This is a genomic window from Aquimarina aquimarini (assembly GCF_900299535.1).
GTDB lineage: Bacteria > Bacteroidota > Bacteroidia > Flavobacteriales > Flavobacteriaceae > Aquimarina > Aquimarina aquimarini.
This window is the reverse complement of the sequence record NZ_OMKE01000039.1, coordinates 230,686-288,356: the sequence shown is the minus strand read 5'-3', so window position 1 is coordinate 288,356 and position 57,671 is coordinate 230,686. Positions and strand designations below refer to the sequence as shown.

At 31.9% G+C, this 57,671-nt stretch carries 54 protein-coding genes, 1 other RNA gene and 1 pseudogene (1 of these 56 running past the window's edge); 19 read left to right on the top strand and 37 right to left on the bottom strand.

Features of this window, described 5'->3' with window-relative positions; genetic code table 11:
* Together pta and DG508_RS16945 are read left to right on the top strand one after the other, a co-directional pair.
* Positions 1-153: the end of a phosphate acetyltransferase gene (gene pta / locus DG508_RS16950; protein WP_108869279.1), read on the top strand. It extends 1,941 nt beyond the left edge of the window; only the last 153 of its 2,094 coding nucleotides appear in the window; its start codon lies beyond the left edge, outside the window; the stop codon is at positions 151-153.
* A 73-nt stretch (positions 154-226) separates the two neighbouring features.
* Positions 227-1,411, top strand: coding sequence for an acetate/propionate family kinase (locus DG508_RS16945; RefSeq protein WP_108869278.1), 1,185 nt, complete (start codon positions 227-229; stop codon positions 1,409-1,411).
* 79 nt (positions 1,412-1,490) lie between these two features.
* Here DG508_RS16945 and DG508_RS16940 read toward each other — a convergent pair whose 3' ends face one another.
* The 4 genes from DG508_RS16940 to DG508_RS16930 form a co-directional block, all read right to left on the bottom strand.
* Entirely contained in the window at positions 1,491-1,676 is a 186-nt protein-coding gene (locus tag DG508_RS16940; RefSeq protein ID WP_108869277.1) for a hypothetical protein, read from the bottom strand.
* 36 nt (positions 1,677-1,712) lie between these two features.
* Positions 1,713-1,904, bottom strand: a complete 192-nt coding sequence (locus DG508_RS21085; RefSeq protein ID WP_159090884.1) for a hypothetical protein — start codon at positions 1,902-1,904, stop codon at positions 1,713-1,715.
* 139 nt (positions 1,905-2,043) lie between these two features.
* Positions 2,044-2,232: a hypothetical protein gene (locus DG508_RS16935; RefSeq protein ID WP_108869276.1), complete on the bottom strand. Its 189-nt coding sequence runs from the start codon at positions 2,230-2,232 to the stop codon at positions 2,044-2,046.
* Positions 2,233-2,322: 90 nt separating this feature from the next.
* Complete coding sequence (locus tag DG508_RS16930; RefSeq protein ID WP_108869275.1) at positions 2,323-2,511, bottom strand: hypothetical protein; 189 nt, start codon at positions 2,509-2,511, stop codon at positions 2,323-2,325.
* A gap of 357 nt (positions 2,512-2,868) precedes the next feature.
* Here DG508_RS16930 and DG508_RS16925 point away from each other — a divergent pair, with 357 nt between their 5' ends.
* On the top strand, positions 2,869-5,433 hold the full coding sequence (locus DG508_RS16925; RefSeq protein WP_159090883.1) for an endonuclease: 2,565 nt from the start codon (positions 2,869-2,871) through the stop codon (positions 5,431-5,433).
* 95 nt (positions 5,434-5,528) lie between these two features.
* Here DG508_RS16925 and DG508_RS16920 read toward each other — a convergent pair whose 3' ends face one another.
* Together DG508_RS16920 and DG508_RS16915 are read right to left on the bottom strand one after the other, a co-directional pair.
* Positions 5,529-6,110 carry a MiaE family protein gene (locus DG508_RS16920; RefSeq protein WP_103863894.1) on the bottom strand — a complete coding sequence of 194 codons (582 nt, stop codon included), beginning with the start codon at positions 6,108-6,110 and terminating at the stop codon, positions 5,529-5,531.
* A gap of 120 nt (positions 6,111-6,230) precedes the next feature.
* Positions 6,231-7,988, bottom strand: coding sequence for a DNA polymerase III subunit gamma/tau (locus DG508_RS16915; protein ID WP_108869273.1), 1,758 nt, complete (start codon positions 7,986-7,988; stop codon positions 6,231-6,233).
* A 129-nt stretch (positions 7,989-8,117) separates the two neighbouring features.
* On the opposite strand from DG508_RS16915, the gene rnpB reads away from it, so the two are divergent.
* An RNA gene (rnpB, locus tag DG508_RS16910) (RNase P RNA component class A) lies at positions 8,118-8,427 on the top strand.
* A gap of 65 nt (positions 8,428-8,492) precedes the next feature.
* Positions 8,493-9,620, top strand: coding sequence for an N-acetyl-alpha-D-glucosaminyl L-malate synthase BshA (bshA, locus tag DG508_RS16905; RefSeq protein WP_108869272.1), 1,128 nt, complete (start codon positions 8,493-8,495; stop codon positions 9,618-9,620).
* Between the two features lie 75 nt (positions 9,621-9,695).
* On the opposite strand, the gene DG508_RS16900 is transcribed toward bshA, so the two are convergent.
* From DG508_RS16900 to DG508_RS16820, 18 genes are all read right to left on the bottom strand, one after another.
* Positions 9,696-10,328 carry a hypothetical protein gene (locus tag DG508_RS16900; RefSeq protein ID WP_108869271.1) on the bottom strand — a complete coding sequence of 211 codons (633 nt, stop codon included), beginning with the start codon at positions 10,326-10,328 and terminating at the stop codon, positions 9,696-9,698.
* Between the two features lie 27 nt (positions 10,329-10,355).
* On the bottom strand, positions 10,356-10,973 hold the full coding sequence (locus tag DG508_RS16895; protein WP_159090882.1) for a hypothetical protein: 618 nt from the start codon (positions 10,971-10,973) through the stop codon (positions 10,356-10,358).
* A 65-nt stretch (positions 10,974-11,038) separates the two neighbouring features.
* On the bottom strand, positions 11,039-12,094 hold the full coding sequence (locus DG508_RS16890) for a DUF2931 family protein (RefSeq protein ID WP_108869269.1): 1,056 nt from the start codon (positions 12,092-12,094) through the stop codon (positions 11,039-11,041).
* A gap of 25 nt (positions 12,095-12,119) precedes the next feature.
* Positions 12,120-13,562, bottom strand: coding sequence for a T6SS phospholipase effector Tle1-like catalytic domain-containing protein (locus DG508_RS16885; protein WP_108869268.1), 1,443 nt, complete (start codon positions 13,560-13,562; stop codon positions 12,120-12,122).
* 112 nt (positions 13,563-13,674) lie between these two features.
* Complete coding sequence (locus DG508_RS16880; protein ID WP_108869267.1) at positions 13,675-14,130, bottom strand: hypothetical protein; 456 nt, start codon at positions 14,128-14,130, stop codon at positions 13,675-13,677.
* A gap of 66 nt (positions 14,131-14,196) precedes the next feature.
* Positions 14,197-15,018 carry a hypothetical protein gene (locus tag DG508_RS16875; RefSeq protein ID WP_108869266.1) on the bottom strand — a complete coding sequence of 274 codons (822 nt, stop codon included), beginning with the start codon at positions 15,016-15,018 and terminating at the stop codon, positions 14,197-14,199.
* A 46-nt stretch (positions 15,019-15,064) separates the two neighbouring features.
* Positions 15,065-15,841 carry a hypothetical protein gene (locus DG508_RS16870; protein ID WP_159090880.1) on the bottom strand — a complete coding sequence of 259 codons (777 nt, stop codon included), beginning with the start codon at positions 15,839-15,841 and terminating at the stop codon, positions 15,065-15,067.
* A gap of 13 nt (positions 15,842-15,854) precedes the next feature.
* Positions 15,855-16,475 carry a hypothetical protein gene (locus DG508_RS16865; protein ID WP_103863888.1) on the bottom strand — a complete coding sequence of 207 codons (621 nt, stop codon included), beginning with the start codon at positions 16,473-16,475 and terminating at the stop codon, positions 15,855-15,857.
* A 2-nt stretch (positions 16,476-16,477) separates the two neighbouring features.
* A complete protein-coding gene (locus DG508_RS16860) occupies positions 16,478-19,249 on the bottom strand; it encodes an OmpA family protein (protein ID WP_108869264.1) in 2,772 nt (923 codons plus the stop codon).
* Positions 19,250-19,255: 6 nt separating this feature from the next.
* On the bottom strand, positions 19,256-19,756 hold the full coding sequence (locus tag DG508_RS16855) for a DUF4280 domain-containing protein (protein WP_108869263.1): 501 nt from the start codon (positions 19,754-19,756) through the stop codon (positions 19,256-19,258).
* 12 nt (positions 19,757-19,768) lie between these two features.
* Positions 19,769-20,956 carry a LysM peptidoglycan-binding domain-containing protein gene (locus DG508_RS16850; RefSeq protein WP_108869262.1) on the bottom strand — a complete coding sequence of 396 codons (1,188 nt, stop codon included), beginning with the start codon at positions 20,954-20,956 and terminating at the stop codon, positions 19,769-19,771.
* A 137-nt stretch (positions 20,957-21,093) separates the two neighbouring features.
* A complete protein-coding gene (locus tag DG508_RS16845; protein ID WP_108869261.1) occupies positions 21,094-21,678 on the bottom strand; it encodes a DUF6714 family protein in 585 nt (194 codons plus the stop codon).
* 9 nt (positions 21,679-21,687) lie between these two features.
* Positions 21,688-22,191 carry a hypothetical protein gene (locus DG508_RS16840; protein ID WP_103863883.1) on the bottom strand — a complete coding sequence of 168 codons (504 nt, stop codon included), beginning with the start codon at positions 22,189-22,191 and terminating at the stop codon, positions 21,688-21,690.
* Positions 22,178-22,348, bottom strand: coding sequence for a hypothetical protein (locus DG508_RS21080; protein ID WP_158250377.1), 171 nt, complete (start codon positions 22,346-22,348; stop codon positions 22,178-22,180). Before DG508_RS21080 ends, DG508_RS16840 begins: the two co-directional genes overlap by 14 nt.
* 2 nt (positions 22,349-22,350) lie before the next feature.
* Positions 22,351-24,171, bottom strand: coding sequence for a type VI secretion system Vgr family protein (locus DG508_RS16835; RefSeq protein WP_108869260.1), 1,821 nt, complete (start codon positions 24,169-24,171; stop codon positions 22,351-22,353).
* 380 nt (positions 24,172-24,551) lie between these two features.
* Positions 24,552-25,091: a hypothetical protein gene (locus tag DG508_RS16830; RefSeq protein ID WP_108869259.1), complete on the bottom strand. Its 540-nt coding sequence runs from the start codon at positions 25,089-25,091 to the stop codon at positions 24,552-24,554.
* 93 nt (positions 25,092-25,184) lie between these two features.
* Positions 25,185-25,679 (bottom strand): acyloxyacyl hydrolase, encoded by a 495-nt coding sequence (locus tag DG508_RS16825; RefSeq protein ID WP_108869258.1) that lies wholly within the window; start codon positions 25,677-25,679, stop codon positions 25,185-25,187.
* Positions 25,680-25,769: 90 nt separating this feature from the next.
* Complete coding sequence (locus DG508_RS16820; RefSeq protein ID WP_108869257.1) at positions 25,770-26,585, bottom strand: DUF1338 domain-containing protein; 816 nt, start codon at positions 26,583-26,585, stop codon at positions 25,770-25,772.
* Between the two features lie 161 nt (positions 26,586-26,746).
* On the opposite strand from DG508_RS16820, the gene DG508_RS16815 reads away from it, so the two are divergent.
* Together DG508_RS16815 and DG508_RS16810 are read left to right on the top strand one after the other, a co-directional pair.
* Positions 26,747-27,232: an Lrp/AsnC family transcriptional regulator gene (locus DG508_RS16815; RefSeq protein ID WP_108869256.1), complete on the top strand. Its 486-nt coding sequence runs from the start codon at positions 26,747-26,749 to the stop codon at positions 27,230-27,232.
* Complete coding sequence (locus DG508_RS16810) at positions 27,222-30,161, top strand: FAD-binding and (Fe-S)-binding domain-containing protein (protein WP_108869255.1); 2,940 nt, start codon at positions 27,222-27,224, stop codon at positions 30,159-30,161. Before DG508_RS16815 ends, DG508_RS16810 begins: the two co-directional genes overlap by 11 nt.
* Here DG508_RS16810 and DG508_RS16805 read toward each other — a convergent pair.
* A pseudogene (locus DG508_RS16805) lies at positions 30,148-31,007 on the bottom strand (UDP-2,3-diacylglucosamine diphosphatase). The gene DG508_RS16810 and the pseudogene DG508_RS16805 sit on opposite strands and share 14 nt — an antisense overlap.
* Before the next feature lie 293 nt (positions 31,008-31,300).
* Between DG508_RS16805 and aroC the strand changes: the two are divergent.
* A complete protein-coding gene (aroC, locus tag DG508_RS16800) occupies positions 31,301-32,365 on the top strand; it encodes a chorismate synthase (protein ID WP_108869254.1) in 1,065 nt (354 codons plus the stop codon).
* A gap of 109 nt (positions 32,366-32,474) precedes the next feature.
* Positions 32,475-33,797, top strand: a complete 1,323-nt coding sequence (locus tag DG508_RS16795; RefSeq protein WP_108869253.1) for a dicarboxylate/amino acid:cation symporter — start codon at positions 32,475-32,477, stop codon at positions 33,795-33,797.
* Between the two features lie 12 nt (positions 33,798-33,809).
* On the opposite strand, the gene DG508_RS16790 is transcribed toward DG508_RS16795, so the two are convergent.
* Positions 33,810-34,691 (bottom strand): LysR family transcriptional regulator, encoded by an 882-nt coding sequence (locus DG508_RS16790; RefSeq protein ID WP_108869252.1) that lies wholly within the window; start codon positions 34,689-34,691, stop codon positions 33,810-33,812.
* A 134-nt stretch (positions 34,692-34,825) separates the two neighbouring features.
* Between DG508_RS16790 and DG508_RS16785 the strand changes: the two genes are divergently transcribed.
* Positions 34,826-36,274, top strand: coding sequence for a pyridoxal phosphate-dependent decarboxylase family protein (locus DG508_RS16785; protein ID WP_108869251.1), 1,449 nt, complete (start codon positions 34,826-34,828; stop codon positions 36,272-36,274).
* A 103-nt stretch (positions 36,275-36,377) separates the two neighbouring features.
* Entirely contained in the window at positions 36,378-36,788 is a 411-nt protein-coding gene (locus DG508_RS16780; RefSeq protein WP_159090879.1) for a hypothetical protein, read from the top strand.
* On the opposite strand, the gene DG508_RS16775 is transcribed toward DG508_RS16780, so the two are convergent.
* Positions 36,785-38,653, bottom strand: coding sequence for a DUF4139 domain-containing protein (locus DG508_RS16775; protein WP_108869249.1), 1,869 nt, complete (start codon positions 38,651-38,653; stop codon positions 36,785-36,787). The two genes, DG508_RS16780 and DG508_RS16775, sit on opposite strands and share 4 nt — an antisense overlap.
* A 230-nt stretch (positions 38,654-38,883) precedes the next feature.
* Between DG508_RS16775 and DG508_RS16770 the strand changes: the two genes are divergently transcribed.
* Entirely contained in the window at positions 38,884-39,066 is a 183-nt protein-coding gene (locus tag DG508_RS16770) for a hypothetical protein (protein ID WP_108869248.1), read from the top strand.
* A gap of 23 nt (positions 39,067-39,089) precedes the next feature.
* Here DG508_RS16770 and DG508_RS16765 read toward each other — a convergent pair whose 3' ends face one another.
* From DG508_RS16765 to gcvT, 3 genes are all read right to left on the bottom strand, one after another.
* Entirely contained in the window at positions 39,090-39,503 is a 414-nt protein-coding gene (locus DG508_RS16765) for a thiol-disulfide oxidoreductase DCC family protein (protein ID WP_108869247.1), read from the bottom strand.
* Between the two features lie 151 nt (positions 39,504-39,654).
* Positions 39,655-40,467 (bottom strand): sugar nucleotide-binding protein, encoded by an 813-nt coding sequence (locus DG508_RS16760; RefSeq protein WP_108869246.1) that lies wholly within the window; start codon positions 40,465-40,467, stop codon positions 39,655-39,657.
* A gap of 81 nt (positions 40,468-40,548) precedes the next feature.
* Positions 40,549-41,631, bottom strand: coding sequence for a glycine cleavage system aminomethyltransferase GcvT (gene gcvT, locus DG508_RS16755; protein ID WP_108869245.1), 1,083 nt, complete (start codon positions 41,629-41,631; stop codon positions 40,549-40,551).
* A gap of 260 nt (positions 41,632-41,891) precedes the next feature.
* On the opposite strand from gcvT, the gene DG508_RS16750 reads away from it, so the two are divergent.
* Together DG508_RS16750 and DG508_RS16745 are read left to right on the top strand one after the other, a co-directional pair.
* Positions 41,892-42,611 (top strand): hypothetical protein, encoded by a 720-nt coding sequence (locus DG508_RS16750; RefSeq protein WP_108869244.1) that lies wholly within the window; start codon positions 41,892-41,894, stop codon positions 42,609-42,611.
* Between the two features lie 156 nt (positions 42,612-42,767).
* The gene (locus DG508_RS16745) at positions 42,768-43,352 is read left to right on the top strand and encodes an NUDIX domain-containing protein (RefSeq protein WP_103866567.1); all 585 of its coding nucleotides are present in this window, start codon (positions 42,768-42,770) and stop codon (positions 43,350-43,352) included.
* 23 nt (positions 43,353-43,375) lie between these two features.
* On the opposite strand, the gene DG508_RS16740 is transcribed toward DG508_RS16745, so the two are convergent.
* A complete protein-coding gene (locus DG508_RS16740; protein WP_103866566.1) occupies positions 43,376-43,963 on the bottom strand; it encodes a hypothetical protein in 588 nt (195 codons plus the stop codon).
* Between the two features lie 96 nt (positions 43,964-44,059).
* Here DG508_RS16740 and DG508_RS16735 point away from each other — a divergent pair, with 96 nt between their 5' ends.
* A complete protein-coding gene (locus tag DG508_RS16735; protein ID WP_103866565.1) occupies positions 44,060-44,944 on the top strand; it encodes a M28 family metallopeptidase in 885 nt (294 codons plus the stop codon).
* 38 nt (positions 44,945-44,982) lie between these two features.
* Here DG508_RS16735 and thrC read toward each other — a convergent pair whose 3' ends face one another.
* The 3 genes from thrC to thrA are packed head-to-tail and all read right to left on the bottom strand — an operon-like array spanning position 44,983 to position 49,670.
* Positions 44,983-46,272, bottom strand: a complete 1,290-nt coding sequence (thrC, locus tag DG508_RS16730; RefSeq protein ID WP_108869243.1) for a threonine synthase — start codon at positions 46,270-46,272, stop codon at positions 44,983-44,985.
* A complete protein-coding gene (locus DG508_RS16725) occupies positions 46,272-47,207 on the bottom strand; it encodes a homoserine kinase (protein WP_103866563.1) in 936 nt (311 codons plus the stop codon). Before DG508_RS16725 ends, thrC begins: the two co-directional genes overlap by 1 nt.
* 18 nt (positions 47,208-47,225) lie before the next feature.
* Complete coding sequence (gene thrA, locus DG508_RS16720; protein WP_108869242.1) at positions 47,226-49,670, bottom strand: bifunctional aspartate kinase/homoserine dehydrogenase I; 2,445 nt, start codon at positions 49,668-49,670, stop codon at positions 47,226-47,228.
* A 504-nt stretch (positions 49,671-50,174) separates the two neighbouring features.
* Between thrA and DG508_RS16715 the strand changes: the two genes are divergently transcribed.
* Entirely contained in the window at positions 50,175-51,716 is a 1,542-nt protein-coding gene (locus DG508_RS16715) for an NAD(P)H-hydrate dehydratase (protein ID WP_108869241.1), read from the top strand.
* A 116-nt stretch (positions 51,717-51,832) separates the two neighbouring features.
* A complete protein-coding gene (locus DG508_RS16710) occupies positions 51,833-52,714 on the top strand; it encodes an anti-sigma factor (protein WP_108869240.1) in 882 nt (293 codons plus the stop codon).
* An 84-nt stretch (positions 52,715-52,798) separates the two neighbouring features.
* On the opposite strand, the gene xerD is transcribed toward DG508_RS16710, so the two are convergent.
* Both xerD and DG508_RS16700 read right to left on the bottom strand, forming a co-directional pair.
* Positions 52,799-53,695 (bottom strand): site-specific tyrosine recombinase XerD, encoded by an 897-nt coding sequence (gene xerD / locus DG508_RS16705; protein WP_108869239.1) that lies wholly within the window; start codon positions 53,693-53,695, stop codon positions 52,799-52,801.
* A 113-nt stretch (positions 53,696-53,808) separates the two neighbouring features.
* Positions 53,809-54,399 carry a porin family protein gene (locus DG508_RS16700; RefSeq protein WP_108869238.1) on the bottom strand — a complete coding sequence of 197 codons (591 nt, stop codon included), beginning with the start codon at positions 54,397-54,399 and terminating at the stop codon, positions 53,809-53,811.
* A 609-nt stretch (positions 54,400-55,008) separates the two neighbouring features.
* On the opposite strand from DG508_RS16700, the gene DG508_RS16695 reads away from it, so the two are divergent.
* Both DG508_RS16695 and aroQ read left to right on the top strand, forming a co-directional pair.
* Positions 55,009-55,653, top strand: coding sequence for a porin family protein (locus tag DG508_RS16695; protein ID WP_159090878.1), 645 nt, complete (start codon positions 55,009-55,011; stop codon positions 55,651-55,653).
* Between the two features lie 51 nt (positions 55,654-55,704).
* Positions 55,705-56,130 carry a type II 3-dehydroquinate dehydratase gene (gene aroQ / locus DG508_RS16690; protein ID WP_108869236.1) on the top strand — a complete coding sequence of 142 codons (426 nt, stop codon included), beginning with the start codon at positions 55,705-55,707 and terminating at the stop codon, positions 56,128-56,130.
* A gap of 103 nt (positions 56,131-56,233) precedes the next feature.
* Here the strand turns inward: aroQ and lpdA are convergent, their stop codons facing one another.
* Positions 56,234-57,625: a dihydrolipoyl dehydrogenase gene (gene lpdA / locus DG508_RS16685; protein ID WP_108869235.1), complete on the bottom strand. Its 1,392-nt coding sequence runs from the start codon at positions 57,623-57,625 to the stop codon at positions 56,234-56,236.
* Positions 57,626-57,671 lie beyond the last annotated feature (46 nt).

The window sequence follows — 57,671 nt, the reverse complement described above, 5'->3', positions numbered from 1 at the left end:
TATAAAGCTGTGCAACGTGAAACAGGAGCACTTGCAATAGGGCCGATGTTGCAGGGGTTAAATAAACCAGTAAATGATTTGAGTAGAGGGTGTACAGCAGATGATGTTTATAACACAGTAATTATCACAGCCATTCAAGCAAAAGGACTGTAAGATAACAAAGAAAAATACCATATAAATAATAAATAGTCTAGTTTTTTAGAACATAGACATATCAAAAAGACATATGCAAATACTTGTATTAAATTCAGGAAGTTCATCAATTAAGTTTCAATTATTTACTATGCCAGAGGCAAAAGTAATTTGTTCTGGGTTATTAGAACGTATTGGATTAGAAAATGCAAAAATAACCTATAAATCAACTTCAGAAAAAATAGAAAATACAGTAACAGTTGATTCGCATAAAGAAGGGTTACAATTGATTGCAAGTTATTTGATGGATGATAAGATAGGTGTGATTCATTCAGCGTCAGAAATAGAAGCAGTTGGGCATAGAGTTGTACATGGGGGAAGTACTTTTGCTAAAACTGTAGAGATAACAGAAGAAATAAAGCAAAAAATAAAAGAACTCTCACCATTAGCTCCGTTGCATAATCCTGCAAATTTAGAAGGTATTTTGGTTGCCGAAGATATTTTTACCAGTGCCAAGCAAATAGGAGTATTTGATACTGCATTCCATCAAACAATGCCTGTAGAAGCCTATAAGTATGCAATCCCTAATAAGTTTTTAGATAAACACGATATTAGAGTATATGGTTTTCATGGAACAAGTCATAAATACGTTTCAGAAAAAGCAATTGATTTTTTAGATAAAGAGCAATCTAAAATTATTACGATTCACTTAGGGAATGGTTGTAGTATGACCGCAGTTCAAGATGGTAAAAGCGTTGACCATACTTTAGGATTTGCCCCTATGAATGGTTTGATTATGGGAACTAGATCTGGTGATATTGATCCAGCAATAATTTTTTATTTGGTAAATACTTTGGGGTATTCCTTGGATGAAGTAAACACTCTTTTACAAAAAGAAAGTGGGATGCTTGGGTTGACTGGATATAGTGATTTGAGAGATATAGAATCTGAAGCAGAAAAAGGAAATACCGATTGCCAATTAGCATTAGAAATGAATGCATATCGTATTAAAAAATATATAGGTTCTTATGCTTCTATAATGAATGGATTGGATGCGATTGTTTTTACCGCAGGTATTGGAGAAAATTCCGATGTAATACGAAACTTGGTTTGCATGGATCAACAGTTTTTAGGTATTGAATTAGATACAGAAAAAAATAAAGTAAGATCTAAAGAAATCAGAGATATCAGTATCCCAACTTCAAAAGTAAAAATATTGGTAATCCCTACAGATGAAGAATTAGAAATAGCCAAACAATCTTTTAAACTGTTACAGTAAATTCAAAAAAGAAACATGGTATGCTTTAAAAAAGAGGTGAAACATTTGTTTCACCTCTTCGTATATATGAATGTGTTTTTTAATAAAAAATACAACGTCCCCAACGGTCACAATATCCAGGTTCGCAAAAACTCTGATTACCAAAACTAATTTGGCACCCTCGACCACTAGGGCAACAGCTTGCACTACCCCATGCTCCTTTGATATTTTGTTGTTGTTGTTTAGAAAGTGCTTGTACTCCAGTAAGATTCAATATTTTTTTCATGATTTGTTTTATTTAATTAGTTGTTATTATTGATTTTTAATAAAGAATACAATATCCTGTTGGTAAACAGTGGCCTGGTTCACAGAAACTTCCACCACCCCAGGAAACTCTACACTTGTTCCTGTTAAACCCACAACAAGTAACCAAACGAGATTGCGCTCCTTTGATATTCTGTTGTTGTGATTTGCTTAGTGTTTGGACTCCTGTTAATTCTAAAATTTTTTTCATTGTGTGAATATTTAAATTAGTATTAAAAATGATTGTTCAAAACAATAAATACAGTTATTATTTATACTTTTTGAGATAATTTGTAGTATTAATTTGAAAAAAGAAAACTGATATTGTTTTAGATTTTGGAACTATTAGATTATGCCCAGATGCAACTACCATTAGATTGGCAATAACCATAATCACAAAACTCTACACCATTCGCTAGGCGTATACAACAACGTCTTGGGCCACCACAATATACTCTAGGGCGACCAGCTCCTTGAATTTCTTGTTGTGCCTTTTTTGATAGTTTTTGAACTCCTTTTAATTCTAAAAGATTTTTCATTATGTAAAAAGTTTAAAGGTTAATAGATAAAATTGTACCGAACTTATGATAGGTACCAATGTTTTTTGTGTCTAATTTATTAATGGGATATTAAAACAAACAACGTCCCCAACGATCACAATATCCAGGCTTGCAAAAATTTTGACTACCAAAACGAACTAGGCATCCTCTACCAGTAGCTGTAGGGCAACAACCAAGGCTGTCCCATTCTCCTTTGATATTTTGTTGTTGCTGTTTAGAAAGTATTTGTACTCCAGCAAGACCCAAGATTTTTTTCATGATTTGTTTGGTTTAAGTTGTTTTTTTAAATTTAATATAAAATACTGTAAGTCAAGTGCATGTAAACCTCAAAAAAAGTAAGGCGTTATTCTTGTTTTTCTCTTTTTATATAAAAAAACACAATGAAATAGAAAAAAAAGAAATATACATATAGATTTTCTCGTTGTTCATTTTATGATGCTATATAAGGTGTTTAAACTATTTGATATGTAATTTTTTATTTTATACTTGAATTTAAATTTTAAAAAGAAACCAATTTGATAGTGGTTTGATAACTTTTTACTAGAGGGAATTCTTTAAAATAACAGTAGCTTCGAAGCAACGTTAAACATGATTAATCAATTAATTTATCACACAATGAAGAAACTATGGCTCTTATTACTGATTGTTCCTCTTATAGGATATAGTCAAATCCCATCATATTATAATGATGTTGATCTCAATGCATTTGGGGTAGCTCTCAAAAACGAATTAGCAAATAAAGTAACAAACACGCATACTGTATTTCTTTCTTATACCCCTGGAGTATGGGAAGCGTTAAAACAAACTGATATTGATCCTACAAATTCCTCTAAAGTTGTTTTGGTATATGGGTATAGTGATATAGATGGAAACTCAACTACAGATAGAACAAGAGGAATACATAATAATGGGGGAGGGTCTACTGATTGGAACAGGGAGCACGTGTATCCAAAATCTTTAGGAAGTCCAAATTTAGGAACATCTGGTCCTGGAGCAGATGCACACCATTTAAGGCCTGCTGATGTACAGCGTAATTCATCAAGAGGTAGTAGAAAGTTTGCTGACGGAACTGGTAATTCTGGTAGTACTTCTCAAGGGCATTGGTATCCTGGTGATGAATGGAAAGGAGATGTTGCTCGTATGATGATGTATATGTATATACGTTATAATAACCGTTGTTTACCTAAAAATGTTGGAATAGGAACAACTGTAAATAGCGATAGTAATATGTTGCAACTATTTCTTGAGTGGAATGCAGAAGATCCAGTATCTTCATTAGAACTGCAACGTAATCCTATTTTAGAAAACTTGCAAGGAAATAGGAATCCTTTTATTGATAATCCTGCATTTGCAACACAAATCTGGGGAGGTCCTCAAGCAGAAGATCGCTTTGGTGATACAGGAGGTACCGATACTCAGGCACCAAGTATTCCAGAAGGATTGATTGCTACAAGTATCACAGAGAACTCTGTAAAACTATCATGGAATGCTTCTACAGATAATGTGGGAGTCGTAGGGTATGATGTATATAAAAATGGTATATTCTTTAGTACTGTAACCACTACAAGTTATACTGTTTTAGGGTTAACTCCTGATACAAATTATTCATTTTTTATTAAAGCGAAAGATCAAGCATCTAATATTTCTGCGGCAAGTAGTACTATAACGGTAACTACTCAAAGTGGTTCAACAGGTGGAGATAACGCAACAGCATTATTTTTTTCTGAATATGTAGAGGGGTCCTCCAATAATAAGGCATTAGAAATAGCTAATTTTACAGGAGCATCCATTAATCTTTCTGGGTATACAATCAAAAAACAAATTAATGGATCTGGTGGATGGACAGGAACATTAAGTTTATCAGGTGTTCTAGAAAGAAATACTGTATATGTTATTGCTAATAATTCTGCTTCAAATACGATCAAAAATAAAGCAGATCTCTTGTCAGGATCATCCACACTAAAATTTAATGGAAATGATCCAGTAGGATTATTTAAGAATGGTATGCTTATAGATGTTATAGGAAACTTTAATGGTGGATCTTCAAATTTTGGTAAAGATGTAACATTAAGAAGAAAAAAGACAATTTCATCACCTGCTACGACATACACCTCATCAGAATGGAGTGCTCATCCAAAAAATAGTTTTAACGATTTGGGAAAGCATACATTCAATGGAGGAGGTAATTCAGGAAGTGATACGCAAGCTCCTAGTGCTCCTGTAAATTTAATAGCTTCTAATAGAAAAACAACCAGTGTACAGCTTTCTTGGGAAGCTGCTACAGATAATGTTGGAGTAGTAGGATATCGTATATTTCAAGACGGGACATTACTAACTTCTACTACTGATGTTGTATATGAAATAACAGGTCTATCAGCTGGAACTACATATTCTTTTCAAGTATATGCATATGATGCAAAGGATAATGTTTCTTTATCTAGTACTACTATAGCGGTTACTACATTAGATACTGTAATCTCATATTGTACCTCAAAAGGAAATACGGCACAATATGAATATATTGACTATGTGGGAATAGGAGGGATCTCTAATGCTACACTTGATAATGGAGGTTACGGTGATTTTACTTCACAAGTAGCAAATATCTCATATGGACCTAATACAATTGTATTGAGTATTGGGTTTGCAAATACATCTTACACAGAGAATTGGGCTGTATGGATTGATTATAATCAAAATGGAGTGTTTGAAACTTCTGAAAAAATAATAAATAAAGCTACATCAAACCCTAATAATTTATCATATGATTTTAGTGTGCCAACAACGGCAAAATTAGGTGCTACGCGAATGAGAGTTGCAATGAAATGGGATGGGATTCCTACTTCTTGTGAAACCTTTGGTTACGGAGAAGTAGAGGATTATACTGTTCATATTGGGGGGGTGTCAAGAGACAAAAGATTATCGAAGGATGAGTCTATACGCAATAAAAAAGATTTTTCGATATTAGTATATCCTAATCCTGCAACTACACATATTATAATTAAATCAACCGATACTCGTGAAGCTTTTTATGTTTTAACTAATTTACAAGGTGTTGTTGTAAAATCAGGAAAAGTTTCTTTTGAAAAGATATCCTTGGAAAATCTTGTGTCAGGAATTTATTTTATAAAAGTATCTGATGGAAACCAGAGTATTTCTGATCAAATAATAATAAAATAATTAATCAAATAAACCAAAAAACAGCCAAATTCAACTCATTCATTGTGAGTTGAATTTGGCTGTTCTATTTTATATTAGAGTAGTATTGTAGTTAGCTACCCATGAATGGTTTCTTTGGTTCCTAATGATTCCATTATTTTGGCTTCATAGGTTAAAAGTTCTTGCCATTTTTTATCTACTTCTTTGCGATCACCATATTGCCTTGCAAAGTTTAAAAACATTGTATAATGATTAGCTTCACTGACCATTAGACTTCTATAAAAATCAGAAAGTTCTTGATCTTCTAACTCTTCAGAAAGTAGTTTAAAGCGCTCACAACTTCTAGCTTCAATCAGTGCAGCGTATAATAAGCGATGAACTAACTGTGTTGTTCTACTTCCTCCTTTTGGAAAAAAAGTAATTAACTGGATAACATACTCATCTTTTCTATCCCTGCCAAGCACCCAACCTCGATCAATAATTTTATCATGTACCATTTTAAAATGGGTAATCTCTTCTTTTACCAATTTAACCATTTCTTGTACCAATTCTGTATATTCAGGAAAACTTACCATAAGTGATATCGCAGTAGAAGTAGCTTTTTGCTCACAATATGCATGATCTGTAAGTATTTCTTCGATATTCTTTTCTACAATATTTACCCATCTTGGGTCTGTGGGGAGTTTTAAGCCAAGCATATAGTAGTAATTTTTTTAGCGATGAATAATTATTTATTTAAATCGATTACAAAGATATTATATTATTAATATACTTCTAAGTATCCATGATGTATTGATGTGAGTATTTTATATAAACAATTAGATGTCTAAATCAAAATCAGCACGTAATTTGTCGATCAGTGGGTTTTTCTCGCGTAATTTGTCGTATTTATCTTGTGGAGTAAATGCATATTTTTTTGAAGCTTCTTCGTTTACAGTGATTTTAAGTTCGATACTGTAGTTATCTAATTTTTTATATAGATACTGTAACAACCCTGACTGAGCAGCTTCTAAATCCACCTTCATAGACTGATTAGGCAGTTCTAATGAAATGCACCCTTCATGAAGCGTAGGAACATTCATGGCAAACATAGAACCAATAATACGTTCCCCTTTTTTGTCTTGCATTTTGCCATATTCAGTCCAAGCTGTTTGCATTTCTGCTTCTGTAAAGGGTGAAGTTGGTAGGTTTGTAGGATCAACTACTTTTTCTTCTTTACTTACTTGGTGCTCTTTTTTTCTTTTAATACTACTCAACGATAATCCAGAAGTCCTACGTTCTCTATTAATTATAGATGGTTTTTTCTCTGTGGTATTAATAATAGTAGTCTCTGACTCTGTTGATGAAGCTGGGATGGCTTTTGTCTCGTTATTAGTTTCCTGTATATTTTTTTCTTGTGTAGCAGCTGGTTTTTCTACAGTATGTGCTGCTGTTTCTGGTGAGACTTGTTTTGGTTCAATTTCTTTTTCTTTAAAATAAGAAGGAGGAATTATGTAAGGTTGGTCATTTTTTTTTTCTCCATCCGTAAGGATAGAGGCAAGTTGCATAAGGCATAATTCGACGAGCAGTCTTTGGTTACGACTGGTTTTATACTTTAAGTCGCAATCATTGGCAAGTTCGATTCCTTTGACCAGAAACTCATGTGGAGCTTTTTGAGATTGCTCCAGATATTTTGTTTTTGTTTGTTGTCCTACTTCAAGAAGGTTAATAGTTGCTTGATTTTTGCAAACTAATAAATCTCTAAAATGAGATGCAAGACCAGCTATAAAATGATGTCCATCAAATCCTTGTGCAAGGATATCATTAAATTCTAATAATAATTGAGGAATATCATTCTGTAGTACTAGATCGGTTGTTTTGAAATAAGTTTCATAGTCCAGCACATTTAGATTTTCTGTAACTGCTTGCCGTGTTAGATTCGTTCCACTAAAACTTACAACTCTATCAAAAATAGATAAAGCATCTCGCATAGCGCCATCGGCTTTTTGCGCAATAATTTGCAAAGCATCTTCATCTGCAGTGATACCTTCTTGGGTAGCAACTTGCATAAGATGATTTTTTGCATCGGTAACAGTGATACGTTTAAAATCGAATATCTGACATCGGGACAAAATTGTAGGTATAATTTTGTGTTTTTCTGTAGTTGCCAGAATGAAAATAGCATGTTTAGGAGGTTCTTCTAATGTTTTTAGAAATGCATTAAAAGCTGCTTGAGATAACATATGTACCTCATCTATAATATATACTTTGTATTTTCCTGTTTGAGGAGGGATTCTCACTTGATCGATCAAACTTCTGATATCATCTACCGAGTTGTTTGAAGCGGCATCAAGTTCAAAAATATTAAAAGCAAAATCTTCATCAGGATCTTCATTTCCTTCCTGATTAATGGTTTTAGCAAGAATTCTTGCGCAAGATGTTTTTCCTACCCCTCTAGGACCAGTAAATAGTAATGCTTGCGCCAAATGGTTATTTTCTATAGCATTGAGCAACGTATTGGTAATAGCTTGCTGTCCCACAACATCTTTAAATGTTTGGGGTCTATATTTACGTGCAGATACTATAAAATGTTCCATCGGCTACAAAGTTAAAAATTGCAGGCAAATAATGAATTGTAGCCTTCGATTTTTATTTTTAGTTATTAACATGAAAAAAATAATTCTGATTTCAGAATCTAAAAGATTAGAATTATGATACTTTTGCAGAAAGCAGATCACCTTATCGCTTCTGTTTGGGCAGAAGAGGAAAGTCCGGACACCATAGCACAGTATAGCGGGTAACGCCCGTCCGTTGTAAAACGAGGACAAGTGCAGCAGAAAGTATGTACAGGTAATGCTGTAGTGAAACCAGGTAAACTCTATGCGGTGCAACGCCATGTAAACCAGCTTTTGAGGGTTGTGCGCCCAATGTTGGAGGGTAGGCGGTTTGATCCTAATAGTAATATTAGGGCTAGATAAATGATAGGGGCTCTGATTTAGTTAGAGAACAGAATCCGGCTTATGATCTGCTTTTTTTAAAATTTCTTTAACAATATCCAATACTAATTTTCTTGTACCTTGTAGCACAAGAAAACTATATTTATGAAAATTGCAATTGTCTGCTATCCAACTTTTGGAGGTAGTGGAGTAGTGGCCACAGAATTGGGAATATCTTTGGCAAAATTAAACCACGAAGTTCATTTTATTACTTATAAACAACCCGTTCGGTTGAATCTTTTGAATCCTAACATTCATTTTCATGAAGTGAATGTACCTGCATATCCTCTTTTTCATTATCAACCATATGAATTGGCTTTATCTAGCAAATTGGTCGATACGATCAAAAAGTACAAAATTGATGTGTTGCATGTACATTATGCGATACCTCATGCATATGCTGGATATATGGCTAAAAAAATGTTGGAAGAAGAAGGGATTTTTGTACCTATGGTTACTACATTGCATGGTACTGATATTACTTTGGTAGGAAATCATCCTTTTTATAAACCTGCAGTTACGTTTAGTATTAATAAAAGTGATATAGTAACTTCTGTTTCACAAAGTCTTAAAGAAGATACCTTGCGTTTATTTGATATAGAAAAAGAGATAGAAGTAGTACCTAATTTTATAGATGTAGGCCAAAAAAAGACAAGCTTTACAGATTGCCAACGAGAATTAATGGCTACTCCTGAGGAACGTATAGTAACCCATATCAGTAATTTTAGATCTGTAAAAAGAATTAGTGATGTGGTAGATATATTTTATAATATTCAAAAGAAGATGCCTGCCAAGTTATTAATGGTAGGAGAGGGGCCAGAGCGTGAACCTGCGGAGCAGAGATGTAAAGAGCTAGGAATAAAAGATAAAGTGATTTTCTTTGGGAATAGTAATGAGATCGATAAGATTTTATGTTTTTCTGATTTATTTTTATTACCATCAGAACGAGAAAGTTTTGGACTGGCTGCACTAGAGGCTATGGTAAATAAGGTTTCTGTAATATCAAGTAATGCGGGAGGAATCCCAGAAGTAAATAGTCAAGGTGTTTCTGGATATCTTAGTAATGTAGGTGATGTGAAAGAAATGTCACATAATGCAATAAAAATACTAAAAGATGATGCTACATTAGAGATGTTTAAAGAAAATGCATATAGAGAGGCTATGAAATTTGATGTGAGTAATATTATACCGCTTTATATAAAAACATACGAAAGTGCTCTAGCAATAATATAGTGATTTTACTATCGTTTTTATGATCTAATTAATAACAAGATATGAGGTGATAATTGAGTATATATTGGGAACTCTTTAGTTGGTAAGTGTTGATTTAATCATAAGAGTTTGGTCTATATATACTGTAGTTTTTGATAGGTCAGTAGGGTGATCTTCCATATAGTTATTTTTTTCAATATAGATTTCTGCATACTTTGATTTCCATATGTCCATACAATCAAATTGGCATAAAGGTTCTTCTGAAATAAATTGGTAGGTATCAGTAAGGTATTTTTTAATTTTTTGAGTTATAGGAGTATGTTGGTTTAAGAATTTTAAAAACAATTCTTTTCTGTGATTTATAAGACTATCTTGTGGTGTGCCTTTATTAGAAGAATTTGTTGTATACGATAATTCAGGTGCGTTTAGCTCTTTTTGTTCGAATGTAAATATAATGTTTTGAACCATTTTATTTTTTACAAGAACTTTAATGTTTGTTATAGGAGTATCTAAAAAAGTAAAATGGGTATCTTGTACTTCATAATATTCTAGTATATTTTCTACATCCTTTTTTTCCTGCTTATGATATTTTATGATTTGATTGAGCATTGTATTCATGCCTAGACCACTACATAATTCGTTTAATTCATATGTTTTTTCTTGTGCATTACTTGATGAAACATAGAGGAGTGCAGTTGTAATAAATAGAATAAGACCAATTTTATACATAGAGATTAGGGTAAGAGAATTAATGTTTTACTTTTTTGTATGTGTTTGCATCAATCTTTTAACTGATGTGCGTTTAGGAAATGTGAGATCTTTTGCATCATTTTTTAAAATGTAAACAGCAGTTTGTATGTGTTGTTTATCATTAAAAGAAGAATATGAGTAACTTAAAATAATTGAAATTTTATCTTCGTTCCATACAAAACTATGATGTCCATATAGTATTTCATCTTTTGGTTGGGTAGGAGCTGCGTTTAATTCTTTGGGATCTCCATATTGTTTTTTTAATATTGTAAATAGTTCTTCGTTTTTCTCTTCTATATTAAAGTGAAGCCCAAAAATCTGATTATTACCTCCCTTTTCAAGCGCTTTATACGTATAAAAAGTAACTTGGCTCATTCCTATTTTGGTTTGTTCAAATAGTACGTTTTTATAACTATATTTTTGAACCTCATTTGTAGTATATGATGGAGTTCCTGTTGCAGGATCTATTTTATCACTATAAAAAAACGTTCTTTCAGATTTTGGCACCATCACTAGAAAGTCTTCTGATAATGTCAATTCTGATAAATCTATTCTAGATTGAGATTGACATGAAGTAGAAAATAAAATTATGAGACAAACAAAATATTCAAATATCATTTTCATTTCTAAGAATTTTTATAAAAGGAATTTCTCATCACCAGTATCATTGATTGTGTACCATTTTATTATTAATCTGGATATTTACCCACATCTATACTATCGATTTTTATTTCTTTTTTTATAGATTCATTCTGTAGAAAAACTTTGATTGATGTTTTGTCATTAGAGGTGTTTACATCATAGAAAATAGAGGCAGTATCCTCTTTTTTCTGGTATACTTCTTCAAACACCTTAAAGATACTCTCTTCATTAAAATAAATAGTACCCTCATACTTTTTTCCTTCTGGCGTTTCCCAATCAATAATCCCTTCATAGGGTAGGGCATATTCTTTGAGGATATTAAAATCATACTCTTTAAATTTTAGAAATGCTTTCTCCCCATTAAAATAATGGTAATCCAGACTTGTTAACTTTTTTTCTTCTAGAGGAGCAGTATTCCATTTGTATTTTTTCCGATACTTATCCCATAATCCAAATGGTGGCCCTGTTTTAATTAATTGTTGTTGAATATCAACAGGTATTCTTTTTATAAATCGTTCGCAATACTGTTCTAGTGATTGATCTATACCTTGAGGTGCTAAATCTTTGTATGTAATTTTATCTGTTTTTTGCCCTTTAAAATAGCCTACTTCTATTTGTTCTCTTATTCCTTCTACCCATACAGCGATTATTCCTCCAGGGGCAATACTTACTTTAAAAGAAAAATTGTGAGATATTTTACCATTTCTCATTCTAACATTTCCTTTTTCAAATATTTTTTCAATTTTTTCTGTGTCCAATTCAAAATCACCTAGATACGCTTGTTTTTCTACAGTTGATACCCATACTGCTTGTAATCGATGGGGGAGTGGTGTTGGTTTGTTACCTTGTGTATGAGATCTACCACCCCATCCCCAACCATTCTGATATCCTGCTGCTCCAGCAGGTACATATTTACTCCCTCCGTCATAAATAAGGTTGGCGTAATAAAAAACACCAGGGTAATTTTTTGGAGCACCCCCTTCTACATCCCATTTATAGGTTTTTACTTCTTGATGTATTGCCATTTTGTTTTTTTTATTTTTACACCCTATAAATACAAGTGTAAAAACGATTGCTATAAATGTTTTATAGTGATATTTCATAGATTTTTTACTTTGTTAGCTATAGTTATCCAGAAATAATCTGTCTACCTCCTTCTCTTGGAGCCATTGGTTCTACAGTTGTAGGTACTCCTACATTTAGATTTTTATAATTATGAGAAATATGTAAGTATCGATTTCGTAATTCTCGTAACATCTCATCATCAGCTACAAATTTTTGATAGTTAGGGTGATGTTCTGTAATATTTTCTTTATCTCGTAATAATTCAAAAACATCTCCATTATCAATAAACTTATCCAAACGAGTTTTTACCTTTTTTAAAAAGTCATTAAGAGGGAAGTCATCTTTTAAATCTGATTCTTGAAATTCTACTTTTCCTTCTTTTTTGGAATAGTTCATCATATAATACAGGGGTATGTGGCTGTATGTATTGGATAGATTAGTTCTATTACCTAGTAATTCATCTATACCAGTTTCATCTATGATAATTTCACCATCTAGATACCAACCTTCATCTATAAAACGTTGTCGTTCTCTGCGAATAGGGTCAGAGGATGTGTGGGCAAAATCGTAGAGAATCAGCCCGTTTTCGTTCATGCCATCTACATATCCACCACCAATATCAGAGTGTACTCCAGGTAAGTTAAGAGTTTTTCCTTTTCTTGCACTGCTAATGTCGGTTAAGGAGAAATTAATACGTTGTTCGTCTGCAGCTGTGAGGTGTAGTGTATAATTAGTACTACCTAAACTGTTTAGATTTAACTCTGGTACATCATTTTCAAAATTAGGATCTGTATCTGGGTAAAAAGTATAAGAATCATTCAAATGATATGAGGATACGGTATCATACAGGCCAACAAAATTAACTTTTACAGTTTCTATAACTATATCGATTCCTGCAAATAATACTCCTATATGTCCATGTGGATGATTTTCTGGCGGTCTATTATCATCGGGTCGGGTGTTGGTTATTCCTACTTCATGTACAAAATTACGTGCTGCGGCGGCACCTCGACTAAATCCATATACATTGAAAGTAAAAGAAGCACAGTCAACTTTTTCTAGAACTTGCTCTACTTTTTCTAATATATTTTGGCATCCTACTCTTACTTTTCCTAACACTCCAGTATCGATGTTCTCGTCATTTGGGTCGCTAGAGCCATATCCCATCCCTATACTTTCATCTTCTTGGTAATCTTCTGTACCAATACCTTCTGTATATATAGAAAATACTTCTTGCTGATCTGTAACTACATATTCTTCTAATCGAGAAACATTGGATTCATCGTTATAAAAGCTGGTATCTCCTCCTGAATCTGCGATAAAATTATCTGGATTATCATTTGGGTTATAGGGCAATCCTTTTGCACGATTCTCACTGGCAACACGAGATCTCGTATTGTTTCGGTTGTTTAAGGTTCCATCAAAAAAAACATTGACAATAATACTTTTACTCTCTAATGTTTTGTCCTTACTGGCTTCATAGTTTCCAAATTTAATCTTTGTCATGTTGGTATGTTTTTAAACAATTCCTGTGTTGATATATCTTACTTTGAAGGGGGGGGGATAGTTTGTAATAACATTATATTTTATAATAAATTTATATTTAAATGTAAGAAAATTAAAATATTAATAAATTTTTATTTAAAAGAGATTCAGAATAGAATGTGTTTTGAGGAACTTTTGATTCTTGTTTAGAATAACTTAATATAATTTTTCTAGTCTCGTTTTTCCATTCGTATTCTTCACCAAAATCATTTTCATATACCTTTTTATTAGCTCCATATAGTTGATTTAAAGTTTCATTGTATTTTTTTATATCTGTAATACCATTCATTTTTATCGTGAAACCAATAATTTTTTGTTTTTGACAAAATATAAAAGATTCTTCCCCAGAAAATAGGGGGTGACTACAGTTTGACTTAGAAATCGTATAATATGAGAAAAAGTCATCACCTTGTTTGGTGAATGATTTTAGTATGTTTTCTGATTTACCTATACTATCATCTAGTAAAATAGTGCCACCTGAGCAATTTGTTAATGTTAAAGGAATAAGCAATCCAGCCGATATTAACATTGTGTTTTTTACAAATATTCTGCGATGCATTTATTTTATATTAAGGTTTAATAAATTAAAGGATTGTTATATTATAGTTAATCCTTGATTTTCTGTTCTCATATGAAGTTTTGTGTCAAACTCAATATTTCCTTGATTTTTTGGATCGGGGCTTTTATACTGTAAAGCAGGGCTCCCGTCTAGATGAACAAGACGAACTAGTTTGCCATAGCCCATAATTTCTAGCTTTAATTTAGATGGATCAAGAGGCATTATTTCTAACTTTTGATCAAAAAGTTTTGTAGCGCCATCTAAGAAACTTTTTTTTCGATCATTTGAAAAATAAAATGCTTGCTCTTGTAGTATCATTTTTTCTTTAGAACACTCTAAGAATTTAGTCGCATTATGAGATTTCATAATAGCATGAATTTGATAATAAGTACTTAATACTTCTTTAAACAATTCATCTTCTTTTATTTTGGTTAAATCTACAGAGTTTTGCCACCCATCTAGAGTAAAAGGCAGTTCCACTTCAATTTCTGTAGAGATTTCAAAATAAGGGTGATTTATATTTTCACTCAGTCCATTCCAAGGTGACTTTACTTTTGGATGAAACTTATGTCTAGTTCTTTTCCATAATTGTAAGTCTGCTTCGGCCAAATAGAAATCTATAAACATAGTTTCTTTTTCGGTTAATGTTTTTTGCCCTATTCTTGGTAGCATTTTTCCTACTACTTTGTGTTTTCCGCTTTGAAGTAATAAATGATTAATGGTGTCATCACCAGCATAACCACCTTCTTTTGTATTGTCACCATACCAATCAATTAAAGGGACATCATTTACCCATATAGAACCTGAACAATATAATGTTGAATAAAGTGAATATAATGGCTTTTTAAAATCGTGCATGATTTATTTTTGAATATAAATAAAGGTGTACTAAACAATAGTGTTGTCAGATAACTTCAAAATTAGATTTCTCCTCAGGTATATAAAAAGTTATATCTATCATTAATTCTTCTCTTGTTTTTTTATTTAATAAATACAAAGCTGATTCCCCATTAGGCTTTTTAAGAGCAGCTGTTTTTCCATTAGAATAAATAAATAATAAAACACTTTCTTCCATTATAGGCATTACTTGAAAACCTGATTCGAAATCAGAAATTAATTCAGAAATTCTATTCTGTGCTTCTTTATTAGATAAATACATAGAGGTTACCATATTTAGTTCTCTGTTTGCAATTTTTTCCTGAAATATTTTATAGTTACCATTCTTAATACTATTTGAAAGATTATAATACGCATCAAGTAATTTTTGTTTAACGTCTTTAACATCGTTTAGGTTAATTCCATTTTGCCAAGCTTTTAGTTTATAAGGGATTTTTGCATCAAATACTCCATTTTTTTTGATGATTGGTAATTTTTGATCTCCTATAGATTTTGATTGATATTCATCAAACTGGTTTTGGAATTTGAAGTCATTAGTAACATCGAATAGCATTACTTTAAACCTTAAATCTGCTTTTGGGTGTAATTGAATTTCTCCTACATTGGGTAACATAGTAGCAGAAATGGTTTGTTCCCCATTTTCTAATATTGCATAATTGATTGGGATCATTGTAGCTACTTGCCCTTCTATGTTTTGCGTAATAACAGGGTAATCATTGATTCTGATTTCAAACATACAGGCAGATGCACTAAAATCGATCATATAATATGGTAATATACTCATGATATGTATGTATTTATTTTTTTGTATGCGTATTGACTAGTCTTTCTGCTGATGTGCGTTCAGGAAATGTTAAATCTTTCGCATCATTTTTTATGATATAAACAGCTGTTTCTATACGTTGTTGATCATTTAAACTAGAATAATAGAAATCTAAAATAATTGAAGTTTTATCTTCTTTCCATACAAAGCTGTTGTGTCCATATAATACACTTTCTTTGGGTATTGTAGGTACTGGATGTAGCTCTTCTGGGTCTCCATATTGTTTTTTTAATAGAGTAAATAGTTCTTCATTTTTTCCTTCTATGTTGAAATGAAGTCCAGAAATCTGATTATCTCCTCCTTTTTCAAGAGCTTTATATGTGTAAAAAACAACTCGACTCGTTCCTATTTCGGGTCGTTCGAATTTTATATTTTTATAACTATACTTTTGAACCTCATTTGTTGTGAATGAAGGAGTTCCTGTCGCAGGATCTATTTTGTCACTATAAAAAAGAGCTCTTTCTGCTTTTGGTACCAATGTAAGAAAATCTTCTGATAGTGTTAATTCAGATAAGTCTATTCTGGATTGAGATTGGCATGAACTAAAAAGTATGATCATTATAAAATATGTAAAGTATTCGATTTTAATTTTCATTTTTAAGTGTTTTTAATAAGGGGGATTTGTGCTTTAAATTTAAAGGTTTCTTCTAAACTTTTGATAACATCAAAAGGTTCTACAATAACGGCTTTTCCTTGTGAAATAATATCTTCATTATCAGTGCTAGGTGTACCTCCCCATAAGATTTTCTTTTTAGAAGAAAGTCCAACTTTTCCTTTAACTACATATTCTGCAATGATTCCATCAAATCCTAGTTTTGGGGTGTAATATAATCCTTGATCATTATAGTTGACTCCATGACCAAAAGTTACAGCAGCAGAACCTTTGGCACTCATTTCAAAATAGCCTTCAACTTTTACAATAACTAAATTAGCTTCTGCCTTGACCCACATTCCTGCTTTTAATTCAATTTTTAAAGTATTTGTTACTTCTAGTTTAGCTTTATCTTCTTTTTTAACGCTACCAGCTGTATTAAAATTAAACCCAACACTGGTCTTTATAGTACTAGATATTACTAAGTCTATATAAACATCAGCGCTAGCTTTAAAACCAAAATCATCTGTTCCTACATCAACCCCAGTATTCATAATACCTTTTAGTTCTCCATAAAGCCTCATAGCAGGCTGTGATGCTGTTCCTCCGGTAAAAGCACCAGCAACAGCTCCTACTGCTAGGCATAATAAATCTACGGTCATTTCTAAACCAATCAATGGCTCAGCATTAAAAGAGATGTCTACTTTAGTGCCTAATTTTTCATTTACCTTTTCTAAATTCCAAATTCCTTGTATATTAAGGTTTGGTGGTTTTATTTCGAATTTCATAGGAACTCCCTTAAAACCGATATTTCTAATTTGACCTCCAGTCTTTTTTGTAATTCCTTGAGACATGGAGCCTATAGAGGAGAAGAGGTCGTATAATTTTTTGAATTTAGCTTCATATTCTAATTTTAGCTCTTCATTTCTATTATATGTTCCAGAATTATTGGTGTCCCATTCACTTTTTAGGCTAAACCCAAAGGAAGCGTCTTTTTGTTTCCATCTGTTTTCTGCTCCTATTTTCCCTGCTTTTTTTTGTAATTCTTTATGTTTTGATGCTGGCTGATCTTTCCATGTGACACCTAAATCATTAGTTAAGTTTAGGAAGAATTTTAATGTCCATTTTATATCTGGATATACTTTTAATTTTACAGCAGGGTATTTCTTATTAGAGTAATACCTACAACTATGTAAATGAATATTATATACAGCTGCAGAATCGCCTCTTTTGCCCATAATACCTTCTACTATATTATATTTTGGCCAAATATATTGTAAAGGAGCAGGATGATATTTAGTAAGAGTAGATTGAATAGGGAAAACAGCAGAAGTTCCAGAACCACTATAAACTTCTGCGTCAGGCGAATTTATAATGATTTTATTTTCGTGTTTGTTCTTATCTCTATAACAGTCATTAACTTTGAAACCTTCTATATCTAGAATTGTATTTTTCGGACTACTAGGTGCAATTGTTTCTACTACAACGGCATTAGCACTATGATTAGCGAATTTAAAAGATATATCAACTCTTCTGGCGTCAATATACACTTCTTCATTTCGTTTATCATAATCATCAGGGCTTTTGATGTTATATTCTCCTTTTCCTGAACTATTTATCCGTGCTCCATCTAATCCACCTTTTACAAAAAAATCTTTGACTGCATCTCCTCTTTTTTGAGATAATTCTTGATTGTAATCTTCTTTCCCAATAACACAAGCATATCCACTCATATTAATTGTTGTTCCTTTATGCTCAAGAAGAAAGCCTAAAATATTATTTAGAATTTTTTGAGCATCAGGAGCAATACTATAATCGTTGAATTGAAAATGGACACTTCTATTAATTTTTTCATCAGTATTTTTCACTCCTTTTAAACCTTTCCCGTTATCAAATACTGGAATAGGTTTATTTTCAAGCTTACCTTTTTTAACTTCTGGAATGGTAAGTGTTAATTTATTAAACTTACAAGGTTCAAATCTTTCTGCATTTACTTCTGCTTTAAATATTTTGGTAGGAGTTATATTTTCTGAGGGTTGTACAAGGTTGCTAGACATCTCGTCTTTTGCTCTTAAAAAACGAGCATGAAGATCATCTCCATTATCGTCTAACACATATTTTCCATCAGAAGTTTTGACTTTAACAAAAAACTCTTCATTATCATTTCTATTTTTTACTTTGGCCATCCATAAATTTGTATCACCAATTTTGTACAGTGCTTCTCCTTTATTGACTTTTATCTTCTTTTTTTCGACTATCAAAGTATCATCAAAAAAATACGACCTATTGTTGTACACTTCTATAGAAATGTAATCCCCACTAAGTCCTTCTGTTTCTAACCATAGATATACAACATCACCATAAGAGATTGGGCTTTTTCTTATATCACTACCTTTGGGTTCGGCTCTCCATTCACTTTTTTTTATGAGGGGAGTAGTGTGGCCACTTATATATATACCTGCATTATTCTTATAATCTCTTTTCCCAGATTTGCTGGCTTCTATATAAAATGAATAGGATCCACATAATTTTTTTGGCATTGTAAAATTGTATACTTTTCCTTTTCCTCTATAAAGGATAGTTTTTCTGTCATTGGTTTGTCGTAACCAAAATATGCCTTCTTCTTTATCTTCTTCTGTAGTGTGTTCTAACCATTCTTCAACTTCAAATTCTACTTCCTGATCTGGTTGTATTGTTACTCTAGTGGTTAAGGATTGTGTTTTGTCAGGAAAATACTTTCCTTTAACCATTCGTATAGTTTTTACACCTGTAGCCATTATTTTTTATTTTACGTTTTCTACAATACCATTTTCCATACTCTCTGTGTTTGTATTACTTAAATCATTTGTGTTCACCATTGGATTTAATTGTGCTTGAGTGTCTTCGTCTGCATTTTCCATATTTTGCTGACTAGGCTCTGCGATTTGCCCATGATTGGTGATTTTTACACAGGGAGCCCCAGAAATAGCACAGGTAGCTTTGCTATCTTCTACAATGATATTTCCTCCATTTTTTAAGAGTGTATCTTCATAAAAACCTGTCCACTCAGTAATCATGGGTTGACATGGTTTGTAGCTACTACCCATGGGTTGCAATTTGCATTGGCCAAAAGTATTTGCCTGAAAAGGTTGCCCTATTTCTAAAGTTGTTGCGATTAGTTTCTGGCTTCCGTCTTTATCATTAGCATATTCATATTGATGAGAACTAACTTTTAACATATCTGGCATGAATCCATGCTGACATTCACAGGTGGCTCCTTGTACTACAACGTGTTTTTCACTCATAATTATTTGGTTTTATGAAAACAATGATTTCCAAAATGTTTTTTTCTTTTTATCGATACTATTTTCTTCTTGAAGCTTTATAGATTTAGGATGGCGTTTGTGTTGTATTTGAGAATCATTATCTAGCTCTGAGATGGTAATGATCCCTGCTTTTGTTTTAGGCATATCTAAATCACAAGATAAATATACCGATTGTATTCTATGATCTTTTGGGTTTAAAAAATAAAGGGCTCTATATTTTCCTTTTACAGGAGTATGATTTCTATCTATAGAAGTAGGGAAGTAGGCTCTTTTTTCTAACTCGGTTTTGTTTCTAGGGTCTGTGCATTTGCCATCAATTTCTATTTTGATACGGTTATCTTTGATAAATTTGCTTCCTTTTTTACTAACCGTATATTGTATGCTTTTTGTATTGGGTAAAATCGGAAATTCTATTTTATTGTCTACTTCTAATTCATCATTATATCCAGTATAAATTTTATTAAAATATGCTCTGAAAAACCAATCATTTTGTAAATGCTCAAAGAATAAATCTTTGGTAAATAAAGTTTGCTCAAAGAGATGGAAGTATTTTTCGGCAACTGAACCTTGATAGTAACTTAGTTTTTTTGTTTTTTGTTTTTTCCACCTCTTTATAATATCCTGATGATTTACTATGTCTAATAAATTGAGGTTATTATCTGTTTTTACTACTAGTGGGTATAATATCTCTGTACAAGCTACTGCTAATTCATCTGCAATTAAATTAGGTTCTTGGTCATTTATATAGATTTTAGAAACAAGATCTATAGATATAAAATTATAATCAAGAGCTTCATTTTCTGGATAAAAACGAAGACTTAGTTTATATTTTATGGTGTTTTCTTTTTTTCCTGATTTAATGGTTTTTAAGACTCCATAATTCAAATCGTTTTCTGGTATTTCTATGCGTAGACCACCATAGAAAGGTTTTTTTAAGGTATCAGGTTCTGGAACTTCTTTATTTAACCATACTTCTTTACCATTAATAAGACTATATCCTTTTGGGGGTAAAACTATTTCTTGTAAAAAACTAGGTAATCTATCTTGTATGTGTTCATATATTTCAGAGCGTTTATTGTGATATTGTATCAATTCATTTACATCAACATCATTATCTTTAGCAATTGACGCCAATGTATCTCTATTTTTTATTTTATATGTTCTGTAAATTGTCTTCAAAATAGTTTTACTAATCTTTTAGATATGCAATCATTTATTACTGTAGTTGTATGTAATATAGAGTATTATAAGTTGGTTTATTCATAATTATTATATACTTAAATTAATTGACTAGAAAGATGTTTATCTCTAATTCTTTAATTGTAAATAAACCAATATCTATTAATAGCAGTTTGTGGTTCATTATTAAAAAAATCATCAGAATGGTTTTTATCAATAAATTGTAAAAACTGTAATATTGCTTCATTTTGTTCTTTAGTAAATAAATTTACCTTTTCAAAAAATTGATGAATCAATTGATCTGTGTTTTTTAAATTGTTTTGTAAAATTTTATTGAAGTCCAAATTATTCATAGCCATATCAATTTTATGCTTTTTTATTGCATTTGCAAGCAAAACTATGTCTGTTTCAGAAGGAAGTGTTAGTAGGTTTACTAAAACATCTGGTATGCCATCTGCTTCTACATATTCTTTTAGAGAAAAAATCATAAATGACGGTAAGTAATATTTGAAAGCTTCTTTTGAAAAAAAATTTAAAGATGTTGATGCTTCAAATAAAAAATTATTAGGTAACTCTTGCCATTTTTTATTTTTGAAAAGCTCTTTAACCTCTATACATTCCAGATGTTTTCCACTATTATCGTATACTAATTTTTCATCACCAGGGTATTTTTGCTGATTAAATGCTTCTTCAATTTTTATAATTAAATCTATTTTTTTCATATTAATAAATTACGGGATTGGAATAAGGTTTCTGGGAGGAAATAACCTAGTTCCTTCAGAAATTATTAAATATATAATCAACGCAGTACCAGTTAATCCAGTAATTTCCGTCATTTTCTCCATAAAATCTTCATTAGAAATCGGAACCATTTGTTCTGGTAAGTCAATTGGTTCTGGGGCATTTACTGGCTTGCTACAATTTGTTGCAAAAATAGTTTGACACCTAATTAAAGAGTTTATAGCTTGTATTACTGCTTGAATATGACCAATATCACCACCTTTAAAACATGTTTCATTTATAGTTGTTCTTGATTGGATGCATTTGTTGATTCTTTTCATTTTATCACTGAGAACCATGCATTGATCACTAATTAGACATCTTGAAATTTGACCTTTACAGTTTTTGTTTACTTCATTTTGTAGTCTAACTCTTTGGGATGTAGTACAATCAGAAGGTATACTTTCTCTAGAATTATTTTCGGGATGTCCGAATTTAATTTTAGGCTCCGCCATTGTTGATTACTTTTTTATTGCTACTTAAATTCATATCCCCATTAAGGGCATCTATAATTATTTTATTGGCGTTTTTATAAATCTTTTTACCAACGATACATTTGTATTGGTCTTTAACTTCTATTTTATAATTCTTCGCTTGTCGTGTAATTGCCATAATTAAAACAATTTACTTTTTTCCGCACTATTAATATTTACCGTTTTAGAGCTTTGCATGGTAAGGTTTTCTTCTGCACTAAATAAAGAAATTTCATTAGCATATTCATCAGAAGTGCCTGATTGTCTACTATAATCCTCATCAATAATATCGTTGCGATTATCAGATATTTCGGTCATATTCCCAGAGGCATTAAGAAGCATATCTTTACTAGCAATAATAGATACATCTTCTCCTGCACTTTTGCTTATGTTTCCTCCTGCGCTTATATCAATGTTTTTTCCTGCATTAATCTGTATGTTTTCACCTGCGGTAATATTTATATTTTTTAATGCTTTGATTGTAATAGTTTCCCCCGCAGTGTCTATGACAAGGTTATTTCCTTTTTTATCTGTAATGGTGATACTTTCACCATTTTTGGTATCATTTAATTCTATGGTGTGTCCTGATCGTGAGCGTATCGCTTTGATATCATTTGTAGTTGTTTGCCAGCTATTTGGTTTGGCAGTTCCATTATATAATGTTCCTGCTATAAAAGGTTGTTCTGCATTACCTGATTCAAAATTGATAACAACTTCTTCATTTTTCTCAGGTAAAAAATGAAACCCTTTATCTTTACCTGCATGTGGTGTCATCATTCGTAACCATGGTGTAGATTCTCCTAATGGTTTTTGCCAAGCAAATTGTACTTTAATTCTTCCTAATCCTTCTGGGTCAGAATTATCAACTACAGTGGCGATTTGTACTTCACTCTTAGGAAATCTAGTTATATCCATTTTTGGGTAGGCATCAAAATTGGCATCTACCGCCTCAAATTCATTTTTATAAACACCATTTTCTGTATTGGTATGAATTACTTTGATTACACGGTAACTACCATAGCCGTTGATTTTAATAACTTCACCAAGATTTACTCCAGGATTGTCACTACTACCTTTAGAGATTATTTGTTGTATGGCACGAGCTTTTGTGTATTGCTCAATTTGTGTGTCTAATTTTGACTTGGTTGTATTATCATTATATAAAGAATGATGTATTTGTCGTTGTTTAGTAAATGTTTCTTTAGATTTATTATTTATAAAGCCATGATATCCTTCTTGAGGGATAGTTACTTCTGCACTACTTTTTTGATGCGTACTATTGACAAGGTAATCATTGGTAAAATAAGTAGCATTATTTGGTATGGTTTGTAAATGAACACCAAATTTTTTGACATCTATACCATACACAAGTTCGGTTTCATCTGTAGAAGGGCTACCAAATACTAATTGTTTGCCATTATAATAAAACCATTCGTTATGATAAGCAGCTAATCTACTAGCGTAGGCAAAATCACTCTCATTGTGTTGCACAGAATAATGAATTGAATCACTAGAAGTAGGTTCAAATTGAGTTCCAAGCTTACCAGTATCATATCCTTGAAAGGTTTGTTGTAAAATATCTGATAATCCTAGATTAGTATATGAAGCATAGTGATTGATATTATCTGCAAGTATACTGGTGCTTTTTGCAATTAGGGTTACTAAGTCTCCTTGTACTTCCTCAAAACCTCTAGTAGCTTTTATCTCAGTAATTATTCCTTTAAATTCTAACTCTCTATAGTTGGGTAGGCCTAGATTAGCGCTAATTTGTATCGTAATGATACTACCAAGATAATCTTTACTATCACCAATGAGTTCTTCGGAGAGTTTTTCAACTGCATCAGTACGACACACCAATTCGAGATCATGGTGAGCATCTATTTCTTGAATGAGCCTTAGATTTTGGTAGGAGTCTAGTCGTTTATCGGCTATGTAGATTGTAGTGCTAGTTTGTAAAGCCATATAGGGTTAGTTTTAATGTTTTTATTTTTTTGTTTTGTTGAGTAGGTGAGTATGGGTAAATTTAGTATTTTATTCATTGAATTACAAATAGATACAAATGCGTAGTAAAACATTACATCTTTGATTCGTATATTTGATCGATAAAAAATATGATTTATTCGATTAAAAGAAGAATTTTATGTAAAAACAAAAAATAATAATGTAAGTGTCTTACAATAAAACTTATAAGTGCAAAGATAAGATATACAGCTTGAATATGTATTATTCCTGTTTTATGAAGCAAAGAATTGGTGTAACTAGGAGAAAATAAAAAATAAAGCCCTGTTTAGTTTTTAAACTAAACAGGGCTTTTATATAAAATATTCGTTATTTTAAATATCTTAAAAAGTGTATCGTGCAGATATTCCAACGCTGGCACCTACATTATCTACATCACCATAGCCGTTATAACGATCTATATCATGAAAATCAAAGGTAGGGCGAATACTGAATGCTACTTGTAAAGGGAAATCAAATTGGTAATCAACACCAAAATCACCTCCTATAAAAGGAAAAAATTCACTATCTCTATCTACTTCTGCAACGGTTATTCCAAAATAACGAGTCTTAAAATCAACGACTCCAAAACCAACGCCAGGTCCAGCAAACCAATTTAGGTTATCCCAAATATTATATGTCCAATGAAAAAATACACCACTACGATATGTAGAGATAAAAGAATTCGATTTGTAACTTAAATTAGCATCAAATCGATTGTGTTCACTTATGATTTGTCGTTGATAAGTAATTTCGGGTCCAAACCCTTCATCACCAATAAACCCCTCAGATAACCTGATTCCTATTGCATTTTTTGGTCTATTTTGTGAATAGAGCTGAGAAGCCGAAATAACGATTAATAGTATAAAAAAAAGTTTCTTCATGATCTTAAAGATTTTTTAAGTTTTAATTGATTATTATGAATGATATGAAAATAATTTATGTTTCTGAAGTTTTTCTGATTAGGAGTAAATAGCTTAGTTAAATTGATATCTGGCACTGAGTCCAAAATTAAAACTAATATCGTTATTAGAATAACTGTCAAAATATATTTCTGGTCTGAAATCGAATGAAATTAATAAAGGGAAATCAAAATTGTATTCTATACCAATATTTCCCGTAATAAAACCAAATGTTTTTTTATCATCTCTGCCATTAATACGTGTATCATAATCTAGAACTCCTCCACCAATTCCAGGCCCAACATACCAGTTTAGACCATTGTCTATTGTAAAAACCCATTGGTGTATTCCTGTTAATTTTATCGCTTTATAAGTACTTTTTCCTTGTAGCGCAAGCCCTAATTCTACACGTGTGTTTGTACTTAGGGCATTTTGATAAGAAGCCTCTGCCCAGAAACCATCACCGTTACTAAGGCGTAGTCCAATAGAATGCTCTGAGATTTCTTGCGATAGTACTGTATGAGTACTTATAGATAGAAAAATGAATAAAAAAAATAAATACTTGATCATAATCGTAAAATAGTAATATTCTATTCTCGACCTATAACGTCATAAATCAATTATTCTGAAAGGAGAAATCTTAAATTTTTGTTAATAATTCTATTGTTTTTCTTGTAACTGCATATCCGTACTTTCAAAAATTTTATCTGCAGAATCAGCAATAAAACCATTAAAAATGACTCCTTCACTATTTTGATAACGATATGAAAACTCATAGTAACAAGAAGTTATTTTTTTAACAGTTTCTTTAAATTCAACAGTAACAATATCTGCCAATATACTTGATTGTTCCAAAAGTAGAGATGAGGAACCTTTTATTTCTCCTCCTGAAGTGTTCATGTTGAATCCGTTTTCTTTTAGAAATTCGTTTACTTGAGACAGATTATCGAATGTTTGTAATTTATTTACATCTACAGTAAAGTGATTAGAACAAAAACCATTTACATACATCCATGCAGCATATTCTGATTCAGCAAGTAAGGTATTATAGTTTTCGAGAGATGGTATTTGCCAAACTCTACCTTTCAGAATAAGGTTTTTTTGTTGTAGCGTATGATCATCTACTTGATCTAAAATTGTGCGTACAAGATTTTGTAGCTCTACAGAGAACTCTTCTAGAATCAATTCACTTATAAAAATTTTGGGTGCATCAGGGTTACTTTTATGCTCAAAATGTTTGGCATATAACTTCTTCTTTTCAAAGTAATATTCTCCTTTTGGTTCATATCCCATAGTAATAAAAGGAGTTGCCAAGACATCTATATGTACTCTAGGATCATTAAAAGTACGAATTGCAATATGGTCATTAAAAACCGTATTTCCTTCTGCTTCAAAAAGATCTTTTATTTTTTGTGCGGCAGGAGTTTTTAATGTGTATTGTTTCCAAAGTTCTTCAAAAAAATGAGTCAAATTCATATCTTTTGTGTTTTTATTTTTACCAAAAGTATTATTTTTGACTATTATAAAAGCTTATTGTAATCATTTTTAACTTTAATGTTCTATGTTTTGTGTCATTTTTAAAAGATGCTTGATTTTTATTACCATATTGACTTTGACATTTTAATTTTTTTATAAGTATGAATCATTTTGATTATATAGACCAACAAATCTTATTACAGATCCGAGAAGATGCTAGAAAACCTTTTTCTCAAATAGCAGAGAATTTAAAAATCTCGAATTCTTTGGTGCATCAAAGAATTAAAAAATTAAAACAGAATGGAGTCATCAAAAAAGCTGAATTTGTAGTAGATGAACAACAAATTGGTTTTAAGACAAAGTCTTTTGTTGGAATTCGCCTGAGAGAAGCTAGGTATGCAGAAGAAGTAGTAGGAGGTTTAAAAAAAATTCCTGAAATATTAGAATGTAATTATGTTTCTGGGTATTATGCCATTTTCATTCTTATTTTTGCTCATGACAATCATCATTTACGAAAAATTCTGTATGAACAGGTACATCAAATTGATGGAGTGGCAGGTACAGATAGTTTTATTTGCTTTGATACCAATTTTAGAAGACCAGTATCTCTTAATTCTTTAGGAAAGAAAAATACATATGATCAATAAAAATATATTGACATCTTTACAAGATCGATTAGAAGGGGAACTTTTATTTGATACACTTACCATATCTTTATATGCCACAGATGCCTCTGTGTATCGTAGAGTTCCTATTGCTGTTGCATTTCCAAAATCTGTTAATGATTTAAAAAAAATCATTGCATTTGCAACGCAACATCACATAGGTTTGATTCCTAGAACAGCAGGAACTTCACTTGCAGGTCAATGTGTAGGAGAAGGGATTGTAGTAGATGTCTCCAAATATTTTACCAGCATATTACATATAGATCAAGAACAAAAAACAGTTACGGTTCAACCAGGTGTGATACGGGATGATCTTAATCGGTTTCTGAAACCATATGGATTGTTTTTTGGACCAAATACATCTACCTCTAATCGATGTATGATTGGGGGAATGGTAGGAAACAATAGTAGTGGTACTACATCGATACAATATGGTGTTACCAGAGATAAAGTGGTAGAAATGCAAACTGTTTTATCTGATGGAAGTGAAGCTTCTTTTTCAGAAATATCAATAAATGAATTTCATAAGAAAAGGACATTAAAGACTTTTGAAGGAAAAATATATCAACATATTTTTGAAGAGCTTTCTTCAAAAGAAGTTCAGGAGCAGATTATTACTAATTTTCCTAAACCAGAGATTCATCGTCGTAATACAGGATATGCAATTGATGAATTAATTGACTCTGATGTGTTTTCTGATAGTAATAAGCATTTTGATATGTGTAAGTTACTCTCTGGTAGTGAAGGTACATTAGCATTTACTACAGAAATAACTTTACAGTTAGACAACTTGCCACCAAAAGAAGCATTAATGATTGCTGCCCATTTTACAACTATTGATGATTGTATGAAAGCAGTAGCACCTATTATGCAACATGCATTGTTTACATGTGAAATGATGGATAAAACAATTTTAGATTGCACAAAAAATAATACAGAACAATTAAAAAATAGATTCTTTATTGTTGATGATCCAGAGGCGATTCTAATGCTTGAACTTAGAGCAGAGAATCAGGAGAACTTAAATAAGCAGCAGGAAGTATTATTAAAAACATTGGATAGTGCAACCTCAAGTTATGCTAATCCAGTATTGAAAGGATCAGAAATCGATCAGGCATTAGAGCTTAGAAAAGCTGGTCTTGGCTTATTAGGAAATATTGTAGGTGATAAAAAAGCAGTTGCCTGTATAGAAGATACAGCGGTTGCAATACCAGATTTGGCAGCATACATATCAGAATTTACAGACCTTATGGAGTCCTATGATCAGCAAGCGGTTTATTATGCACATGCAGGTGCAGGAGAGATTCACCTTAGACCTATTCTTGATCTAAAAAAACGTGAAGATGTTGTACTTTTTAAAAAAATTACAGATGGCGTTGCTTCTCTAGTAAAAAAATATAAAGGGTCTATGAGTGGGGAACATGGTGATGGTATTGTAAGAGCACCATACATACCATATATGATAGGTGAAGAAAATTATAAAATAATAGAAGGGATTAAACATATTTTTGATCCCAATGTAATATTTAACCCAGGTAAGATTGTAAATGCTTACCCTATGGATCAAAAGTTGCGTTATGAAATAGATAGAAAAGAGCCCGAGATCGAGACGCTTTTTGATTTTACAGATTCACTTGGAATCTTAAGAGCGGCAGAAAAATGTAACGGTAGTGGTGATTGTAGAAAATCTGTAGCCTCAGGAGGAACCATGTGCCCTAGCTATAGAGCTACAAAGAATGAAAAAGATACCACTAGAGGTAGAGCCAATGCATTGCGTGAATTTTTGACTAATAATGATAAAAGAAACAAATTTGATGCAAAAGAATTAAAAGAGGTTTTTGACCTTTGTTTAAGTTGTAAAGGATGTTCTGGGGAGTGCCCATCAAATGTAGATGTTGCTACATTAAAAGCAGAATTTGAATATCAGTATCAAAAAGAAAATGGTACGTCATTACGCACAAAACTGTTTGCTAATTCTAATCGGTTAAATGATTTAGGAAGGATTATACCAGGACTTACTAATTTTTTCTTCAAGAATAAATTTACTTCAAGTATTTTAAAATCAACCATGGGGATTGCCCCAAAACGAGATTTACCGCTGTTGAGTAAGCAATCATTACGCAAATGGTACAATCAAAATATAGATAGAATACAACCAGAAAACCCTATAAAAACGATCTATTTTTTTATAGATGAATTTACAAATCATCTAGATGCAGAAATAGGTATTGATGCTATAGAATTACTTACGGGGTTAAATTATGAAGTGAAAATTGTAAATCATAAAGAAAGCGGAAGAACTTTTATTTCAAAAGGAATGTTACAGCAAGCCAAAAAGATGGCTAATTATAATATTGATGCTTTTAAGGGGGTTATAACTGAGAAGACCCCTCTTATTGGGTTAGAACCTTCTGCTATTCTTACTTTTAGAGATGAATATTTGAGGTTGGCTAATGACTCTAAAGCATCAAAATCTATAGCAGCACATACGATGTTGATTGATGAGTTTTTATATACTGAAATTGAAAAAGGAAATATAACTTCTGATCAGTTTACTACAGAGTCCAAAAGCATTAAATTACATGGGCATTGTCATCAAAAGGCATTGTCTAATATAAGAGATACTTTTTCTATTTTGAATTTACCCAAAAACTTTAAAATAACCATTATCCCATCTGGATGCTGTGGTATGGCTGGGTCATTTGGATATGAAAAGGAACATTATAATATTAGTATGCAAATAGGGGAGCAAACATTGTTTCCAGCAGTAAGAAAAACACCTGAAGAAACAATCATTGCCGCTGTAGGAACAAGTTGTAGACATCAAATACATGATGGGACAAGTAGGCAAGCATTACACCCTGTGAGTATTTTAAAAAATGTATTATCTACAAGAACTAAAGCTTCTTGATAGCGGTATTAGTTATTTGATCTACCAAAAAAGAAGCATGTATTGTCTCAAGGTCCGTTTCGATACTCTCAGGTTCTTCAATAGTATCTTGATAAGCTTCCAAAGCTTCTTTTTCATAATAAATAAGCTTCCAATCACCAGAATTATATTCTAATGAAGTTAGATTCTCGATCCAATCGCCTGAATTAAGGTATAAACAAGAGCCATTTTTATCTTTATATCTTCGTATTTGTGGTTGGTGGATATGACCACAGATTACATATTGATAGTTGTTTTTAACCGCTAATTCTGCCGCTACACCTTCAAAATCATTAATGTATTTAACTGCTTTTTTTACACTGTTTTTTATTTTTTTTGAAAGAGAAAATTTTTCCTTTCCTATATGTGTCAAACACCAATTAATACCCTGATTAAGGAGAATAAGCATATCATATCCCCATCCTCCAAGTTTTGCTAACCATTTTGCATTTTGAATAGAAGTATCAAAAACATCACCATGAAAAACCAAGCTTTTTTGCCATCCAGTTCTAGTACTAATTTGTCTACTAATTTAAAATCTCCTATTTGAGTATCACTGAATTTACGTAACATCTCATCGTGATTACCAGTGATATATATAACTTCGGTTCCTTTTGAAGCAAAAGAAATGATCTTCTTGATAATTTTGAGATGCGATTTTGGAAAATATCGTTTCCTAAATTGCCATATATCTATAATGTCTCCATTAAGAATTAAGGTTTGTGGTTTTATACTATTCAAGTAATTAAGAAGCTCTTTGGCATGACATCCATAAGTGCCTAAATGGATATCTGAAATTACAACAAGCTCTACAGTACGTTTTTTCATACAAAATACAATGGTTATACAAAGTAACATACCTATTGTGAATCATGTATTAAGAAGATGTAAGTATATTGTTATGTAGTTATTACTAATTTGGTATCGCATATTAACTAGCTATAAATGACCTTTGACAACTAGAGATTTCTTTTAAACTATATCATTTTGTTATGTTTATCACATTTTATAGCTTACTAATAAAGTTTTAATGTATAATTCGGGTTAAAATATCATTTTTTATATCATATTACTACTTTGTTTTTGAAGATTAAAAATTACATTTGTTAAAAATTGTATGTATGGCAGGAAATACATTTGGAAACTTATTTAAGGTAACTACTTTTGGAGAATCACATGGTGTTGCAATTGGAGGAATTATTGATGGATGCCCTTCGGGCGTAAAATTAGATTTTGACGCGATTCAAAAAGAATTAAACCGTCGTAAACCCGGGCAATCTGCTATTGTAACACAACGTAAAGAACCAGATACAGTAGAGTTTTACTCAGGTATTTTTGAAGGAGTAACAACAGGTACTCCAATTGGTTTTGCAATAAAAAATGCAAACCAGAAATCTAAAGATTACTCACATATTAAAGATTCATACAGACCTTCACATGCAGATTATACATATGATCAAAAGTATGGTGTTAGGGATTATAGAGGAGGAGGTCGTTCTTCTGCTAGAGAAACAGCAAGTAGAGTAGTAGCAGGAGCCGTTGCAAAACAAGTATTGTCAGATATAAAATTCGATGCTTATGTAAGTGGTGTAGGTGCTATCAAATTAGATAAAAAATATAATGAACTTGATCTATCATTAACAGAAAGTAATATAGTACGTTGTCCAGATAATGAGGTTGCTGATAAAATGGAGGCATACATCAAACAGATAAGAAAAGAAGGAGATACTGTTGGAGGAATTGTAAGTTGTGTAATTTCTGGAGCACCCGTAGGTTTAGGTGAACCTGCTTTTGATAAGTTACATGCAGAATTAGGTAAAGCAATGTTATCAATTAATGCTGTAAAAGGATTTGAATACGGAAGTGGTTTTGAGGGTGCTGTATTAAAAGGTAGTCAACATAATGATTTATTTAATACCGATGGTACTACAAAAACCAATCTTTCTGGCGGGATACAAGGTGGAATCTCTAATGGTATGGATATTTATTTTAATGTAGCGTTTAAACCTGTTGCTACGATTATGCAAGATCAGGAAACTATTGATAAAGATGGGAATATAGTAACTATGCAGGGAAAAGGAAGACATGACCCTTGTGTTGTGCCTAGGGCTGTACCTATAGTAGAAGCTATGGCAGCTTTAGTATTGGTAGATTATTGGTTGATGAATAGAACGATTAAAAAATAATTCACAAAGATAAAAGTTAATAATTGCGGTAATCTTAATAAGGTTGCCGTTTTTTTATTTTTAATTTATATCTTCGACGCTGTTTTGTTAAAAAAATAAATAATTCCTTATGAAAAAATTAGCACTCCATTGGCAAATAATGATCGGGATGATATCAGGTGTATTATTCGGTTTTTTGATGACAACATTTTCATGGGGAAAAGAAATAACAGGAGACTGGATAGCTCCATTTGGTACGATCTTCGTAAATCTATTAAAATTGATTGCCGTACCTCTTATTTTGGCTTCTTTGATTAAAGGTATTTCTGATTTAAAAGATATTTCAAAATTTAGATTAATCGGGGGAAGAACCATTGTTATTTATATTTTAACTACGGTTGTAGCGATTACCATAGGATTACTTTTGGTAAATGCTTTCAAACCTGGAGACGGAATTACAGAAGCAACTATAGAAAAATTAACAGCAGAATATGCTGGAAATGATACCATCTCTAAGCGTATTGCTGAAGCAGGAAAACAAAAGGATAGCGGCCCTTTAAAATTCATTGTAGATATGGTTCCTCAGAACGCTATTAAGGCGATGAGTGATAATAAAATGATGTTACAAGTAATATTCTTTTCAATATTTCTAGGAATCAGTATGTTATTGGTAAAACCTTCTCAATCAGAACCTCTTAAGAAATTCTTTGATAGTCTTAATGAAGTGGTATTAAAAATGGTAGATTTAATTATGCTTACTGCACCATTTGCTGTTTTTGCATTACTAGCTAATGTTGTGGTAACTTCTGATGATCCAGATATTTTATTAGCATTACTAAAATATGCAGGTGTAGTAATATTTGGACTGTTATTGATGATTGTGTTTTACTGCATTCTTGTTGCTGTAATTACAAAGAAATCTCCGTTTTGGTTTTTAAAACAAATTAGCCCCGCTCAATTATTAGCATTTTCTACCAGTTCTAGTGCAGCGACACTACCTGTTACAATGGAACGAGTAGAGGAGCATATAGGCGTTGATAAAGAAGTATCTAGTTTTGTACTACCAGTTGGAGCAACTATCAATATGGATGGAACCAGCTTATATCAAGCAGTAGCTTCTGTATTCATTATGCAAGTTCTTTGGCCAGAAGGATTAACCTTTAGCAACCAAATAACTATAGTATTAACCGCACTTTTAGCATCTATAGGATCAGCAGCAGTTCCTGGTGCAGGAATGGTGATGTTGGTTATTGTATTAGAAGCGATTGGTTTTCCATCAGATAAATTACCTATTGGATTGGCTTTAATTTTTGCAATAGATAGACCACTAGACATGTTGCGTACTACTGTAAATGTGACAGGAGATGCTACTGTATCTATGATTGTAGCAAAATCAGTAGGTAAATTAGGAGAACCTGATATAAAAGATTGGGATGATGAATATAAAGGCTAAACTTTTGTAGAATTAATCTGATCTCCAGTTTTTGAGTAATTCAAATAATTTGGGATATTCTGATTCTCTTTTAGGGTTCCATAGCATAGTAAGTTCTGCTTTTTGTTTAATATTGCTTAATTCTATAGTTCTTATAGGGAATTTATGACCTCGTAAAGAAGAGGCAGGCTCAAAAGAAATACCTAATCCTGCTTCTACGAGCCTGAAACTTGTACTTGCAGAATCTGTTTCATGAATAACCTTTGGTACAAAGCCAGCATCAATACATATGGTTTCTAGAATACGTACATAATTAGGGCCATCTGCCATTGATGGGAATATAAATTCTTCGCCTGCAAACACAGAAACGTCTTTATAGTTAGTATTCGTAATACTATGATCTTGTGGTAGTAGTATGACAAAATCATCAATGTATAAAACTTTACTCTTTAGATTCAACGGAACCATAGGGTTTGTTGCAAAACCAATATCTAGCTCATCTTGTTGCAATGCTAGGTATTGATCTCTATTGTTCATCTCTTTCAGAATTGTTTTTATGCCTGGAATTTGATGATTAATAGTTTTTAATATTTTAGGAAGGATTGTTTGCATTATAGAATGGGTAAATCCAATAGTGATTTCACCTGCTTGCCCATTATAAATATTTGCAGTTTGTTTTTTTATTTTTTCCAGTTGTGTGATTAACTTTTTTGTTTCTTTAATAAAATGAATACCTGCTGAGGTAAGTTCGACATTGCGCTTATCTCTTTTGAAAAGCATTGCTCCAATTTTCTCTTCTAATTGCCTTATTTGCCTACTTAGAGCGGGTTGCACAATATTAAGCTCTTCTGCAGCTCTACTAAAGTTTAATTTCTCTGATAATACGATTGCACTTTTAAGCTGTTGAATATTCATTAATCATTTTTTAGCATTAATTAATCAAAATTAAGTATTTTTTATTATAAATAGAGATAGCTAATTTTGATACCTGTATAACTATTGATTTGATAGATTATATCAATGAATACTCACTTAATTATTAGATTAGGATGCAAGAAAATACCATACCCAAAATAGATATATTAGAAAAAGCGTATGACCCTACAGATTTTAGGAAGATAGGGCATCAGGTTGTAGATTTATTAGCAGATCATTTAGAGAAAGTACAAAATGATAAAGAACATCCTGTCCTGGCTTACAAAGATCCAGAAGAAGAATTGACATATTGGCAAGATGATTTTTCTTCTGATTCTGATATATTAGATGTTTTCAAAAATATATTAGATCATTCTATTCAGGTACATCACCCTAGATATATTGGCCATCAGGTTGCCGTGCCTGCATTAATCTCTTCATTGGCAGGAATGATGTCGGATATGTTAAGTAATGGTACAGGAGTGTATGAAATGGGGATGGCTTCTAATGCGATAGAGAAGATTGTAACTGATCTTTTGGCAAGAAAAATTGGATTCGATATGCCAAGTTCTGGTTTTCTTACATCTGGAGGTACATTAGCCAATCTTACAGCATTATTAGCAGCTCGTAGGGCGATTGCACCTTCTAGTGTATGGGAAAATGGACATAAAGAAAAATTAGCAGTATTGGTTTCTGAAGAAGCACATTATTGTATTGATAGAGCAGCTAGAATTATAGGGTTGGGGAGTGATGGTATTATCAAAATCCCTGTAGATAGTAATTATAAGATGAATACAAGACTTCTAGATCATTATTATGATAAAGCAATATCAGAAGGGTTTTGTGTTATAGCACTTGTGGGTTGTGCATGTTCTACAGCAACAGGATCATATGATGACTTAGAAACACTTGCTGATTTTGCAAACCAACATAACATATGGTTTCATGTAGATGGAGCTCATGGTGGTGGAGTAGTGTTTTCTAAAAAATACCAGCACCTGGCAAAAGGAATAGAAAAGGCAGATTCTGTAGTTATAGATTTTCATAAAATGCTGATGACACCAGCATTGAATACAGCATTGATTTTTAAGAAAGAAGAAAACGCGTATCAAACTTTTGCGCAAAAAGCGCAATATCTATGGGATTCACAGCATACCAGAGAATGGTATAACTCTGGAAAACGAACGTTTGAATGTACTAAGCTTATGATGTCTATAAAGATATATACCATTCTAAAAGCCTACGGAGAAGAAGTATTTGAAAAAAATATTGACTGCCTTTATGATCAAGCCGCTGTTTTTGCTGAAATGATCAAAGAACGACCTTCTTTTGAATTAGCACATGCACCTGAAGCTAATATTATTAATTTTAGATACATAAAAGTAGCTCTTGAGAATATAAATGCTCTTAATAATGCTATTAGAAAGCAATTAGTGGCATCTGGTAAATTTTATATTGTTCAGACGACGATAGAAGAGGATCGCTATTTACGAACTACAATTATGAATCCGTTGACTCAAAAAGAAGACCTTAAAGCACTTCTTGATGAGATAGAGGATATTGCATTAAATCTTTTAAACTAGCGTGAAAGTATAGATCTATTTTTAATATTTAACATTTAATACACGCAACGAATGCTATATGTACTTCATCTATAGAGTATAGAGAATTATAAATATATATAAGATGAAATATTTAGTTAGTTTGATATTCTTACTAGTAGTAATGGGTTGTAGTGATGATGATGATACTGTTGTTGATCCTAATCCCGATTCATCAGGATTACAAGGAACATGGAATTTATCTAATGTTACAGGAGGGTTTATTGGTGTAAATGAGGATTTTGAAAAAGGAATTATTGTATGGGTCTTTGATGAATCTAATAAAAAGGTAGAAATCACCAATAACGATATGACAAGTTCTTCTACAGGTGATCTTTTACCTACAGGAATATATTCTTATTCTATTATAGAGGTTCATGGAAACAAAGAATTACTCATCAATGATAGAAACCTGGGTAATTTTGAGATTACAGCCAATGAATTTAGCATTGATGAGCAATTTAAAGATGGTTTTCGGTTTACGTTTCAACGTTAGAGATTGATATAACGGTTTTTTGGATATTTAACCTGATAAGAAAATTTCTTTTCTTCTTTTTGGTTTGGTGCAATATCTAGTTTCCATGTCATCATTCCTGTCTTGTTATTATACAAGGAGTTTCCTGTATCGATGTTATCTAACTTGATTTCTTTGTTTTGAGAGATAGGAATACGATCCTCTATAGCAATACGAATTTTATGTTGTTTATTATTTTTAATTTCAATTTTATACCCGCTATTTATAATTCTATTACTACCTGTAAAAGAAGTGTTTTTGAAATTAGTGAGCTGTTCTCTTTTAACTATAATATTTGGATCAATACCCAGTGAGACAGTAATACTATCTGTAGTAGCTAGTGGATCAATATTTGTTTTTCCCGCAAAACTGCCTTCAAAATAGATATTAGCTTCTCCTGCTAATAAATTAAATTGCTCCCAACTTCCTAGTTTTGCTGTAAGGAATACATTTTCATTAACTTCTGGAGCTACGTAATACTGGTAATCAGCTTTCATATCAAAGTTGTCAATTTGAATTACAGTAATGTCGGAATTGGAATTGATGGTATATTTTTTCTTAATTTTAAATTGAGTATTTATAATACCTTGCTCTTTAGCCTCCACAATTTGATTGTACTCTTTTTTTGTTTCTTTTTTTGCAAACAAACCATTAATACGTCCATTTAATGAAGATCTACGTGCTGTAATCACCACTTCGTCTAATTGTGCTTCGTCTTCTTCTAATTGAATATTGATCATTGATGAGTGTATAGGAGCCGTTGTATTAGTAAACCCTATATAAGAAAAAGAAAGTTCTTTACCTTTTTGAATCACGATACTATATTTACCATCAAAATCTGTCTGAGTCCCATTACTGGTTCCTTTTTCAATAATGTTAACACCAGGAAGAGGTTGCCCTTGCGAGTCTGTAATAACACCAGTAACTCTTTTTATCATCGGATTGTATTTATACCCTTGATTTTGCGTTCTATAATTATTTTTATATCTATGATGTGTAAAGTTTAAATACTTAGGGTTTAAATCTGGCTTCAGGTTATTGATATTAGGGTCTCCAGTGGATAAAGTGATAGCTACATTTTGCCAATCGGTTCCTGTTTGTTGATATAAATTTGCTTTGTAGGTAATAGTAAGAGGGGTTTTTATATTTTTTGATTTGATATCATAAATAGGGAACCATCCAGCATTGGTAACATTATATTGTATTTTTAGATTAAGTTTAGAAGTAATGGGAGCGTCTAATTTTAGTCTAATTTCTCCTCTTTCTTCTTTGTTATGATTATTTAATTTATTGATTTCGTTTTTGAGTTTTTGTACCTGATTATTCAGATCATTTACTTTTTGAGTAATGGTATAAATATTATTATCTATGATAATAGACCTTTCTCGATAATAGGCGGAAATCTCTTTTATATTTTCTAATGAAATAGGAGTGATATCACTTCCTATTTTTTGATTATTATTAAGAAGTTTTTGCTCTTGCTGTAAGCCAGTTATAGTGTTGTCCAGTGTATTTTTTTCTTTCAATAATGTTTTTAATTTTGTTTTTAGAAATAAGATTTTTTCAGAATCTTTTTTCTTTTCTAAATAATTGATGGCAAAATTTAGAGATAAAATAGAGGTGTTTTGTAAGCCTGATATTTGAATACTATTTTCATCAATATTTGATGATAGGTCATGTAATATGATTTCGTTGGTTCCTGGAATAAGATGTACTGTTGCTGTACGTTTTATTTGTGCTCCTGCAAGGTATACGGTTACTTCTTTTATAGATGAGTCTATTTTATTTTCTGCGCCAAAGGATAGAGAAAATGTACAAGACAAAAATAATAAGGTATATATTTTCATGATATGTAAGTTTTGGTTATAGATCAAATATATACGATAGTCTTCCTACAAGAAATCACTATTGAGTGAATAGTATCTTTGGTTTAGTTAACCTATATGATTTTGTAGTTTTATGTCAATACCATATAGTCAAGGGGGGAAAATCCCCCTGTCCATTCTTAGTTAAAATCCCCTAATATTTTATGGTGCATATCTGTATCTTTGAGATATCAACTTATAAACACACAAACATGAAACGACTTTTGTTACCAATCATTCTCATCTCTTTTGCAGTAGTATGTCTGAGTATTGTACATATTGATAATGTAAATAAACTGGACACACAATCTAATGAATTAAGGAAAAAACATCAAGAAAATATTTTAGATAATCAAGTAGATGATTCTTTAATTATTGAGCCAAGTACAAAATGAAGAACTCGAAGTAGCTTGATTAATTATTGATCAATAAAAAGAGCTTTGAGCTCAGAAGTTGGAATCATACAACTTTCTTTTTTGCCAAACCATTTATATCTGTTTTTGGCAATAATATCATACACCCAATCTCTAAAAAAAGTGGGTAAAATAAGGAAAACCGAAAGTAAGGGATATATACCAGACAGCTGTTTTGCAATTTGCAAAGCGGCTGTTGATTTATAATAATATGCTAAAGCAGGATCAATAAGAAGGATAGAATCTAATTTTGAAGTATCAATGTTTCTTTCTGATATAAGCTGTTTTCCAACCTTACTTTGCAATGATGCATACCTGAAAACATCTTTTTTGTCATGTTTTATAATAAAATTTATAGTGCTATTACAAAGATTACAGACGCCATCAAATAGTATGATTTTTTTACCTTTTTCAACCATAGTACAAATATACTATGAATTACTCATTGAAGTGGTTTAACTTTTTTGATTCTGGCGAAAAATAGTTGTTTTTTGATCAATTGAAGTGTTTTTTTACACTTCATAGCAGGGCTACGAAGTAAGTACTTCATTATATAATCATAAAGAGTTGTTAGACTATAACAGAGTCTATTACTTGCTGGGTTGTTATTTGTAAGTTTTTTGGTAACATTTTTTCTTTTGGCAGCACCGCTAGGTAACGATCATTATTAGAGTCGTATACTTGCTTAAAAAGAGGGTTTTCTAATTGCAATGTGTCACAAATTTCTTTGATAAGATCAAGATGATAAATAAGATCTGTACTGCCTAAATGAAAAATACCTTTTTTATTACGATTTATAATATAATGTATTTGCTGTGTTAATTTTAAAATTGAGGTTACATTAATTATTACATTAGGAAAAACTTCAATAGGAGCTTCTAGGTCATGTAGTGTTTTTATTTCCTGAACTCTTGGTGTAGTAGCACCAAAAATCATTGGTACACGTGCAATAACGTATTTGTTTGCGGGTAATCGCATTAATGCATTTTCTATTTTTATTTTAAATCTTCCAAAAACACTATCACTTAGTGTTTTATCGTATTCATAAGAAGGGTAATTACTAAAAGAATCAAACACATTTGCACTAGAAATAAAAAGAAGTCGACAAGGTTTTTTTTGAACCCATCGTATCATACGTTGGTGCGCGTCTAATTGAGAGTTGAAATTTCCTCTGAGAGCGGCAATGATCATGGTAGGTTTTAGATTATCTAATAAAATAGAAATATCTTCTGACTCCATATCATACTGAAAAAGTTTTTGATTTTTTTCAAAGAAATTATTATCTGTACAATAAGTGCCATAAGTGTCAAAATAAGAGTTGAGCTCTCTGTATAGAGAGTTCCCTATAAAACCACTGGCTCCTATGATCAAAATTCTTTTCAAAATTACTTATATAAAAAAATTAAGTTCCAAGTATTACAATTGTAACCTTGAAACTTAATTATATCATTTTTTATTGTAAAATTAACCTTTATAGAAAGGTAATTTTATTACTGTTGCAGGAATAGCGTTTTTACGAATCTGAATATTAATCTTACTTTCAGGTTTAGAAAAGATAGCAGGGACATATCCTAATCCAATTCCTTTTCCTAATGAAGGAGACATTGTTCCTGAGGTAACAACTCCAATAACAACTCCATTGTTATCAACAATGTCATAACCTTGACGAGGAATCCCACGATCGTCCAACTCAAAACCAATTAGTTTTTTTTCTGCGCCATGCTCTTTTTCTTTGGCAAGGGCTTCTGAGTTGATAAACTGTTTAGAGAATTTAGTAACCCATCCCAATCCAGCTTCAATAGGAGAGGTGGTGTCAGTAATATCATTACCATATAAGCAATATCCCATTTCTAGACGTAATGTATCTCTTGCTGCAAGTCCGATTGGTTTAATACCATGATCAGCACCCGCTTCAAATACTTTATCCCAAATCTGTTTTACTTCAGAGTTTTTACAATAAATTTCAAAGCCTCCACTACCAGTGTATCCAGTTGCAGAAATAATTACATTTTCTATTCCAGCAAAATCTGCTACTTCAAAAGTATAAAATTTCATAGCTTCTAGATCTACAGAAGTAAGTGATTGCATAGCAATCGCAGCTTTAGGGCCTTGAATCGCTAGTAATGAATATTCATCAGATAGATTACGCATATCTGCATTCATTGTATTATGACTACTGATCCAATTCCAGTCTTTTTCTATATTAGATGCATTGACTACCATAAGGTATTTCTCATCTGCAATTTTGTAAACAATTAAGTCATCAACAACTCCACCTTTGTCATTTGGTAAATAGCTGTATTGCGCTTTTCCATCTACTAATTTAGAAGCATCATTAGAAGTTACTTTTTGTATAAGTTCAAGAGCATTAGGTCCTGTAATAAGAAATTCTCCCATGTGTGATACATCAAAAACACCAACGCCATTACGCACTGTTTCATGTTCTGTAGTTACACCTTCATAGGATACTGGCATATTAAAACCTGCAAAAGGAACCATTTTGGCACCCAAGGCGGTATGAGTTTCTGTTAAAGCAGTATTTTGCATAGCAAAGCGAATTTTAGTGTTATCAAATTGAGGCCGAATGTAAAAAACTTTATGTAGGTGTACAAATGATTTTTAGATGCATTTGATAATAGTATAATATTTTATTTTTTTTAAAAGAATTAGGCAACCAAATCATAGAAATACCATCTTCTTGGTAAGTAACAAGAATTATCATGATACCTTCTTAAAATTACTCTTTTACAAAAAGTTGTGGATTGCTTTTTGGAATAAATCAATACATTTTATTAAAACAAAAAAGAATGAAACATATAATATATAGTTTAGTTATTACCGTATTTTCAATTGTAATGGTGAGTTGTGATCATGGTGATGATGAAGTGGCCAAAAAAACATTTGAATTTAATTTCTCTTTTGAGAAAAGTAAAGAGGGATGGGAGTCACTATTTTCTGATTACCCATTAGAAGGTGATACGTTTTATGAGTTAAAGTACAAACGAACAAAGTTACCAGAGCCTCTTGATCAAAACATTGATGCTCTAATGATCTCTGGCAATAATCATAGTGATGATCTTTTTAGTGCTGTATATCGAAAATTTGAAAAATTGGAACCAAATACTGAATATGAGGTTACTTTTGATATAGAGTTAGCATCCAATACTTCTATAAATGCAGTGGGTATTGGTGGTAGCCCTGATATTGCACTTGGAGCAGGGGGAATAAATTATAAACCCGAAAATATTATTGATAATCAAGATTCTTTGGTAAGTTATAAAAGACCTAATTTTAAATCGGAATTACAAAGTGGTAAATCTAATGAAGTTTTTAAAGTAATAGGAAGTGTAGGGGTGTCAGAAAAGATACCTACACCATTTATGTTAGCAAACCGTAATAATCTAAAGGATCCTATATCTCTTACAACCAATGAAAAAGGGGAGTTATGGCTTATGATAGCAACAGATTCTGGTTTTGAAGGACCAACTACTTTATATTGTAAATCCATTAAAATTCAATTAAAGTAAGAATTTTCATACTAAAAAAGCACAGCATTTTTCTTAAGAATATTAAGTGAAATGCTGTGCTTTTTCTAGAGAAACGTAAAATAATAGTTGCGATAATAAACCTAATAGTTTTGTACTTTTATCCATAGTAAAGTAAACGAATAACGTACTGTAATAATGAAGTATAAGATACTAAGTGAAAGCATTGTTTATAATGGGTTTCTTAAAATCAAAAAAGCAATGCTTGCTCATGATTGTTTTGATAAAGAAGAGTCTATTATTTGTTCTAGAGAAATGGTGGATCAAGGAGATAGTGTTGCTGTTTTGTTGTTTGAAAAAGATACAGATCATTTATTATTGATTAATCAGTTTCGTTATCCAACCATTAATAAAACAAATGGATGGCTTATTGAGATCGTTGCTGGAGGTCTAGAAAAGAATGAGAACCCAGAAATGTCTGCTATACGTGAGGTAAAAGAAGAAACAGGGTATAAGATTGATGTTCTTGAGCATATAACCACCTTTTATGCTTCTCCAGGAGTTTCATCAGAACGTATGCATCTGTATTATGGTGAAGTTTCTAAAAAAGATAAAATATATGCAGGAGGAGGATTGTTGAATGAAAATGAAGATATTCAATTATGCAAATATGCTGTTTCTACAATTGAAGATTTATTACAAAAACAGCATATAAACGATGCAAAAACTATAATAGCGCTACAATGGTTTCTTTTGAATAAAAGAGATACACATTGGCAATAGTAAAGTTTTTTACACATAGAATATTATTTACAAACAGTGTTGGTTTTAATTTGTTTTAATCTTTTCCAAATAGGATGTTCTAGAGGTTGGGGAGAAAGATTAAATAAAACCTGATGTGTGCTAGTATTGTTACAATAGTGATAATTAACTATACAATTTAGACTAATTTTATCTTTTGTGATAAAAGCATCATAGGTTAATATTTTTCCAATGAATACAGAATCATTTACTTTTTCAAAGAACGCTTTGGCTTTTGGAATTTCTTTATTTGATAGATCACTCTCTTTACTCACTGTATTCATTAAACCATCAAAATAAGTTTCCATTTCAGATTCTATTTTTTTTGATGATAATTGTGGGTTTTCATTGATATCCCATAAAAATGCATAGGAGAAATGATCTGAAGCCCCTTTTTTTCCCCAATCTGGAGCAAAACGCACATATTCAATTCCAGAATAAGACAAAGAAGGTGCGAATTCTAATGGAAATTCAATAATTTCGCCTTTCCATTTTTCAGGAGCCTCTAATAAATTTTTATTAGGATCGTTATCTGTACAATGAGTAAATAATGAGATTATTAGAATAAAAGGTATGATTTTTGCAAATGACATATTAAAGTATTAATTTAAGCCGTAAAAGTACAAAATTGTTTAATTACAAATTTTTCATAAATTTGTGTTAAAGGGAATACATTGAAAACCTACAAAATGAAATATTATAGAGAATTTTTACTATTATTTATTTTCGCAATTCAGATAGCCCCAGCTCAAACTGAACAAGAACGAAAAGAAGCCGAAATCATTAACACCCAAAAAAGTATTGTTGCCAAACTGACTGGTCATGAACCAATACGTGGTAAAAAGAAATTAAAAAGTAGAGCAAGTGCCTCTGAAAGGAAAGCATCTGCCGATTTTTTATACAATTCTTTAAAAGATATTGGACTAAAGCCCGAAAGGCATAGTTACAATGTAAAAAACAAAAAAGGAGAAATATTTACAGGAGCAAATATATTTGCTGAAATTCCTGCTACCAATGGTAGTGATGAATATGTGGTGCTAGCAGCACATTTTGATACTGTAGAAAATAGTCCAGGCGCTGTTCATAACGCTACAGGTATAGCTATTGCTTATTATACCGCAATGAAAATTACAGAATTAGAAGTACGTAATAAAAATTTGTTAATTGTATTTTTTGATCATTGGAAAAGCAATATGGTTGGTACCAGAATGTTTACCAAAAAATTAAAAGACGAAGGATATAAAATTCATTCTATGCATAGATCTGATTATATGGGATGGGATAATGATGAGGATAGAGCTATTGAGATGCTGGCATCTAGTCTAAGTTTGGAGTCATTATATCGTATAGAATCTCCTGTGCCCATTTATAAAAGAACAGTAGCTACACCAGAAAGTAGATTCTTTGCTAATTTTGGTTTTGAAACAGTAACACTTACTGCAGAACTTAAAAACGCAGATAATTCTCCGTATGTACGACAAAGTGAGGATAAGTATACAACTGTTAACTTCAAATACCTTGCATCAACAACGGATATCGTATACAATGTAATGAAATCACTGGTTAAGAATTAACTTTTAATTTCATCATAAAAATTTTATTAAAAACGTTCTTACCTTAGTAAGAACGTTTTTAATTCATCATAGCTTTTTATAGCAATGCTATGTTTCTTTTTATGCATTACTTTTTGAATTTGAGAAGGAATATCTACACTTCTGTTTAAAGTATCTTCAACCACATCCAAAAATTTGACAGGATGCGCTGTTTCAAGAAAAATACCGTACTCATCGTTGCTTATTCCATGTTTTTTGAGCCCTAAATATCCAACAGCACCATGTGGATCACAAATATATTCACTTTTCTTATAAACGGTTTTCATAGTTTCTCGGGTTTGGTTATCATCAAAACTATAAGCCGAAAAATTGTTACTTAACGCTGAAAAGCTGTTGTCAAACAGTTTTTGAATTCGTATGAAATTACTTGGGTTACCAACATCCATAGCATTAGAGATGGTTGCTTTTGATGGTTTAGGAGTATATTCTTTGGTTTCTAAATACCTTACTACAGTGTCATTACTATTAGTTGATGCTACAAAGTGACTGACAGGAAGTCCTAATTTGTGAGCTACAATTCCTGCGCAGATGTTGCCAAAATTACCACTAGGCACAGAAAATACAATATTTTTATTCTTGTGTTTAATTTGTTTGTATGCTAATAAAAAATAAAATAATTGAGGTAGCCATCTTGCAACATTTATTGAATTAGCAGAGGTAAGTTGTTTGTGATCAGTAATGGTAGTGTCTAAAAAAGCAGTTTTTACCATTTCTTGACAGTCATCAAATACACCGTCTACCTCTAATGCAGTTATGTTTTGTCCTAAAGTAGTGAGCTGTTTTTCTTGAATTTCGCTCACTTTACCTGTAGGGTATAAGATAACAACATCTACGCCTTCTACTCCTAAAAACCCATTAGCGACTGCTCCTCCTGTATCTCCAGATGTAGCAACCAAAACGGTTACTTGTTTTTTATTATTTTTATTAAAATATTCTAAGCACCTAGCCATAAAACGAGCTCCAACATCCTTGAAAGCCATTGTTGGGCCATGGAATAATTCTAGAGTAGCGATATTGTTTTCGATCTCTACAACAGGAAAATCAAAGCTTAAAACATCTGCAAGAATATCTCTTAACTCTGTTTCAGGTATTTCATCTCCAACAAATTGTTGTATTGCCTGATAAGCAATTTCTACATTATCAAGATTTTCTATATTTTCAAAAAAAGTAGAAGGTAGCGGTGTTATTTTTTCAGGAAAATATAATCCTCGATCAGGTGCCAGACCTTTGATAACAGCTTGAGAAAAAGCTACTCTTGGGGCATCATTATTTAAACTGTAATATTGCATTATTTGTTGATTTCTTCGATTATTTTAATTCCTTGACTGTTGATTTTAGAGACATGTATGTCAAAATCAAGTCCTGTTTTATTATAAACTTCTTTTATGCCTTGTGCTACATTATTGGCAGTATCCATTCCCTTGCTTAATGCAAATATAGAAGGGCCAGAACCTGATATTCCTGATCCCAATGCTCCTTTTGCAAGGGCAATATCTTTTACATTATTAAACTCAGGAATCAAGATAGATCGCAATGGCTCTATAATAACATCTTCTAGGCTTCTGCTAATCAAGTCATAATCTTCAGAAAATAATCCAGCAACAAGACCTCCAACATTTCCCCATTGGTGAATTGCTTTTTTCAAAGTTACTTTGTGTTTGATCACAGATCGCGAATCTGATGTTTTTACTTCGATTTGGGGATGAATTACGGTCATGACCAAATCTTTGGGTGAATGTAATTTTATTACATCAAGAGGCTCATAGCTACGAACAAGTGTAAATCCTCCAAGTAGGGCAGGAGCTACGTTATCTGCATGTGCATTACCGCTAGCAAGCCGTTCACCCTCCATTGCAAAGGCAACCAATTCTTTTGCAGAGTATGGATTGCCTAAAAGGTGATTTACAGCCCAAACAGCACCAGCACTACTAGCGGCACTACTACCAATGCCACTACCAGCTTTGATTTTTTTGTAGATCTCAATAGCAACTCCAACTTTATGGTCAAGAGTATTAAGTAATGCTTCTACAGCAACACCTGCTACATTTTTTTGAGTTTCCATAGGTAGGTCAGCGCCTTCAATCTTAGTGATTTTTACACCAGAACCAGAGGTAAGAGAAATGATCATTTCATCACCAACATTATCCAGACAACATCCAAGTACATCAAATCCGCAAGATAAATTGGCTACAGTGGCAGGAGCAAATATTTTTATGCTTTTCATTTGTTTATTTATTACCTATTATTTTTTTCCAATTCGTATTATATCAGCAAAAATTCCTGATGCGGTAACTTCTGCACCTGCACCTGCACCTTTTACTATCAAAGGTTGTTTGGGATATCTATCGGTATAAAAAAGGACGATATTATCACTTCCTTCCAAATTATAAAAAGGATGATCTTCAGGTATGTGCTGTAGGCCTACTTTTGCTTTCCCTCCTTCATATTGAGCTACATATTTCAAGCGACATTCTTTTTTGTCGGCTGTATCCAGTATCTTTTTAAAATGATCTTCATTTGTTTTTAAAGACGTAAAAAAGTCATCTACATTTTTAGTATCAAGACTTTCAGCTGGTAAAAATGCTTCATTTTCTATATTTTCTAGTTCCATTATATTACCACTTTCGCGAGCAAGGATTAGGATTTTTCTAGCTACATCAATACCACTTAAATCAATTTTTGGATCGGGTTCTGTGTATCCTTGTTCTTGTGCTTGTTTTACAATATCATAAAAAGTAGCTCCTTCTTTATAGTTATTGAATACAAAATTAAGACTACCAGATAATACTGCCTGAATCTTATGTACCGTGTCTCCTGATGCTATTAAATTATTGAGTGTATCAATAATAGGCAAACCAGCACCTACATTGGTTTCGTATAAAAATGAAGCACTAAATTTTCTGGATAAATTTTGTAACTCTTCATAATTATGGTATTCATCTGCACAGGCTATTTTATTACAAGTCACTACAGCCATACTTTCTGATAAATAATGTTTGTATACCTTGGCAATATCTGGATTTGCAGTGTTATCTACGAATATAGAATTACGTAAATTCATTTCTTTGGCTTTGGCAAAAAAAGATGCCGCATTGGCAGGCTCTCCTTTTGTTAGATGTTCTTGCCAGGAATCTAGGTCAATACCATTTTCGTTAAAAATCATTTTTCTAGAGTTAGACATTCCTACGACTCTAACTTTTAAACGTAGCTTATCTTTAAGGTATTTGTTTTGTTGTTGAAGTTGATCTATTAATTTACTCCCTACATTTCCTACACCAGTAATGAATAGATTTAACTGTTTGGTTTTTACCTCAAAGAACCGTTCATGTAGTATGTTTAAAGCTTTTTTGATATCCTTATTAGCTATTACTACAGAAATATTTTTTTCAGATGCTCCCTGAGCAATTGCTCTTATATTTACATTATTCTTACCAAGAGTACTAAACATTTTACCACTTAATCCTTGATGGTGGTACATATTATCACCAACTAGAGCTATAATTGCTACTTCATTTTCTATTTTCACAGCATCTAGTTTGTGTTTAGAGATTTCAAACTCAAAAGCGGTATCCAATACTGTTTTTGCGTTTTCTGCCTGTGATGCTTCAACAGCAAGGCATATAGAATGTTCAGAAGAAGCTTGCGTGATTAGAATAACATTTATGTTCTCTAGAAATAAAGTTTCAAAAAGACGCTTAGAGAAACCAGGAATTCCAACCATACCACTTCCCTCTAGAGATATAATTGCGATATCATCTATATGGCTAATACCAGTAACTGGTTTCTTTCTATCTTCTACTTTTCTGGTAATTAGTGTACCTTGATCTTCTGGAGAAAAAGTATTCTTGATCAAAATAGGAATATCTTTTTCTAGTACAGGATGTATTGTAGGAGGGTAAATCACCTTAGCTCCAAAGTGAGAAAGCTCCATAGCTTCCTGATATGAAATGTGATGTACAGGTTTTGCTTGCTTTACTAATTTTGGATTTGCTGTATACATACCGCTTACATCTGTCCATATTTGTAATTCTTCTGCATCCATAGCTGCAGCAAGAATTGCGGCCGTAAAATCAGAGCCTCCTCTTCCTAATGTAGTAGGTTCCCCTTCTTGAGTCCTGGCTACAAAACCAGGAAAAAGACATATCTTATGTGTGTTGCTATCTGCAAAATCTTTAATTTTTTGATTGGTTTCTTTGTAATCTATTGACACCTTAGAACTAGTTGTTTTTATAATCACATCACGAGCATCTTTTAATGTAATATCCAGTCCTTTTATTTTTGCAGTTTCGTATATAATATATGAAGATAAAATTTCTCCAAAACTAGCTAGTACAGCTGCAGTTTTAGAGGATAATTCACTTAATAAAAATACTCCTTCACACAGAGATTCTAATGTGTTAAGTTGTGCTTTGACTTTACTTATGATCGCACTTTGCGAAATGATAGGAATTAGTGATTTTACAGCTTCTAGGTGTCTTTTTTCAATTTCTGCGAGGGTGTTTTTATAATTTTCATTATTTACAGAAGCTTCTTCACCTGCTTGTAATAAAAGATCCGTAATCCCACCCATTGCTGATACAACCACATATAAAGGTTGTTGTTGTGATTGTTGTTCTACGATATGTATAACATTTTCTATAGTAGTTGCATTTGCAACTGAAGAACCTCCAAATTTTAGAACGTTCATAATAATTTTTTTAATTGAAATTAATGATGATTTTGAATAGTTTTTACCTAGTATAAACTATATATGTATGGTCTGGTGAAATATATAATGAATTAACCCCTAAGGGTAATAATAATAGTTGTAGTACCTGTAATAGAAGTAGTGTTGGATACGATGATCGTTCCAGTGATAAGTAATAAAGCCGATAAGAAAATGGTACTAAACATTAAAGTTTGCTTTACTTTGTGAATTCAAATGTATAGTTTTTTATTTTTAAAGAAAATTAATTTAAATGTATTCCTAAACTTTTATAGATTCAATAATTAATAACTTATTTGATTATGAGATTCTTAAAAAAAAGGAAAATAAAATTCTATAATTAAATTTAATAGATAATGTATGTATGAATTCATTATCTATACAAAAGATTGTATAATTGCCTTTTTATATAGAGAAGTAGTTTAGACTATCTCAGACAATTCAAGAAACGATCAAGATAACAACTTGAAATAAATTATATAACTTATGAAAATATTTTCTGCAGAACAGATGCGCATGGCAGATAATGCTACTATGTTAGCTGAGCAAATTACATCATTAGAATTGATGGAACGAGCCGCTACACAAATTTTTAATTTAATTCATAGCAAGCTACAAGGGGCTCCAGTTGTTATTCATGTATTTTGTGGTATAGGAAATAATGGTGGTGATGGTCTTGTTGTATCTAGACTATTGGTAGAGTATGGCTATAATGTAAAAACATATATTGTAAACTTCAGTGATAATAGATCAAAGGACTTTCTTGTTAATTACGATCGATTAAAGGAAATTACAAATGATTGGCCTATACAATTGAAATGTGAAGATGATTTTCCAGAACTTAAAAGAGAAGATATTGTTATTGATGCTATTTTTGGGATTGGTCTTAATAGACCATTAGTGCCTTGGGTAACATTGTTGATAAAACACCTTAATAAATCAAGATGTTTTACACTTTCTATAGATATACCATCTGGTTTGTATACCGATAAATTACCTGATGATAAAGAGGGAGTGATTTATGCAGGTATTACAGTTACATTTCAATTACCAAAATTGATTTTTTTCTTGCCACAAACGGCAATATATATACAAGATCTTCAAGTAATTGATATTGGGTTGGATCGTAATTTTTTAATGCAAACTCCAGGTGTGGGTGTTTTGATTAATAAGAGTGAAGTTTTGCCTCTCTATCGACCTAGACATAAATATAGTCACAAAGGAACTTATGGGCATTGTGTAATTATAGGAGGTAGTTATGGTAAGATAGGAAGTGTTATTTTGTCAACCAAAGCGGCTTTAAAAACTGGTGCAGGCTTGGTTACCGCATATATTCCTGAATGTGGATATAATGCTGTTCAAACAGCTGTTCCAGAAGCAATGGTTATTACAGATAATGATGATGAGCTTGAAGATATTGCTTTAGGGTTTGAACCTGTTGCAATAGGAATGGGCATGGGCATGGGAACCAGTGATAAATCTGTAAAGGCTTTTGGAGAATTTCTAGAAGAAAATAAAACACCTCTTGTTGTAGATGCCGATGGGATTAATATACTAGCAAAAAAACCAGAGTTTCTTAAAAATCTTCCTGAGAAAAGTATTCTTACTCCGCACCCAAAAGAATTAGAGAGACTATTAGGGAAGTGGGAAAATGATTTTGATAAAATAGAGAAAACAAAAGCATTCTCAAAAGAATATAATTGTATAGTGGTTATCAAAGGAGCTAATTCTATTACTGTTTTTGAAGATCAATTATATGTAAATACTACTGGAAACCCTGGAATGGCTACTGCTGGTAGTGGTGATGTGCTTACAGGTATGATAACAGGTTTGTTGTCACAAGGGTATGATGCATTGCATGCGGCTGTTTTTGGAGTCTATTTACATGGTAATTCTGGAGATATTGTAAGTCAGAAAACTGCCTTTGAAGGTGTGATTGCTAGTGATATTATAGACCATATTGGTACTGCTTTATTGGATTTATTTACACCACCACCTACTAATCCTACTGAAAAAGAAGCGCAATAAATATTCCTTTTTTACGTAAAAAGTATATGGTTTATACTTACAATATTATAGGTCTTTTAGAGTTGATTTATAGTAAATGTAATTACATTTGAATATTAATTTAAAAAAGCAAAGTGATGACAAGAAATATTTTATTAATTGCCCCTCTTTTATTGGCAGTGTTATTTAGTTCATGCTCTTCAGATGATGATAGACCTCCAACTGCTACTATCGAGCTTGAAACAATTGGACTTATACCTCTTACTGGTGGTAGTTCGTATCAAGGATGGTTGGTTGTAAATGGGCAAACAGTTCCTACAAAAAAATTTACCAATGGTTCAAGAGAAAGTTTAGAAGTGCTAGCTTCTGATTTAGAAAATGCGAGTCAATTTATTATTACTATAGAACCCAAAGGAGATATTGATGACAATAAACCCTCTGATGCTAAAATTTTGACAGGAAATTTTACAGGAAATTCTGCTCAACTTACTTTTGAAAATGTGGTGGCAGATATTTCTTCGGTTTCTGGTCAATTTTACATGGCAACACCTACTGATAATGCAGGAGGTGTAGATAATGGTAATGATGAATTTGGAGTTTGGTTTATGTCAGGAACTAATGCTCCAGGCTTAACACTTCCTAAATTGGCTAAGGGATGGAAATATGAAGGTTGGGTAGATTTTGGAGGTAAAATTTTATCTACAGGTACTTTTGCTGATGTTGATGTTACTGATGATGGTAATTTCTTTAAAGGTTCAGGAGGAACGGTTCCTGAGTTTCCTGGAGAAGACTTTTTAGTACTGCCTTCTCAAATCCCTTTAGAAGGCATCACTCTTCCTGCAGAGGTGAAAAGTGAAAAGGTATATATTACTATAGAGCCGTATCAGGATAATGATCCCGCTCCGTTTTTTATAAAACCATTGAGTGCTAATGCTGGAGAATTAACAGGAGTAGCAAATCCTGTGGTAATGATTCCTAATAATGCAGTTCCATCAGGAAGAGCAACTAGGCCAAATTAGATAGTATATTTTTTATAGATAAAAAATGAGATTAGCTTTTATAGTTGATCTCATTTTTATTAAAAGTCAGTTAGAGTTAGATTTTTATCTTCTGGGGTGAAAATTGTGTATCACTTCACTTAGATGACTTCTGTCTATATGCATATAGATTTCTGTGGTAGTAATACTCTCATGGCCAAGCATTAACTGTATTGCTCTAAGGTCAGCTCCGTTTTCTAATAAGTGAGTTGCAAATGAATGCCTAAATGTGTGTGGACTTACTTTTTTATGTATACCTGCTTTCTCTACCAGTTGTTTTACGATAGTAAAAATCATTGCTCTTGTGAGCTGACCACCTCTTCTGTTTAAGAATAAAGTATCTTCTTCTCCTTTTTTGATGTTGATGTGGTTGCGAATTTGTGAAGTATATATATTGATATACTTTTGGGTGATATCACCTATAGGTACGAATCGTTGTTTATCGCCTTTTCCTGTAACGCTGATATATCCTTCATCAAAAAATAAGCTTGATAATGTAAGAGTAATGACTTCACTCACACGTAGACCACAACCGTACAAGGTTTCAATAATTGCGCGGTTGCGCTCACCTTCTGGTTTACTTAGGTCGATTTGCTTAATTATAAGATCTATTTCTTCAACAGATAAAGTGTCAGGTAATTTTCTTCCTATTTTGGGAGATTCTATAAGCTCCATAGGATTTGTTTCTCTATAATCTTCAAAAACCAAATAATTAAAAAAACTTTTTAAGCCTGATATAATTCTTGATTGAGAACGAGGGTTCACTAGCTTGGCTATTTCAAAAATAAATTGTTGTAGTATTTCTTTCTCTATAGATAGAGGAGAGGTGGTTATGTTTTCTTGTTCAAGAAATTTGAGTAACCGTTGTACGTCTAGAATATAACTTTCTATAGAGTTTTCAGAAAGTCCTCTTTCTATTTGTAAATAATGTTTGTAGTCTTTGATAGCATGATTCCATTTCACTTTATAGAGTTTTTAGAACTATTGATATGTAGTTTCAGAAAGACTAATATATAAAAGAAAAACCATCCTAAAGGCTAGGATGGTTTAACATTATTTGTTTTTTAGATCTATTATTAGAACTTGTATACTAAACCAAGTGTAATATCATCTAAATTAACTCCAAATTCAAAATCATCTTGAGACTCAGCTCCAGAAACATCAGCTTTTAAAGTGTTGTATCTTAGTGCTCCCCAGAATGCTTCTAGTGCAAAGTTGTTACCAATAAAGTAGCTAACACCTGGTCCACCACCAACACTAAATCCGTTAGAATCTAAATCTGTAGTACCATTGTCTTCATTTCTTGATAGGTAATCCAATCCAAACTCACCAAAAACAGAAAACTTACTTGATGGAGTAAAGTAATATCTACCAAATGCACCAATATTAAATGTATTAGTATCAAAATCAGCAGTTCCTACTCTTTCTACAGTGCTACTTGTAAAACCAATTCTTGCACCAACAGCAATATTTTCTGAAACAAAATAACCTGCTCTTGGAGCGATAGTAAAAGTATTATCTTTATTATCTCCAAATGTAGAAGAGTCATATCCTACAGCACCAGAGATAAAGATATCACCTTTTGCAAATCCAGCTGTTTCACCGTCCTGTGCTTTTACTGAGATAAAACTCACTACTGCTAAAGCAGTCAACATTAATTTTTTCATAATAATTGTTTGTTTAAAATTTGGGGCAAAAGTATATAATTTACTTGTATGAAACGTTAATTCATTCTTAATATTCGATACTTTTTTTAGAGATGAAAACAGGGTGTTTTTTATTTGTTTTATTATCAGTGTTTTATGTGTTGTTTGTTTGTTAAAATAGTATAAATCTTACTTTCTAGAACGAATAAGAAAACTAATGTAATTATAAAAATATAGAGTATATGTGTAGCAAAAAAAATGATTTTATTTTAGTTGTTTTTTGTAATAACTCTTTTGTTTATGGGGAGTCTGTTGTTTTTTTTGGGTTTTGAATTGTTGTTTAATGATAAAAGTATGTTCTTTATTACCGCTAGATATAATAATTTGATAAATTGTAGCAGTTGTTAATTTTAAGCTATATTATGTTAAAAAATATAGAACAAAATCTAAATAAATTAGAAGGAATGTTAAATCCATTTTTTTGTTGTCAAATTCTAATTTTTTGAAAAATAAATTTACTTTTGAGTATAATTATATTTTGTTAAATAATATATAGATTGATAGTTCTCAATTTAAAACTTGGATAGTATATTGACTAATGTAGTATCTGTATTAAAAAAAATAGTATACATGAAACAAATGAAAAGTAACATTTTTGGTGTTGTAATGATTATGCTTATAATAAGCACTTCTTTATATTCTCAGCAAGAAAGCGAACCTTTATACACTCGTGCAGGATTTAAATTCGGGCTTAATTATGCTAATATTACGGGGGATATAGAGGATACAGATGCCAGAGTACGTATGCATTTGGGTGCTGTGATAGAGTTTCCTGTAACGCAACGTTTTTTTGTACAAGCAGAAGTATTATATTCTGCACAAGGTTATAAATTTGACGAAAATGGTAGTGAAAACAAAATTAGCTTAAACTATCTGGCATTACCTATATTGGCTAAGGTTTATTTTACTGATAAGTTTAATCTGGAAACAGGACCGCAATTAGCAACGTTGGCTAACGCAACAGAATCAGCAGAAGATACCCCTGATGAATTTTTTGATTCTTTTAATAATTTTGATTTTAGCTGGAATTTTGGAGCTGGATATAAAATGGAGAGTGGATTGTTCTTTCAGTTACGATATAATCTAGGGTTAACTGATATTAATAATATAGACAACTCTACAATTAAATTTAAAAATTCTGTAGCTCAAGTATCTGTAGGCTATTTGTTTAAAACAAAAAATAATAGAAGAAGAGATACTACTATTAATCAATAAAGTTTACTAGTTGTTTGTCAAGAACATACTATTCTTTGAAATCATACATACATGAAATTATTAGTTATAAATGGCCCTAATCTTAACCTTCTAGGAAAAAGAGAGCCTGAAATCTATGGAAATCAAACTTTTGAAGAGTTTTTTGAGGATTTACAATCCAGATTTGAAGCAGTGACATTGTCTTATTTTCAGTCTAACATAGAAGGGGAGTTGATAACCAAGATTCAAGAGGCAGATGATGGGTATGATGGTGTTATTCTTAATGCGGGTGCGTATACTCATACTTCTATTGGTATCGGAGATGCAATAAAAGCGATATCAACTCCAGTTATAGAAGTACATATTTCTAATACATTTGGTAGAGAAGAGTTTAGGCATCAGTCATATATTTCTCCTAATGCTCATGGTGTTATTCTTGGCTTTGGAATGCAAAGTTACATATTGGCAATACAAAGTTTTATAAACGATAAAGCTTAATCGATAGTTATATTGTGAGATTTATAAAAAATATTTAGATATAAAAAAAGAGCCTTGTTGTATCACAACAAGGCTCTTTTTTATTTTATAAAGGAGATGATTTCTATAAATGAATTACTTCATCATAAGCATCAGCTACCGCTTCCATTACCGCTTCACTCATAGTTGGGTGAGGGTGAATAGCTTTTAATACTTCGTGACCTGTAGTTTCAAGTTTTCTTCCTAAAACCGCTTCAGCAATCATATCTGTAACTCCAGCACCAATCATATGACAACCTAGCCATTCACCGTATTTGGCATCAAAAATTACTTTTACAAAACCATCTTTGGTTCCTGCTGCACTAGCTTTACCAGAGGCAGAGAAAGGAAATTTACCAACTTTTAATTCATAACCAGCTTCTTTAGCTTGTTTTTCTGTCATTCCTACACTTGCAATCTCAGGAGAAGCATAGGTACACCCTGGGATATTTCCATAATCAATTGCTTCAACATTCATTCCTGCAATTTTTTCTACACAAGTAATTCCTTCTGCAGAAGCTACGTGTGCTAATGCGGGTCCAGGAACTACATCTCCAATTGCATATACTCCTGGAATATTAGTTTGATACCAGTCATTTACTACAATCTTATCTCTATCGGTTGCAATACCCAATTCTTCTAAACCTATATTTTCTATGTTGGTTTTGATACCTACAGCAGATAATACAATATCAGCTTCAAGAATTTCTTCTCCTTTTTTTGTTTTGACAGTTGCTTTCACACCATCACCACTAGTATCAACACTTTCTACAGAAGAATTGGTCATTACCTTAATTCCCGCCTTTTTGAAATTACGTTCAAATTGTTTTGATACTTCTACATCTTCAAGAGGAACAAGATTTGGTAAATATTCTACAATAGTTACTTCTGTACCCATTGCATTATAGAAATGTGCAAATTCTACACCAATTGCTCCTGACCCAACAACGATCATTTTTTTAGGCTGTGACTCTAGCGTCATTGCTTCTCTGTATCCTATTACTTTTTTACCATCTTGTGGTAAATTTGGTAATACCCTTGATCTGGCTCCTGTAGCAACGATAATATGTTTTGCTTCATAGTCTGTTTCTTTATTATCAGCGTCTGTAACAGTAATTTTATTGTTAGCTTTTAGTTTACCAAACCCTTGGATAACATCGATTTTATTTTTTTTCATCAGGAACTGAACTCCTTTGCTCATTCCTTCTGCAACACCACGACTACGTTTTACAACCGCATCAAAGTCTTTATCAAACTTTTCTACCGTAAGTCCATAATCAGATGCATGTTTAAGGTATTCAAATACCTGTGCACTTTTCAATAATGCTTTTGTGGGTATACATCCCCAGTTTAAGCATACTCCTCCCAAGCTTTCTTTTTCAACTACAGCGGTTTTAAATCCCAATTGAGAAGCCCTGATTGCGGTTACATAACCTCCAGGACCACTTCCCAAAACGATGATATCATATGTACTCATAAATGTCAATTTTTTGAAGTCACGAATTTAAGGATAATTCGGCGAA

Excerpts from the sequence above, each read along its gene's own strand:
- DG508_RS16945 (WP_108869278.1), top strand. The coding sequence starts at position 227 with ATGCAAATACTTGTATTAAATTCAGGAAGTTCATCAATTAAGTTTCAA.
- DG508_RS16940 (WP_108869277.1), bottom strand. The coding sequence starts at position 1,676 with ATGAAAAAAATATTGAATCTTACTGGAGTACAAGCACTTTCTAAACAA.
- DG508_RS21085 (WP_159090884.1), bottom strand. The coding sequence starts at position 1,904 with ATGAAAAAAATTTTAGAATTAACAGGAGTCCAAACACTAAGCAAATCA.
- DG508_RS16935 (WP_108869276.1), bottom strand. The coding sequence starts at position 2,232 with ATGAAAAATCTTTTAGAATTAAAAGGAGTTCAAAAACTATCAAAAAAG.
- DG508_RS16930 (WP_108869275.1), bottom strand. The coding sequence starts at position 2,511 with ATGAAAAAAATCTTGGGTCTTGCTGGAGTACAAATACTTTCTAAACAG.
- DG508_RS16925 (WP_159090883.1), top strand. The coding sequence starts at position 2,869 with ATGAAGAAACTATGGCTCTTATTACTGATTGTTCCTCTTATAGGATAT.
- DG508_RS16920 (WP_103863894.1), bottom strand. The coding sequence starts at position 6,110 with ATGCTTGGCTTAAAACTCCCCACAGACCCAAGATGGGTAAATATTGTA.
- DG508_RS16915 (WP_108869273.1), bottom strand. The coding sequence starts at position 7,988 with ATGGAACATTTTATAGTATCTGCACGTAAATATAGACCCCAAACATTT.
- bshA (WP_108869272.1), top strand. The coding sequence starts at position 8,493 with ATGAAAATTGCAATTGTCTGCTATCCAACTTTTGGAGGTAGTGGAGTA.
- DG508_RS16900 (WP_108869271.1), bottom strand. The coding sequence starts at position 10,328 with ATGTATAAAATTGGTCTTATTCTATTTATTACAACTGCACTCCTCTAT.
- DG508_RS16895 (WP_159090882.1), bottom strand. The coding sequence starts at position 10,973 with ATGAAAATGATATTTGAATATTTTGTTTGTCTCATAATTTTATTTTCT.
- DG508_RS16890 (WP_108869269.1), bottom strand. The coding sequence starts at position 12,094 with ATGAAATATCACTATAAAACATTTATAGCAATCGTTTTTACACTTGTA.
- DG508_RS16885 (WP_108869268.1), bottom strand. The coding sequence starts at position 13,562 with ATGACAAAGATTAAATTTGGAAACTATGAAGCCAGTAAGGACAAAACA.
- DG508_RS16880 (WP_108869267.1), bottom strand. The coding sequence starts at position 14,130 with ATGTTAATATCGGCTGGATTGCTTATTCCTTTAACATTAACAAATTGC.
- DG508_RS16875 (WP_108869266.1), bottom strand. The coding sequence starts at position 15,018 with ATGCACGATTTTAAAAAGCCATTATATTCACTTTATTCAACATTATAT.
- DG508_RS16870 (WP_159090880.1), bottom strand. The coding sequence starts at position 15,841 with ATGAGTATATTACCATATTATATGATCGATTTTAGTGCATCTGCCTGT.
- DG508_RS16865 (WP_103863888.1), bottom strand. The coding sequence starts at position 16,475 with ATGAAAATTAAAATCGAATACTTTACATATTTTATAATGATCATACTT.
- DG508_RS16860 (WP_108869264.1), bottom strand. The coding sequence starts at position 19,249 with ATGGCTACAGGTGTAAAAACTATACGAATGGTTAAAGGAAAGTATTTT.
- DG508_RS16855 (WP_108869263.1), bottom strand. The coding sequence starts at position 19,756 with ATGAGTGAAAAACACGTTGTAGTACAAGGAGCCACCTGTGAATGTCAG.
- DG508_RS16845 (WP_108869261.1), bottom strand. The coding sequence starts at position 21,678 with ATGAAAAAAATAGATTTAATTATAAAAATTGAAGAAGCATTTAATCAG.
- DG508_RS16840 (WP_103863883.1), bottom strand. The coding sequence starts at position 22,191 with ATGGCGGAGCCTAAAATTAAATTCGGACATCCCGAAAATAATTCTAGA.
- DG508_RS21080 (WP_158250377.1), bottom strand. The coding sequence starts at position 22,348 with ATGGCAATTACACGACAAGCGAAGAATTATAAAATAGAAGTTAAAGAC.
- DG508_RS16835 (WP_108869260.1), bottom strand. The coding sequence starts at position 24,171 with ATGGCTTTACAAACTAGCACTACAATCTACATAGCCGATAAACGACTA.
- DG508_RS16830 (WP_108869259.1), bottom strand. The coding sequence starts at position 25,091 with ATGAAGAAACTTTTTTTTATACTATTAATCGTTATTTCGGCTTCTCAG.
- DG508_RS16825 (WP_108869258.1), bottom strand. The coding sequence starts at position 25,679 with ATGATCAAGTATTTATTTTTTTTATTCATTTTTCTATCTATAAGTACT.
- DG508_RS16820 (WP_108869257.1), bottom strand. The coding sequence starts at position 26,585 with ATGAATTTGACTCATTTTTTTGAAGAACTTTGGAAACAATACACATTA.
- DG508_RS16815 (WP_108869256.1), top strand. The coding sequence starts at position 26,747 with ATGAATCATTTTGATTATATAGACCAACAAATCTTATTACAGATCCGA.
- DG508_RS16810 (WP_108869255.1), top strand. The coding sequence starts at position 27,222 with ATGATCAATAAAAATATATTGACATCTTTACAAGATCGATTAGAAGGG.
- aroC (WP_108869254.1), top strand. The coding sequence starts at position 31,301 with ATGGCAGGAAATACATTTGGAAACTTATTTAAGGTAACTACTTTTGGA.
- DG508_RS16795 (WP_108869253.1), top strand. The coding sequence starts at position 32,475 with ATGAAAAAATTAGCACTCCATTGGCAAATAATGATCGGGATGATATCA.
- DG508_RS16790 (WP_108869252.1), bottom strand. The coding sequence starts at position 34,691 with ATGAATATTCAACAGCTTAAAAGTGCAATCGTATTATCAGAGAAATTA.
- DG508_RS16785 (WP_108869251.1), top strand. The coding sequence starts at position 34,826 with ATGCAAGAAAATACCATACCCAAAATAGATATATTAGAAAAAGCGTAT.
- DG508_RS16780 (WP_159090879.1), top strand. The coding sequence starts at position 36,378 with ATGAAATATTTAGTTAGTTTGATATTCTTACTAGTAGTAATGGGTTGT.
- DG508_RS16775 (WP_108869249.1), bottom strand. The coding sequence starts at position 38,653 with ATGAAAATATATACCTTATTATTTTTGTCTTGTACATTTTCTCTATCC.
- DG508_RS16770 (WP_108869248.1), top strand. The coding sequence starts at position 38,884 with ATGAAACGACTTTTGTTACCAATCATTCTCATCTCTTTTGCAGTAGTA.
- DG508_RS16765 (WP_108869247.1), bottom strand. The coding sequence starts at position 39,503 with ATGGTTGAAAAAGGTAAAAAAATCATACTATTTGATGGCGTCTGTAAT.
- gcvT (WP_108869245.1), bottom strand. The coding sequence starts at position 41,631 with ATGCAAAATACTGCTTTAACAGAAACTCATACCGCCTTGGGTGCCAAA.
- DG508_RS16750 (WP_108869244.1), top strand. The coding sequence starts at position 41,892 with ATGAAACATATAATATATAGTTTAGTTATTACCGTATTTTCAATTGTA.
- DG508_RS16745 (WP_103866567.1), top strand. The coding sequence starts at position 42,768 with ATGAAGTATAAGATACTAAGTGAAAGCATTGTTTATAATGGGTTTCTT.
- DG508_RS16740 (WP_103866566.1), bottom strand. The coding sequence starts at position 43,963 with ATGTCATTTGCAAAAATCATACCTTTTATTCTAATAATCTCATTATTT.
- DG508_RS16735 (WP_103866565.1), top strand. The coding sequence starts at position 44,060 with ATGAAATATTATAGAGAATTTTTACTATTATTTATTTTCGCAATTCAG.
- thrC (WP_108869243.1), bottom strand. The coding sequence starts at position 46,272 with ATGCAATATTACAGTTTAAATAATGATGCCCCAAGAGTAGCTTTTTCT.
- DG508_RS16725 (WP_103866563.1), bottom strand. The coding sequence starts at position 47,207 with ATGAAAAGCATAAAAATATTTGCTCCTGCCACTGTAGCCAATTTATCT.
- thrA (WP_108869242.1), bottom strand. The coding sequence starts at position 49,670 with ATGAACGTTCTAAAATTTGGAGGTTCTTCAGTTGCAAATGCAACTACT.
- DG508_RS16715 (WP_108869241.1), top strand. The coding sequence starts at position 50,175 with ATGAAAATATTTTCTGCAGAACAGATGCGCATGGCAGATAATGCTACT.
- DG508_RS16710 (WP_108869240.1), top strand. The coding sequence starts at position 51,833 with ATGACAAGAAATATTTTATTAATTGCCCCTCTTTTATTGGCAGTGTTA.
- DG508_RS16700 (WP_108869238.1), bottom strand. The coding sequence starts at position 54,399 with ATGAAAAAATTAATGTTGACTGCTTTAGCAGTAGTGAGTTTTATCTCA.
- DG508_RS16695 (WP_159090878.1), top strand. The coding sequence starts at position 55,009 with ATGAAACAAATGAAAAGTAACATTTTTGGTGTTGTAATGATTATGCTT.
- aroQ (WP_108869236.1), top strand. The coding sequence starts at position 55,705 with ATGAAATTATTAGTTATAAATGGCCCTAATCTTAACCTTCTAGGAAAA.
- lpdA (WP_108869235.1), bottom strand. The coding sequence starts at position 57,625 with ATGAGTACATATGATATCATCGTTTTGGGAAGTGGTCCTGGAGGTTAT.